General features: G+C 73.0%; 52 protein-coding genes (2 of these 52 running past the window's edge). 23 read left to right on the top strand and 29 right to left on the bottom strand.

The features are described from left to right. A protein-coding gene (locus CLV70_RS11200; RefSeq protein ID WP_106126349.1) for a DUF1996 domain-containing protein crosses the window boundary here: on the top strand, positions 1-7 show its 3' portion. The gene continues 1,736 nt to the left of window position 1, outside the view; 7 of the gene's 1,743 nt are visible here — the last part of the coding sequence; the start codon falls outside the window, past its left edge; its stop codon occupies positions 5-7. A gap of 7 nt (positions 8-14) precedes the next feature. On the opposite strand, the gene CLV70_RS11205 is transcribed toward CLV70_RS11200, so the two are convergent. The 4 genes from CLV70_RS11205 to CLV70_RS11220 are packed head-to-tail and all read right to left on the bottom strand — an operon-like array spanning position 15 to position 3,362. Beyond that, on the bottom strand, positions 15-833 hold the full coding sequence (locus tag CLV70_RS11205; protein ID WP_106126350.1) for an ABC transporter ATP-binding protein: 819 nt from the start codon (positions 831-833) through the stop codon (positions 15-17). After that, positions 826-1,617, bottom strand: a complete 792-nt coding sequence (locus tag CLV70_RS11210; RefSeq protein WP_245908163.1) for an ABC transporter permease — start codon at positions 1,615-1,617, stop codon at positions 826-828. Before CLV70_RS11210 ends, CLV70_RS11205 begins: the two co-directional genes overlap by 8 nt. Continuing rightward, complete coding sequence (locus CLV70_RS11215) at positions 1,614-2,381, bottom strand: ABC transporter permease (protein ID WP_106126351.1); 768 nt, start codon at positions 2,379-2,381, stop codon at positions 1,614-1,616. The genes CLV70_RS11210 and CLV70_RS11215 overlap by 4 nt, the downstream gene beginning before the upstream one ends. Positions 2,382-2,387: 6 nt before the next feature. Continuing rightward, positions 2,388-3,362, bottom strand: a complete 975-nt coding sequence (locus CLV70_RS11220) for an ABC transporter substrate-binding protein (protein ID WP_106126352.1) — start codon at positions 3,360-3,362, stop codon at positions 2,388-2,390. A gap of 191 nt (positions 3,363-3,553) precedes the next feature. On the opposite strand from CLV70_RS11220, the gene CLV70_RS11225 reads away from it, so the two are divergent. From CLV70_RS11225 to CLV70_RS11235, 3 genes are read left to right on the top strand one after another with little or no spacing between them, the layout of a single operon-like run. Further along, positions 3,554-4,792: a flavin-dependent oxidoreductase gene (locus tag CLV70_RS11225; RefSeq protein WP_106126353.1), complete on the top strand. Its 1,239-nt coding sequence runs from the start codon at positions 3,554-3,556 to the stop codon at positions 4,790-4,792. Further along, the gene (locus CLV70_RS11230) at positions 4,789-5,256 is read left to right on the top strand and encodes a MarR family winged helix-turn-helix transcriptional regulator (RefSeq protein WP_211303731.1); all 468 of its coding nucleotides are present in this window, start codon (positions 4,789-4,791) and stop codon (positions 5,254-5,256) included. Before CLV70_RS11225 ends, CLV70_RS11230 begins: the two co-directional genes overlap by 4 nt. Continuing rightward, the gene (locus tag CLV70_RS11235) at positions 5,253-5,729 is read left to right on the top strand and encodes a DUF3237 domain-containing protein (protein WP_106126354.1); all 477 of its coding nucleotides are present in this window, start codon (positions 5,253-5,255) and stop codon (positions 5,727-5,729) included. The genes CLV70_RS11230 and CLV70_RS11235 overlap by 4 nt, the downstream gene beginning before the upstream one ends. On the opposite strand, the gene CLV70_RS11240 is transcribed toward CLV70_RS11235, so the two are convergent. Beyond that, positions 5,714-6,205 carry a DUF5980 family protein gene (locus CLV70_RS11240; RefSeq protein WP_146164027.1) on the bottom strand — a complete coding sequence of 164 codons (492 nt, stop codon included), beginning with the start codon at positions 6,203-6,205 and terminating at the stop codon, positions 5,714-5,716. The genes CLV70_RS11235 and CLV70_RS11240 overlap by 16 nt on opposite strands. Before the next feature lie 382 nt (positions 6,206-6,587). On the opposite strand from CLV70_RS11240, the gene CLV70_RS11245 reads away from it, so the two are divergent. Next, positions 6,588-7,643: a CPBP family intramembrane glutamic endopeptidase gene (locus CLV70_RS11245; protein WP_106126356.1), complete on the top strand. Its 1,056-nt coding sequence runs from the start codon at positions 6,588-6,590 to the stop codon at positions 7,641-7,643. Here CLV70_RS11245 and CLV70_RS11250 read toward each other — a convergent pair. After that, positions 7,629-8,141, bottom strand: coding sequence for a GNAT family N-acetyltransferase (locus CLV70_RS11250; protein ID WP_245908164.1), 513 nt, complete (start codon positions 8,139-8,141; stop codon positions 7,629-7,631). The genes CLV70_RS11245 and CLV70_RS11250 overlap by 15 nt on opposite strands. A gap of 297 nt (positions 8,142-8,438) precedes the next feature. On the opposite strand from CLV70_RS11250, the gene CLV70_RS11255 reads away from it, so the two are divergent. Beyond that, positions 8,439-9,815, top strand: coding sequence for a hypothetical protein (locus tag CLV70_RS11255; protein WP_106126357.1), 1,377 nt, complete (start codon positions 8,439-8,441; stop codon positions 9,813-9,815). 31 nt (positions 9,816-9,846) lie between these two features. On the opposite strand, the gene CLV70_RS11260 is transcribed toward CLV70_RS11255, so the two are convergent. Beyond that, on the bottom strand, positions 9,847-10,986 hold the full coding sequence (locus CLV70_RS11260; protein ID WP_146164028.1) for a sensor histidine kinase: 1,140 nt from the start codon (positions 10,984-10,986) through the stop codon (positions 9,847-9,849). A gap of 108 nt (positions 10,987-11,094) precedes the next feature. Then, the gene (locus CLV70_RS11265; protein WP_245908165.1) at positions 11,095-11,661 is read right to left on the bottom strand and encodes a TetR/AcrR family transcriptional regulator; all 567 of its coding nucleotides are present in this window, start codon (positions 11,659-11,661) and stop codon (positions 11,095-11,097) included. An 80-nt stretch (positions 11,662-11,741) separates the two neighbouring features. Here CLV70_RS11265 and CLV70_RS11270 point away from each other — a divergent pair, with 80 nt between their 5' ends. After that, positions 11,742-12,602 carry an enoyl-CoA hydratase/isomerase family protein gene (locus tag CLV70_RS11270; RefSeq protein WP_106126360.1) on the top strand — a complete coding sequence of 287 codons (861 nt, stop codon included), beginning with the start codon at positions 11,742-11,744 and terminating at the stop codon, positions 12,600-12,602. An 80-nt stretch (positions 12,603-12,682) separates the two neighbouring features. Here CLV70_RS11270 and CLV70_RS11275 read toward each other — a convergent pair whose 3' ends face one another. From CLV70_RS11275 to CLV70_RS11290, 4 genes are all read right to left on the bottom strand, one after another. Further along, a complete protein-coding gene (locus CLV70_RS11275) occupies positions 12,683-12,973 on the bottom strand; it encodes a hypothetical protein (RefSeq protein WP_106126361.1) in 291 nt (96 codons plus the stop codon). 61 nt (positions 12,974-13,034) lie between these two features. Continuing rightward, positions 13,035-14,396 (bottom strand): carotenoid oxygenase family protein, encoded by a 1,362-nt coding sequence (locus CLV70_RS11280; RefSeq protein WP_106126362.1) that lies wholly within the window; start codon positions 14,394-14,396, stop codon positions 13,035-13,037. After that, on the bottom strand, positions 14,393-15,055 hold the full coding sequence (locus CLV70_RS11285) for a TetR/AcrR family transcriptional regulator (protein ID WP_106126363.1): 663 nt from the start codon (positions 15,053-15,055) through the stop codon (positions 14,393-14,395). The genes CLV70_RS11280 and CLV70_RS11285 overlap by 4 nt, the downstream gene beginning before the upstream one ends. A 469-nt stretch (positions 15,056-15,524) precedes the next feature. Then, the gene (locus CLV70_RS11290) at positions 15,525-17,021 is read right to left on the bottom strand and encodes an MFS transporter (protein ID WP_106126364.1); all 1,497 of its coding nucleotides are present in this window, start codon (positions 17,019-17,021) and stop codon (positions 15,525-15,527) included. 111 nt (positions 17,022-17,132) lie between these two features. Between CLV70_RS11290 and CLV70_RS11295 the strand changes: the two genes are divergently transcribed. Beyond that, complete coding sequence (locus tag CLV70_RS11295) at positions 17,133-17,786, top strand: TetR/AcrR family transcriptional regulator (RefSeq protein WP_106126365.1); 654 nt, start codon at positions 17,133-17,135, stop codon at positions 17,784-17,786. Positions 17,787-17,797: 11 nt separating this feature from the next. Here CLV70_RS11295 and CLV70_RS11300 read toward each other — a convergent pair whose 3' ends face one another. Continuing rightward, a complete protein-coding gene (locus tag CLV70_RS11300) occupies positions 17,798-18,424 on the bottom strand; it encodes a TetR/AcrR family transcriptional regulator C-terminal domain-containing protein (protein WP_106126366.1) in 627 nt (208 codons plus the stop codon). Positions 18,425-18,517: 93 nt separating this feature from the next. Between CLV70_RS11300 and CLV70_RS11305 the strand changes: the two genes are divergently transcribed. After that, positions 18,518-19,474, top strand: coding sequence for a quinone oxidoreductase family protein (locus CLV70_RS11305; RefSeq protein ID WP_146164029.1), 957 nt, complete (start codon positions 18,518-18,520; stop codon positions 19,472-19,474). Between the two features lie 61 nt (positions 19,475-19,535). On the opposite strand, the gene CLV70_RS11310 is transcribed toward CLV70_RS11305, so the two are convergent. Beyond that, positions 19,536-20,441, bottom strand: coding sequence for an aminoglycoside phosphotransferase family protein (locus CLV70_RS11310; protein ID WP_106126367.1), 906 nt, complete (start codon positions 20,439-20,441; stop codon positions 19,536-19,538). A gap of 326 nt (positions 20,442-20,767) precedes the next feature. Between CLV70_RS11310 and CLV70_RS11315 the strand changes: the two genes are divergently transcribed. From CLV70_RS11315 to CLV70_RS11325, 3 genes are read left to right on the top strand one after another with little or no spacing between them, the layout of a single operon-like run. After that, positions 20,768-26,773, top strand: coding sequence for a non-ribosomal peptide synthetase (locus tag CLV70_RS11315; protein WP_158277751.1), 6,006 nt, complete (start codon positions 20,768-20,770; stop codon positions 26,771-26,773). After that, entirely contained in the window at positions 26,770-26,991 is a 222-nt protein-coding gene (locus CLV70_RS11320) for an MbtH family protein (RefSeq protein ID WP_106126369.1), read from the top strand. The genes CLV70_RS11315 and CLV70_RS11320 overlap by 4 nt, the downstream gene beginning before the upstream one ends. 8 nt (positions 26,992-26,999) lie before the next feature. After that, positions 27,000-27,722 (top strand): sulfotransferase-like domain-containing protein, encoded by a 723-nt coding sequence (locus CLV70_RS11325; RefSeq protein WP_106126370.1) that lies wholly within the window; start codon positions 27,000-27,002, stop codon positions 27,720-27,722. A 335-nt stretch (positions 27,723-28,057) separates the two neighbouring features. On the opposite strand, the gene CLV70_RS11330 is transcribed toward CLV70_RS11325, so the two are convergent. Both CLV70_RS11330 and CLV70_RS11335 read right to left on the bottom strand, forming a co-directional pair. Next, the gene (locus CLV70_RS11330; protein ID WP_106126371.1) at positions 28,058-29,809 is read right to left on the bottom strand and encodes an ABC transporter ATP-binding protein; all 1,752 of its coding nucleotides are present in this window, start codon (positions 29,807-29,809) and stop codon (positions 28,058-28,060) included. Positions 29,810-29,936: 127 nt separating this feature from the next. Beyond that, positions 29,937-30,722 (bottom strand): MBL fold metallo-hydrolase, encoded by a 786-nt coding sequence (locus tag CLV70_RS11335; protein WP_106126372.1) that lies wholly within the window; start codon positions 30,720-30,722, stop codon positions 29,937-29,939. Between the two features lie 80 nt (positions 30,723-30,802). Here CLV70_RS11335 and CLV70_RS11340 point away from each other — a divergent pair, with 80 nt between their 5' ends. Further along, complete coding sequence (locus CLV70_RS11340; protein ID WP_106126373.1) at positions 30,803-31,231, top strand: Rrf2 family transcriptional regulator; 429 nt, start codon at positions 30,803-30,805, stop codon at positions 31,229-31,231. A gap of 7 nt (positions 31,232-31,238) precedes the next feature. Here the strand turns inward: CLV70_RS11340 and CLV70_RS11345 are convergent, their stop codons facing one another. Then, the gene (locus CLV70_RS11345; protein ID WP_106126374.1) at positions 31,239-32,177 is read right to left on the bottom strand and encodes an NADP-dependent oxidoreductase; all 939 of its coding nucleotides are present in this window, start codon (positions 32,175-32,177) and stop codon (positions 31,239-31,241) included. Between the two features lie 14 nt (positions 32,178-32,191). Beyond that, positions 32,192-33,256 carry an MBL fold metallo-hydrolase gene (locus CLV70_RS11350; RefSeq protein WP_106126375.1) on the bottom strand — a complete coding sequence of 355 codons (1,065 nt, stop codon included), beginning with the start codon at positions 33,254-33,256 and terminating at the stop codon, positions 32,192-32,194. 167 nt (positions 33,257-33,423) lie between these two features. Here CLV70_RS11350 and CLV70_RS11355 point away from each other — a divergent pair, with 167 nt between their 5' ends. Continuing rightward, positions 33,424-34,434, top strand: a complete 1,011-nt coding sequence (locus CLV70_RS11355; RefSeq protein WP_106126376.1) for a zinc-dependent alcohol dehydrogenase — start codon at positions 33,424-33,426, stop codon at positions 34,432-34,434. A 7-nt stretch (positions 34,435-34,441) separates the two neighbouring features. Here the strand turns inward: CLV70_RS11355 and CLV70_RS11360 are convergent, their stop codons facing one another. Genes CLV70_RS11360 through CLV70_RS11370 form a run of 3 tightly spaced genes read right to left on the bottom strand, consistent with a single transcriptional unit; the run spans position 34,442 to position 36,607 of the window. Continuing rightward, a complete protein-coding gene (locus tag CLV70_RS11360) occupies positions 34,442-34,909 on the bottom strand; it encodes a MarR family winged helix-turn-helix transcriptional regulator (RefSeq protein WP_106126377.1) in 468 nt (155 codons plus the stop codon). A gap of 17 nt (positions 34,910-34,926) precedes the next feature. After that, entirely contained in the window at positions 34,927-35,889 is a 963-nt protein-coding gene (locus tag CLV70_RS11365) for a GlxA family transcriptional regulator (RefSeq protein WP_106126378.1), read from the bottom strand. Continuing rightward, entirely contained in the window at positions 35,879-36,607 is a 729-nt protein-coding gene (locus CLV70_RS11370) for a DJ-1/PfpI family protein (protein ID WP_106126379.1), read from the bottom strand. Before CLV70_RS11370 ends, CLV70_RS11365 begins: the two co-directional genes overlap by 11 nt. A 247-nt stretch (positions 36,608-36,854) precedes the next feature. Here CLV70_RS11370 and CLV70_RS11375 point away from each other — a divergent pair, with 247 nt between their 5' ends. After that, a complete protein-coding gene (locus CLV70_RS11375; protein ID WP_106126380.1) occupies positions 36,855-37,820 on the top strand; it encodes a hypothetical protein in 966 nt (321 codons plus the stop codon). A 52-nt stretch (positions 37,821-37,872) separates the two neighbouring features. On the opposite strand, the gene CLV70_RS11380 is transcribed toward CLV70_RS11375, so the two are convergent. Beyond that, positions 37,873-40,242, bottom strand: coding sequence for an alpha/beta hydrolase (locus CLV70_RS11380; protein WP_146164030.1), 2,370 nt, complete (start codon positions 40,240-40,242; stop codon positions 37,873-37,875). Between the two features lie 200 nt (positions 40,243-40,442). Between CLV70_RS11380 and CLV70_RS11385 the strand changes: the two genes are divergently transcribed. Then, on the top strand, positions 40,443-41,126 hold the full coding sequence (locus CLV70_RS11385; RefSeq protein WP_106126382.1) for a response regulator: 684 nt from the start codon (positions 40,443-40,445) through the stop codon (positions 41,124-41,126). Here the strand turns inward: CLV70_RS11385 and CLV70_RS11390 are convergent. Continuing rightward, on the bottom strand, positions 41,092-42,294 hold the full coding sequence (locus CLV70_RS11390; protein WP_106126383.1) for a sensor histidine kinase: 1,203 nt from the start codon (positions 42,292-42,294) through the stop codon (positions 41,092-41,094). The genes CLV70_RS11385 and CLV70_RS11390 overlap by 35 nt on opposite strands. Before the next feature lie 180 nt (positions 42,295-42,474). On the opposite strand from CLV70_RS11390, the gene CLV70_RS11395 reads away from it, so the two are divergent. After that, complete coding sequence (locus CLV70_RS11395) at positions 42,475-44,646, top strand: MMPL family transporter (RefSeq protein WP_106126384.1); 2,172 nt, start codon at positions 42,475-42,477, stop codon at positions 44,644-44,646. An 8-nt stretch (positions 44,647-44,654) separates the two neighbouring features. Here CLV70_RS11395 and CLV70_RS11400 read toward each other — a convergent pair whose 3' ends face one another. Then, complete coding sequence (locus tag CLV70_RS11400) at positions 44,655-48,329, bottom strand: nSTAND1 domain-containing NTPase (RefSeq protein ID WP_106126385.1); 3,675 nt, start codon at positions 48,327-48,329, stop codon at positions 44,655-44,657. Positions 48,330-48,514: 185 nt separating this feature from the next. Here CLV70_RS11400 and CLV70_RS11405 point away from each other — a divergent pair, with 185 nt between their 5' ends. Further along, on the top strand, positions 48,515-49,435 hold the full coding sequence (locus tag CLV70_RS11405; RefSeq protein ID WP_106126386.1) for a hypothetical protein: 921 nt from the start codon (positions 48,515-48,517) through the stop codon (positions 49,433-49,435). A 60-nt stretch (positions 49,436-49,495) separates the two neighbouring features. Further along, complete coding sequence (locus CLV70_RS11410; RefSeq protein WP_106126387.1) at positions 49,496-49,945, top strand: hypothetical protein; 450 nt, start codon at positions 49,496-49,498, stop codon at positions 49,943-49,945. Between the two features lie 57 nt (positions 49,946-50,002). Here CLV70_RS11410 and CLV70_RS11415 read toward each other — a convergent pair whose 3' ends face one another. The 3 genes from CLV70_RS11415 to CLV70_RS11425 form a co-directional block, all read right to left on the bottom strand. After that, positions 50,003-50,371 carry an FMN-binding protein gene (locus CLV70_RS11415; protein ID WP_106126388.1) on the bottom strand — a complete coding sequence of 123 codons (369 nt, stop codon included), beginning with the start codon at positions 50,369-50,371 and terminating at the stop codon, positions 50,003-50,005. 18 nt (positions 50,372-50,389) lie between these two features. Then, positions 50,390-51,463, bottom strand: coding sequence for a ferric reductase-like transmembrane domain-containing protein (locus CLV70_RS11420; protein WP_342750363.1), 1,074 nt, complete (start codon positions 51,461-51,463; stop codon positions 50,390-50,392). A gap of 327 nt (positions 51,464-51,790) precedes the next feature. After that, the gene (locus CLV70_RS11425) at positions 51,791-52,267 is read right to left on the bottom strand and encodes a hypothetical protein (RefSeq protein ID WP_106126389.1); all 477 of its coding nucleotides are present in this window, start codon (positions 52,265-52,267) and stop codon (positions 51,791-51,793) included. 126 nt (positions 52,268-52,393) lie between these two features. On the opposite strand from CLV70_RS11425, the gene CLV70_RS11430 reads away from it, so the two are divergent. Further along, complete coding sequence (locus CLV70_RS11430) at positions 52,394-53,083, top strand: response regulator transcription factor (protein ID WP_106126390.1); 690 nt, start codon at positions 52,394-52,396, stop codon at positions 53,081-53,083. After that, complete coding sequence (locus tag CLV70_RS11435; RefSeq protein ID WP_106126391.1) at positions 53,080-54,381, top strand: sensor histidine kinase; 1,302 nt, start codon at positions 53,080-53,082, stop codon at positions 54,379-54,381. Before CLV70_RS11430 ends, CLV70_RS11435 begins: the two co-directional genes overlap by 4 nt. Here the strand turns inward: CLV70_RS11435 and CLV70_RS11440 are convergent. Continuing rightward, complete coding sequence (locus tag CLV70_RS11440; RefSeq protein WP_211303732.1) at positions 54,361-55,263, bottom strand: LysR family transcriptional regulator; 903 nt, start codon at positions 55,261-55,263, stop codon at positions 54,361-54,363. The genes CLV70_RS11435 and CLV70_RS11440 overlap by 21 nt on opposite strands. A gap of 98 nt (positions 55,264-55,361) precedes the next feature. On the opposite strand from CLV70_RS11440, the gene CLV70_RS11445 reads away from it, so the two are divergent. Further along, entirely contained in the window at positions 55,362-55,775 is a 414-nt protein-coding gene (locus CLV70_RS11445) for a tautomerase family protein (RefSeq protein ID WP_106126393.1), read from the top strand. Positions 55,776-55,835: 60 nt separating this feature from the next. Here the strand turns inward: CLV70_RS11445 and CLV70_RS11450 are convergent, their stop codons facing one another. After that, entirely contained in the window at positions 55,836-56,234 is a 399-nt protein-coding gene (locus CLV70_RS11450; RefSeq protein WP_106126394.1) for a VOC family protein, read from the bottom strand. A gap of 101 nt (positions 56,235-56,335) precedes the next feature. On the opposite strand from CLV70_RS11450, the gene CLV70_RS11455 reads away from it, so the two are divergent. Next, positions 56,336-56,596 carry the start of a helix-turn-helix transcriptional regulator gene (locus CLV70_RS11455; protein ID WP_106126395.1) on the top strand. 714 nt of this gene lie beyond the right edge of the window, so only the first 261 of its 975 coding nucleotides appear in the window; the start codon lies at positions 56,336-56,338; its stop codon lies off the right edge, out of view.

Consider the following 56,596-nt stretch of genomic DNA (forward strand, 5'->3'; position numbering starts at 1 on the left):
CCGCTGACGGTGCGTCAGCCCACGGAGATCGCCGGGCCGGCCTCGGCCGGCCCGCGCTTCGCCCGCTGGATCTGCTCGTAGACGCGGGTCCGCAGCTCGGTGAAGCGGGGCAGGGCCCGGGTGGTGAGCTGATCGCGCTCCGGCGGGAGGTCGATCACGAGGTCCTCCCGCACCCGGGTCGGCGCGTGGGACAGCACGAGCACGCGCCGGCCCAGATACACCGACTCGTCGATGTCGTGCGTGACGAAGACCGTCGAGATTCCGCGGGTCAGGTGCAACTCGCGGACGAGGTCCTCGAGATCCGCGCGGGTCTGGGCGTCCACCGCGGCGAACGGCTCGTCCATGATGAGCACCTCGGGCCGGTACGCGATGGCGCGGGCGATCGCCACCCGCTGCTGCATCCCGCCGGAGAGCTGCCAGGGGTGGCTCCGCGCCGCGTGGGGCAGCCCGACCGCCTCCAGCGCGTCGCTGACCGTGCGGTCGCGTACGGCGCGGGAGAGTTTCTGATGGCGGAGCGGGAGCTCGACGTTGCCCCGTACCGTCAGCCAGGGGTAGAGGCTGCGGCCGTACTCCTGGAAGACCACCGCCATGGCCGGGCTCGGGCCCGTCACCGGCGATCCGTCCATCTCCACGACCCCGCTCGTGGGCCGGAGCAGTCCGGCCAGGCATTTGAGCAGGGTGGTCTTCCCGCAGCCGGAGGGGCCGACGATGCACACCAGCTCGCCGTGGTCCATCGTGAAACTGAGGTCCGCGACCGCCTCGACGTCACCCGTGGCGGAGGCGTAGACCTTCCGCAGGTGCTCGACCCGGAGCAGGGGGCTGCCGTCAGGCACGGGTGATCTCCTTCATTCCTTGGTACCAGCGCAGGACGCGACGCTCGACCAGGCCGAAGAGCACGGCGAGGAGGATGCCGATGAGACCGAGCAGGAGGATGCCGCTCCACATCTCGGCGATGAGGTAGTTCCGCTGGAAGTAGGCGATGCGGTAGCCGAGGCCGGAGGACGACGCGAACATCTCCGAGATCACCATGAGGATCAACGCCACCGAGAGCGCCTGCCGTACGCCGGTCATGATGCGCGGGGCCGCCGCCGGGAGCACCACGAACCGCAGTCGTTCCCACCGGGGGATCCGGTACGAGTCCGCGGTCTCCAGCATCACGCTGTCGGTCGCCCGTACGCCGTCGATCGTGTTCAGCAGGATCGGCCAGATCGCGCCGGACATGATGACGACGACCTTCATCGTGCCGGTGATGCCGAGCAGGAGCATCGCGACCGGGATCAGCACCGGCGGCGGGATCGCGCGGAAGAACTCCAGCAGGGGTCCGAGGGTCTCGCGGAGCCGGCGGAGCGAGCCGATCGCGATCCCGGCGGCCACGCCGAGCACGATCGACCCGGCGATGCCGAGGGCGAGCCGGAGCAGGCTCGGCAGCACGTCGTCGACGAACGCGGGGCCGATCCAGGTGCGCCGGAACGCGTCGAGGACGGCGAGCGGGCCGGCGAGGAACCGGTTGTCCGACCGGGCCGACCAGACGCCCCAGAGCACCACAGCCACCGCCGGAAGGCCGAGGGCGAAGAGGAGGTTCGCGGCGATCCTGAGCGCCGGGCGGCGGGCTGTCACGGGAGCTCCTCCGAGCGTACCGATTGGTGCCAGGCCAGCGAGCGGCGCTCGACGAGGCGGAACACGAGGTTCACCAGGAGGCCGAGGAGCCCGGTGACCACGACGAGGCCGTACAGCCCGACGGCGTCCCCGGCCGAGCGGGAGAGCTCGATCGAGCGTCCCAGGCCGGGGTTTCCGATCACCATCTCCGCGGTGACGGCCAGGATGAGGGCGACCGCCGCGGCGAGCCGCACCCCGGTCATCAGGTACGGCAGGGCGGTCGGCAGGACGAGGTACCGCAGGCGCTCGCGCCGGGTGAGGCCGAAGCTGCGCGCGGTGTCGCGGGCGACGGTGTCGACGTCCGCGACGCCGTAGATCACCTGCACGAAGACCTGCCAGAACGCGGCGTAGACGACGATGACCAGGGCGGCGCGCAGTTGCAGGCCGAACATCAGCACGGCGAGCGGGATCAGCGCCACCGACGGCACGGGCCGCAGAAACTCGACCGTCGTGTGCGTCGCGCGGCGCAGGAACGGCACGAGCCCGACCGCGGTGCCCAGGACGACCGCGGCGAGCGTGGCCAGCGCCAGACCGAGCGCCCACGCCGTCATGGTGAGCCGCAGCCGACGCCAGAACGCCAGGTCGCGGAACTCCTGCAAGAGCCGGGCGGCGACGTCCGTGGGGTACGGCAGATACTGCGGGTCGACCAGCCCCGTCGCGGGGATCAGGTGCCAGACGACGAGGAACCCGAGCAGGCCGGTCGCACCCAGCAGCACCTTGCGCATGGCCGGCTACTGCTGCTGGATGAGGCGGTCGAAGTCGGGTTGCCGGTCGAGGACCCGGTACTTGCGGGCCAGCGTCGCCAGCTGCTCCAGCCCGGCCCGGTCGAGCTGCCAGCCGAAGGCCGGGAGGCGTACGGAATCCGCGACCGGCTCCGGCAGCTTGAGGTTGTCCTTGATGGCCTGGCGCAGGCTCGCCTCGTTGGCGGGATCACCGGCCCAGGTGAGCGTCTCCTTCATCGCGGCGGAGAACTTGGTGACCAGCGCGGCGTCGGAGTCCTTCAGCTTGGCCGACGTGATCGTGGTGAGCGTCGCGAGGCCGGGGATCGTGGCCTGGTACGGCTCGACCACGACCCTGTCGCCCCTGCCCCGCAGCTGGGTGATGAACGGCTCGGTCACCCAGGCGGCGTCGATGTTGCCGGCCGCGAGCTGGGCCGGGGCGTCCGGGAAGGCGACCTCCACGAACTCGACCTTGGCGGGGTCGCCGCCGTCCTTCTCGACCGCCGCCATGATCGTGACATCGCCCGCCGCGCCGAGGCTGTTCACCGACACCTTGCGCCCCGCGAGCTGGGCGGGACGGGTGATGCCGGACTTCGCCGACGCCACCACGGCGTTGATGTCGTCACCGTCGGCATAGGACGACGCGTAGTTGCCGACGATCACGACGCCGAGGTTCTGCAGGTCGGCGCGGAACGGGCCGAACGGCTGCCCGATGGCGAAGTCGATGTCGCCGTTGATCAGCGCCGGGATGGCCTGCGCGCCGCCCTGCGCCGGCGAGACCTCCACGTCGAGCCCCTGTTTGCGGAAGATGCCGGCCTTGATGCCGCCCCACAGCGCGGCGGTCTCGCTGATGGGCAGCGCGGCGACGCGGACCTTGCGCAGGTCGCCGCTCGCGGCGGGAGAGCCGGTGGTGGCATCGGAATCCGTGCAGCCGGTGAGGGCGGCAGCGACGCCGACGATGACGGCGAGGGCAATGATCTTCTTCATGGCCGGCCCTTCCATGGGCGACGGTGGAGCACCGCGTTGCCCAGCGTCAAACAGAGCGCATCGATTGTCAAGAATGCAGTTCCGCCGGGTGTGGATTGCGTTTATCCGGGCGCCGGGAAACGCTTGACATAGCGACGCTTTTGTCACAAAACTGTGTCGTTGGTGGTCCGCGAGGCGGAAGGAACGACGACGTGGCGATCGTGATCGCGGGCGCCGGCATCGGTGGCCTCACCGCCGCCCTCAGCCTGCACCGGGCCGGATTCCGGGACATCACCGTGCACGAACGCGCGGCCGCCCTGCACCCGCTCGGCGTCGGGATCAATCTGCTTCCGCACGCCGTTCGGGAACTCACCGAACTCGGCCTCGGCGACCGCGTGGCGGCATTGGGCGCCGCGCCCGGAACGCTCGCCTACTACAACCGGCACGGTCAGCAGATCTGGAGCGAGCCGCGCGGACTGGACGCCGGATATCGCTGGCCGCAGCTCTCCGTGCACCGCGGCCGGTTCCAGATGGAACTGCTCGCCGCGGTCCGGGAACGGCTCGGGACGGACGCGGTGCACACCGGGCACCGGCTCCTCGGCGTCCACGACGGCGTCGCGCGCTTCGAGACGCCGGCCGGGGAGGTGGACGTCGCCGGGGATCTGATCGTCGGCGCGGACGGCATCCATTCGGCGCTGCGCCGGCAGCACCGGCCCGGCGAGGGGCCACCGGTCTGGAACGGGCTCACCCTGTGGCGGGGAACGGCGCGGGCGCCCGGCTTCCTCGACGGCCGGACCATGATCATGGCCGGGGACGCGGAACAGAAGTTCGTCGCGTACCCGATCGGCCCGGACCTGATCAATGTCGTCGCCGAGCGGCGCGGTCCCGGTTTCGCCGGGCCCCACGCCGACTGGAACCGCGCGGTCGACCCGGCGCCGGTCATCGCGCTCTTCCGGGAATGGCGCTTCCCGTGGCTCGACGTGCCGCGGTTGCTCGGCGCCGTGGACGAGGTCCTCGAATACCCCATGGTGGACCGGGATCCGATCGACCGATGGACCCACGGCACCACGACACTGCTCGGGGACGCGGCCCACCCGATGTATCCGAACGGCTCGAACGGGGCGTCGCAGGCGATCCTGGACGCCCGCACCCTCGCCTTCCACCTCGCCACCGCACCGGACCTCGGCCGGGCCCTCGACGCCTACGAGGCGGACCGCCGCCCGGCGACCACCGCCCTCGTGCTGAGCAATCGGCGGCAGGGGCCGGAACACGTGATGGTGCTCGCCCACGAACGCGCACCGGCCGGGTTCGAGAACATCGACGACGTCATCCCGCCGGACGAGCTCACCGAGATCGCCACCGGCTACAAGAGGGCGGCCGGCTTCCTGCCCTCCGCCCTCAACGAACGCGCCTCCCTGACACCCACGGTTTTCTCGGGCATCCTGCCGTGACCCGCCCGCACGCGACGGACCTGGACGCGGCCCGGCTGGCCTCGGTCATCTCACCTCTGCGCCGCACCCTGCTCGCCGCCGCCCGCGCCGCGGAACACCTGCCCGAGATCCCGGACGCCCAGATCGAGATCGTCCGGGCCCTTCCCCGCGGCACGACGGCCGGCCCCGGCGAACTCGCCGAGCGGCTCCGCCTGAGCCGCTCGACGGTCAGCAACCTGCTCACCGCCATGGAAGCCAACGGTCTCGTCCGGCGCCGCCCCCGCCCCGGCAACCACCGCCACGTCGACGTCCTCGCCACCGAGAAGGCCCTCGACCTGTTCGACCGCTTCGACCTCGCGAGCGGCACCCTGGTCGCCCGCGCCGCAGCCGTCCTGTCCGATGTGGACCGTGCTGCCCTCGCCGCCGCGGTGCCCGCCCTGGAACGCCTGCGCGACGCCCTGACCCGGACCGAGGACCAGCCATGAGTACGCCGCCGCAGCCGCCGGCGGTCCCCGGCCTGGAGGCCGCGTTCGAGGTGCAGGCCCGGATCGGGCCGCTGGAGGACCACGGGGTGACCCGCGCCGGCCACCGCCGCGTCGTCCCGATCCTCGGCGGCCGGGTCACCGGCGCCTTCGAGGCGGAGATCCTGCCCGGCGGCGCCGACTGGCAGCTGGTCCGCCCCGACGGCACGATCGAGATCGACACCCGCTACTCGGCCCGCACCGCCGGGGGCGGCCACGTCTACATCCGTACGTCCGGCGTCCGCAGCGGCCGCCCGGAGATCCTCGAGTCCCTGCTGCGCGGCGACGCGGTCGACCCGTCGGAGTACTACTTCCGCCTCGGCGTCCGGCTGGAGACCTCGGTGCCGGCGCTGGCCGCCCTGGAGCAGAGCATCTTCGTGGCGTCCGCGATCCGCGAGGCCGGCCGCGTGCGCTACCTCGCCTACCGCGTCACCTGACCCGCGACCACCGTCGCACCCCGCGGGCCGTTGTTGACGCAGTCGAGCCAGTCGTCGTCGATGCCGAGGTGGACGGGAACCTCCTGGGTCCGGGAACCGGAGGTGGCACGGATGCGCAGGACGTACTCCGACTCCTCCGGGATCTCCGGCATCCACGCCGAGGCGGCACCCAGCGCGACGTGCCCGTCCGACCGGCCGGGCGGGATGACCGGGCCCTCGGTCGCGTCGGATCCCGGCGGGGCGTCGAGGAGCCTGATGTGCATGTCCTGGGTCCAGGTGCCGTCGACGAACACGTAGAAGTAGATGATCCGCCCGAGGTCGGTGGGCGTACAGAAGCGCTGGTGCAGGTCCATCAGCTGCCACGTGGCCGGCGGCGGGCCGGCCTTCGCGGCGGTGGGCGGGCTCGCGGTCACCGTCAGCGCCAGTCCGGCCAGGACGCCGAGGACTGAGCGGGCAACGAGTCGAGATCTGGTCACGATTGCCTCCCGGGACGAGCGTGCGACATGTCGGCGATCACGCGGAACCTCCGCGAACACGCACGGGACCACGCAGAGCCGAACGTAACCCACGATTCTCAGCCCGTTTTCAGAGCGGACGACCACGGGCCCGGCCGGGCCCGGACGGCGACGTAGAGGCGGGCGTGCTGGGAACCGGCCGCGGCGGCGGGCGCGGGGGCTCGATGGTTCCCTCTGCCGGGATCGATTGTGCGGTCAGCCTTGGTTCGCCGGATCCCCCGCGCTGCCCCCGTTTCCGACTGTTCCACGCCGACCGGCCGCCGCCCGCCTATGTCCTGAGGCAGAGGCCGGATTCCGACTCCGGCCCGATCCGCCGGCGGCCGCGCGGCGACAGAATCTCCCCATGCCCGCAACGGAGTACCACCGCCTCGCCCGTACGCCCCACCACCGCTGGTGGCGCACCCTCCTCGGCACCCTGTTCGTGCTCGCCGGGGGCACCGTCATCGCCGTGGCCGGCTACCTCGCCGTCACCGTGGCCGCGGCTCTCTCCGGGCGGCCCGACAACGCCGACGGGCTGCCCAGCTTCGGCGAGCGCGCCGACCTGGCCGTCATGTTCCTCACCATCGCGGTGCTGCTCCCGCTGACGCTGCTGGCCGCGCGGTGGATCCAGCGACGCCCGGCCGGCACGCTGTCGTCGGTGACCGGCCGGCTGCGGTGGCGGTGGCTGCTCACCCTGCTGCCGGTCGCGCTGGCCGCGATCGCCGCGCTCTACGTGGGCGGCACGGCGCTGATCGCGCTGACCGGCGCGGAGGACACCGGCCTCGGCGACCCGCTGGCCGGCTGGGGCCCGTTCGCGCTGTCCATGCTGATCCTGGTCGCGGTGGTGCCGCTGCAGGCCGCCGCCGAGGAGTACGTCACCCGCGGCTGGCTGCTGCAGGCGGTGGGAGCGTCCTTCCGCCGCCCGTGGGTGCCGATCGCCGTGCAGGCCCTCGTCTTCGCCGCGGCGCACGGCTGGGGAACACCGTGGGGCTTCGCCGACCTGTTCGCCTTCGGCGCGGTGATGGGATGGCTGACCGTACGCACCGGCGGCCTCGAGGCGGCGATCGCCCTGCACGTCGTCAACAACCTGCTCAGCGCCGGGATGGCAGCCGCGTTCGACCAGCTCACCGTCACCACGACGGCCGCCGACATGCCCTGGCAGCTCGCCGCCGCCGACGCGCTGGTGCTGGCCGCGTACGCCCTGATCGTCGTGCGGCTCGCCGACCGCTGGGGCCTGACCACGGTGTGGATCCCCGCCCTGGCATCCCCGCCGGCCCTCGCCGCCGCGGTGCCCGGCCGACCCCACGACGTCGGCCGCCGCCGGCCCCAGCATGTGGCGCCGACAAGCGAACGATTCCGGCCGGCGGGCCACTGTGGAGCTCCGCTGCCGAACGCAGCGGCCGAGTCAACGCCGTCGTGAACCCGCCGCCCGGACCATGCGGATCTCCCGTACGCCGTCCTCGGTCTGTGTCGCCCCGTCGGCAACGAAGCCGTGCTTGCGGTAGAACCGCTGGGCGCGAGGATTGGGATCGGCGACCCACAGCGCCGCCGGCTCCGCGGGCTCGATGACGGCCCGCAGCAACGCCCGCCCGGCACCCGTGCCGTGCGCGGCCGCCACGACATACAGCACAGACAACTGACGTACCCACTGCACCGCACCGTCCAGCGGCGGAACCGACATCGCGATCCCGATCAACCGGTCTCCCCGCTGGGCCACCGCCGTCCGATTCCCGCGGTAACGCTCGTCGGTCAGGACAGCGGTCCAGAACCGCTCTCGAGCGGCGGGGAGGCCCGGATCATCGAGCACCGCGTCCGGCATGAGCCCCCGATAGGTCTCCTGCCAGCACCGGACATGCACCCGGGCCATCCGGGTGGCGTCCTCGGCTCGGGCCGGACGCACGGTCAACGGGAAGTCCACCGCCGAATCGTAGGCAGCCCCACGACCTCCGTCGCACCGAATTTCCGCCGGGCCCGGACGCCCGGGACACCGTGAGCCGGATCCCGGGGGCACGGCGGATTCCGTGGGCCTGATCGCCGGCTCGACGTCCCGCGCCCTCATCGACCACGCCGACCGTCCCGTCACGGTGGTGCCCGGTCACGAAATCCGTCCTGAATAGACGCTCATCGAGGGAAGGTTGTCGGACCCGGACGGTAGGGTCGGCGTCCGCACGGCAACACCGTTGACCCTTCGACTCTTTCCCATGGTGGGTGACTGATGGATACGTCGGACCTGAATCTGTTCCTGCTCGCGGTGATCGCCCGCACCCGTGAGTATTCCGACGTTGCCTTCTCGCCAGGTCACTACGATCAGCAGAACTTCGTCCACATCACGGCCATGGCCTGTGGCTGGGCACCCGCCGGCGGCTGCGCGGCCAGTCTCGCCACCCTCGAGGAGAGTGATCTCAAGCCCGGGCAGCGCACCTACGTTCCGGAGATCCGGCAGCGGGCGCAGGCCCTGCACTCCGCCGTCGCCGCGCTGGAGAGCGCCGGGGCGGACCACGACCGGCTGGCCGCGGCGGGGCGAACGGTGATCGAATCCCTGCCGCGGGACAATTCCGGCATTTCCATCGACAAAGACCTCTGGCTGACGGTCTACCAGGGAGTTCTTGTCCGCACGGAGCAGCTTCTGGCCGCGCAGCCGACTGCCGTGCGGCAGGACCTGTTCGACATGTTGACGGTGCCGGCGGCGGAGTTCCAGGTTCGGGACAGGCTGCTCGTCGCCGTGATGTCGGCCGGGGGCATCGACGGTTCCGCCTGGCTGGACCGCCTCGGCGACCACACCTATCTCCGCTTCAAGGGCATGAGGCCGATCCGTCGATGGACCGGTGAGATCATCCGGGCGGGCGGTCCCGACGGTCGCGCACACCCGGCGGCGCTGGCGACGTGGCGCCGGTCGGTGCTCGAGGAGTGCGTCAGCAGCGAGGGCGACGCGGAGTTCCGGATGTGGCCCACGCCCAACGTCGGCGAGCCATGGGCCGACTGCGTCTTCTCGGACATCGAGGCGATGCCCGGGGAAGCGCGGACCGCCTGGCAGGCCCTTCTCGCCCACTGCGCCGGCGAGAAGACCAGGGCACGGCCGGCGGCACGCTGGCTCAAGACCGGCGGGGCCTTGCTCGACGCGGTCGGGGTGGACGCGTTCACCGACCGGTTCGACGACTGGATCTCGCTGGTGGGCCTGGACCGCAGCCTCCCCCTGCGCGGATCCTGGGAGTGCTGCGAGCGGCACTTCACCGAGGAGCCGCAGCATGCGATGGACCGGGTCAACGTGGGCCTGCTGGTCGGCCTGCTGTGGATCCGGGCGACCTGCCCGCCGTCCGAGGACCTCGTGCGCGGCCTCGCTACGGTCGCCGAGCGGGCGACCAGGAAGGTTCCCGGGGTGGGGCCGGCGAGCCCGAAGCTGGCCAACCAGGCGGCGACGCTGCTCGCCGACAGCGACCATCCCGCGGCCCTCCAGCAGTTGGTCCGGCTGGCAGAGGCGCTGGATTACCAGAGGACGCTGAACATCGTCGAGGACGGGCTGAACAAGCGGGCCGCGGAGTTGGGCGTCACCAGGGACGAGCTCGAAGAGACAGCGCGGGCGGAGGGGGCGTAGCACGCTCAGGCCCGGGTCGGCACCCGGCGGGTCATGCGGTGGCCTCCAGGGCGTAGGCGGAGGTGGGAAGGGTCGTTCGGACGACGAATCGGCCGCCGGCGGCCGGCTCGGCGGTGACGGTGCCGCCGACCGCCGCGGCCCGCTCCCGCATCCCGAGGAGGCCGAAGCCTGACACGCCGCGGCGCGGTAGTCCGACGCGGTTCGTGACCTCGATCGTCAGCTCCTGAGGGCCGTACGTGACGGTCAGCCGCGCGCTGCCGTCGCCGTACCGGTGCGCGTTGGTCAGGGCCTCCTGGGCGATGCGGTAGGCCGCCTGGTCGACCATCGCCGGCAGGTCCCGCCGGTCGCCCTCGACCCGGCTCTCGACCCGGAAGCCGGTCATCGTCAGGCCGGCGACCAGGTCGTCGAGGCGGCTGAGACTCGGGCTGGGCTCGACGTTGCGGCGGTCGCCGTGATCGCGCAGGACGCCGATGACGGACCTCATCTCGCGGAGCACGTTGTCGGACGCCTGCCGGATCACCTCCAGCACCGGCCCGGCCTTCTCCGGGTGCTGTTCGACGACGTGCCCGGCCGCCCCGGCCTGGACGTTCATCACCGCGATGTGGTGCGCGACGACGTCGTGGAGCTCTCGGGCGATGCGCAGCCGCTCGTCCATCGCCCGCCGGCGGGCCTCCTCCTCGCGGGTCTGCTCGGCCTGCCGGAGGCGTTCGGTGGTCTCGTCGAGCAGGGCCCGGCGGTTGCGGACCGCGTCGCCGAGGGCGCCGGTGCCGCAGACCCAGGCGAACAGGCTCGCGACGGTCCACACGTCCAGCGCCGGCGCCGGCCGGGCGAGCAGTCCGGCGGCGAGCAGCAGCACACCGGCGCCGACGGCATACAGCCACGAGTGGCGATGGCGGGTGTGCAGCATCGCGTGGTACGTGACCAGACCGAGCAACAGCAGGAACGTCAGCGAGGAGTGTCCGATCACGACGGTGGCGGCCAGGGCCACCGTCACGGCCACCATCGCGGGCACCGGCCACCGGTGGCGGGCGAGAACAGCGGCGGCGGCGAGAACGGCGACGACGAGGCGCCGGACAGCCGGGCCTTCCTCGTTGTTCAGGGCGACCGTCACGGCGGCGCCGACCACCGCCAGTTCGAGCACCCGGCCGCGCCAGACGTTTGCTGATCTCACCGGACCACCGTATGCCCCGGCGGGAGCGCTCATCGTCGTCCGGCGGCAGTACCCGGCCGCCGGGGGTTACTGCGTCCGCAGTACCCGCTGCCTGCGAGGGAACGTCGCCTACGTGCGGAAGATCCCGGCCGTCGCCATCGTCACGCGCCGGCGCGCCATGGCCCGGTCGTCGCCGAACCGGTCGATGCCCCAGGACAGGGCGAGGACCAGTTCGAACACCTCGTCCGCGGTGATCTCGTCCGGCACCTGACCGGCCGCCCTGGCCGCGTCCAGCAGGACGCCGACGCGCTCCACCAGAGGCGCGTTGGCCGCGTGCAACGGCGACGTGTCGTCGTCGTGGGCGGCGGCCAGGCAGACCGGCAGGTCGTGCCAGATCCGCAACCCCCAGCTCACCCGGACCAGCCATTCGGCGAGGGCCTCCGACGGCGGCATCGTGCGGGACAGGTCGTCGGCCTCGGCCAGCGCCGCGCCGAAGAAGCCCTCGATGACGGCGGACAGCAGCGCGTCCCGGGTCGGGAAGTTCCGGTAGAGGGTGGCGTTCCCGACGCCTGCCCGCAGGGCGATCGCGTCCAGCGAGGCGAACACCCCTTCCGCTTCGAACGTCTCCCGCGCTGCCGCCAGGATCGCTTCGCGATTGCGGCGGGCGTCGGCGCGCTGCGGACGTACTCCGGCCAACACCACTCCTCGTTGACTAAGTGGGGATTGTCCCCACATACTTTTCCGGGGACAGCCCCCACTTATCGAAGGAGTATACGTTGAGCTACGACGACCTGGCCGGCCTGCGCATCTCGGTGGCGGACGGCGTCGCCACCGTCACCCTCGACCACCCGCCGCTGAACCTGATGGACGGCGTGCTGCTCCCGTCGCTGCGCGGCTTCGTCGACCGGGTGCGCCACGACACCGACGTCCGCGTCGTGGTCTTCGACAGCGCCGACCCGGAGTTCTTCAGCGCGCACGGCGACATGGCGTACCTCACCGACCCCGACGCGCTGCCCGCCGCCACCGCCGCCGCGATCGCCGCCGCGCCGGATGCGCCGATCCCCGACGGCATGAACATCCTCGAGGCGATGAGCGATGAGGTGCGCACGCTGCCGCAGATCACCATCGGCAAGATCGCCGGCTTCGCCCGCGGCGCCGGCAACGAGTTCCTCATGTATCTCGACCTGCGCTTCGCCGCGATCGGCCGGTCCGGCCAGGCCCAGCCCGAGGCCGCGATGCAGATCCTCCCCGGCGGCGCCGGCACGGTGAACATGGCCCGCCTGCTCGGCCGCCCCCGCGCCCTGGAGATCCTGCTCGGCGGCGAACTGGTCGGCGCCGAACTGGCCGAACGCTACGGCCTGGTCAACCGAGCCCTGCCCGCCGACGAGCTCGACGCCTTCGTCGACCGGCTGGCACGGCGGATCGCCCGCCTCCGCCCCGAGGTCATCGCCGCCGTGAAGAACACCGTCGAAACCATCACCCCCAAGATCCCCCACCACGCGTACGCCGTGGAGAACGCGGCCCTGTTCTCCCTCTTCACCGAGGACATGGTCGAGTCGGCGCACCGGCAACTCGCCGCCGGCGTGCAGACCCGCGAGGGCGAACGCGACCTGGAACGCATCCTCGACAGCCTCTGACCGGCCAGGGCCCGACTGACGGGCCCGACCTCCGATCTCTCAGCGGCGCCCCTCCCCGGGACGCGCTCGACGGCCGGGCATCAGGCGCCGGCGTGCCGGTCGCCGGCGCGCGGGTCGCCGTCCCGGACGGTCGGCGGCCCGGCGAAGGCGGTTCTGCGGCGGTACGACAGGAGGCCGAAGAAGCCGGCGAAGAAGCCGCTGGCCAGGCCCGACATCGCGTGATGGGCGGCGTTGACGGTGGGGCCGTGCGGCATGCCGACGAGCGTGTAGTTGACCAGGGCGCTCATCACCGCCCCGAGCAGGCCGCCGTGCAGGCCGGCCAGCAGGGAGACGCGTACGGCGGACGGTGGGCTTTTGATGGCGGTGGACATGGTGCTCCTTTGGCTGTGGCCGGCGTCGGTTCACGGCGAACGCCGGTGCGTAGGTGCCGACTCAGCCGGCGATCCAGCTCCCGTGGAAGCCGAGCGGGATGCGGACGGGGAGGTGCACCGTGGCGATCGGATCGCCGGTGAAGTCCTGCGCGGACAGGATCACCAGGTCCGCGGCGCCCCGGTCGGGGTTGTTGACGTAGGCGAGCACGTAACCGTCGTCCTCCTGCTCGCCCGCGGGGATGAAGAGCGGTTCACCCACGTACGCCTTGCGCCCCATCCGCCGCGTCTCGCACGTACCGCGTTCCAGGTCGTGCTTGATCAGGGTGTTGTCGAACGCCTCGTCGGGCATGTCCGCCAGCTCGGTGTCCCCGGGGTAGAAGACGTCCTCCACGTCGAGCGTGGCGGCGGTGTAGCCGTAGCGGTACGGCAGGCCGGTGCGACGCTCGTCCATCCGCGGGAACTCCTGCGCCCGGTCGTCCAGACGCGTCTGCGTCACGCTGCCGGTACGCAGGTTGACGCGCCAGCGGTCGAGAGTGGGCGCACCCCCGAGCCCCAGCCGGCCATCCACGAAACGCTTGGGGTAGCGCACCACGTCCACGACCACCTCGTCACCGTCCTCGTACGCGTTGAGCGTGTGGAACACCCAGCAGGGCTCGACCTCGAACCAGCGCACCTCACCGGTGTCACGCGAGACGAGGCCGAGCCGCGCGCCGTGTGCCTCGTTCCACGCGACCGGCAGCGGCGACCCCTTCCGGGCGTGCGCCATGCTGAACGTCACCGGCAGGTCGTAGATCACGACGTACCGCTCGGTGAGCGCGAAGTCGTGCACCATCGGCGCGTCGGGGACCGGGATCTTCCTGACCTGCGTCACGACGCCACCGGGGTCGATGACGATGTGCTGGTGGTGGTCCCATCCCCAGAAGTTCGCGATCGCGTGCAGCTCGCCGCTGACCGGGTCGAGGTGGGCATGGCCGGTGTAGCCGCCGGGCAGTCCGCCGCCGAAGTCGCACGCGCCGATCGTCTCGAGTTCATAGCCGAGCTCGTACGGCAGCGCTCCCCCTTCCTGCGTCGCGAACGTCCGCCCGGCCAGGCCGATCACGTGGGTGTTGGGCGCCAGGTCGAGGCCCGCGTGCACCGGTCCCGGACGTGGTTCCTCGCCGAGCCGCCGGGCGACGCCGGCGCTGCGTACCCACCGGTTGCGGTACCACTCGGCGCGGCCGTCGCGCAGCCGCAGGCCGTGCACCATGCCGTCGCCGGTGAGCAGGTGGGCGGCGGCCGGGTCGTCGAGGCCGAGCGGGTTGGGGCCGTTACGCAGGTAGCGGCCGTTCAGCTCGGCCGGGATCCGGCCGGTGACCGCCAGGTCGAAGGCCGTGACCTCCTCGGTGACGGGGGTGAAGCCGCCGGTGAACGGGGTGGTGGTCATGTGGTCGTCCTCTCGCCTGCCTCGGGTCGTGGTCCGGCCGGGGTCGGCCGTGGTGTCGCGGTGAGAAACGGCGTGAGCAGCGAGGTGCACAGCAGCCGGTAGCGCGCGGACGCGTCGGCCTCCTCGAAATAGCTCATGATCTCCAGGCTCACGGCGCCGTGGGCGGCCATCCACAGCATGTCGGCGATCTCCGCCGCCGTGCCGCCGGCGAGCTCCCCCGCCTCCAGGCACGCCGCCACGCCGGCCACGAGCAGCTCGAACGTGTGCTTGACCGCTCCGATCGCCTCCTCCCCCGCCCGGAAACCGGGCAGGGCGCCCAGGAACATGACGCGGTAGTAGTCCGGCTCGGCCAGTGCGTACGCCCGGTACGCGTCCAGCACGACGGTCAGCCGGCCGAGCGGATCCCCGCCGCGTGGCACCGCCAGCAGCCGTTGCTCGAGCCGCGCGAAGCCCTCGAGCCACAGGGCCTCGCTGAGGCCGTCCTTCCCGCCGAACATCGTGTAGATGACCTTCGTCGAGCAGCCGGCCTCGGACGAGATCCGCCGTACGGTCAGCGCCGCCGACCCTTCGCCGATGAGCAGATTCCTGGCCGCGTCGAGAATCGCGGCCCTGACGACGCTCTGCCCTTCGCGCTGGGCCCGTTGGTACGAAGAGCTCACGGTAACGCCGTTTCTTCTCGGTAACACTGTTACCGATCTTTCTACGCCATCGGCCGCCGCCCGTCAACGGCCCGGGCGATTGACACCTTAACTTTGTTCAGCCATGCTGGCCGCGCCCTTGAACTTAGTTAAGTCACCGCTTCTCACCGGCCTGTTCGGCGGAAGGGAGAACCATGCGGAAGTGGGCTCCGATAGCCGCGATGCTGCGCTGGGTGACGGGAACCGCGCCGGCCCCTTCCGGCCCGCCGCCGCGACGGCGGTGCCTGCCGCGTACCCGGCACCCGGGCAGCACCCCGGCCACGCCGCAGAATGCTGCGGCCTGGGGCGCGTGGACCAGGCCGCCGCACCGGACCGGCGGCTGCCGGCGCCCCGCCGGCGGCCGTCCCGTTGCCCGCCGGCCCTGAGGGATCCGACGGTGACGGGCGTGGCCCGCCCGTGGAGGGCGGGCCACCGGCGTTCCGGCCCATCGCTACATGTGGGCGGCGGGCCGGGCTCCCCCGACGACCGGCAGTGGACCCGAGCGCAGCAACAGGGCGCTGAGCAACGCGCCGGCGACGAAGAACGCCGCGGCCCACGAGAACGCGGTCACGTAGCTGTCGATGCTCGCCGTCGCCATCACCTCGGGGGTGAGGGCCCGGCCGGCCAGGGAGTCGGTGAGGGCCGTGGCGGCGACGCTGCTGAGCACCGCGGTGCCGACCGAACCACCGATCTGCTGGGCCGTGTTCACCAGTGCCGAGGCCACGCCGGCGTCGACCGCGCCGACCCCGGACGTGCCGGCGGTCATGGCCGAGGCCAGGGCCAGCCCGATGCCCACGCCCATCACCAGCAGGGGGCCCAGCACGCTGCCCGCGTACCGGGAACCGACGTCCAGGTGGGTCAGCCAGAGCAGACCGGCGGCGCCGATCAGGAAGCCGGCCGGCACCAGCGGGCGGGGACCGACCCGCGGCAGGATCACGCTGCTGGCCAGGGTGGCGACGACCGACAGCGCGCCGATCATCGGCAGGAACGCGACGCCGCTGCGGATCGGCGAGAAACCGAGGTTCTGCTGCAGGTAGTAGGTGAGGAACAGGAACACGGCGAACATGCCGACGCCGAGGATCAGGACGGTGAGCAACGCCCCGCTGCGGGTGCGGTCGAGCAGGACGCGCAGCGGGATCAGCGGATGGCCGGCGCGAGCCTCGACGGCCACGAAGACGGTCAGCAGGACCGCCGCGGCGGTGAGCCAGCCCCAGACGGCGGAGTCGCTCCAGTCGTGGGTCTCGGCGTTGGCGAAGCCGTAGACGAGGGCGAACAGTCCGGAGGAGACGAGCAGCGTGCCCGGAAGGTCGAGGGGTTGCCGCGGGCCGGCGGTGCGCTGGTGGTGCAGCAGCAGCGCTCCCCCGGCCGTGGCTGCCACCGCGATGACCACGTTGACGTACAGGCACCAGCGCCAGTCGAGGTAATCGGTGAGTACGCCGCCGAGCAGCAGGCCGACGGCACCGCCGGCCCCGGCGATCGCGCCGTAGATTCCGAACGCCTTACCCCGCTCCCTGGCGTCGGTGAAGGTCGTGGTGAGCAGCGACAGGACGGCCGGGGCGAGCAGCGCCCCGAAGACGCCCTGCACCGCGCGGGCGGTCACCAGCACCTCCAGCCCCTGGGCGGCTCCGCCGGCCGCGGAGGCCAGCGCGAATCCGGTCAGGCCGATCAGCAGGATCTTCTTGCGGCCGATCAGGTCACCCACCCTGCCGCCGAGCGGCAGCAGGGCGCCGAAGGCGAGGGCGTACGCGGTGACGATCCACTGTCGAGCGTCGTTGGAGAAGCCCAGGTCCCGCTGGGCGGAGGGCAGTGCGATGTTCACGATCGTCGCGTCCAGCACCACCATCAGCTGGGCCAGGCCGAGCACGCCGAGGATGAGCCAGCGCCGGGTGTGATGGGGATCGGGTTGCGCGGCGGGAACCGCGGAAGCCGGTCGGGTTCGGGTCGTCATGGCGAATCCCTTCGTCGCGGGAACCTCCCGCGGTCCGGGTAAGCGTAGAGCCAAGTTGAGATCTTGTCTCCACTTGGAGATGACTTCTCAACTTGTGCTAGTGTGACGCTCATGACGCGCCCCCTGCGCCGCGACGCCGAGCGCAACCGGCAACGGATTCTCGAGGCCGCCCACGAGGTGTTCGCGGCCCGCGGCCTGGACGTGACCCTCGACGACATCGCGCACCACGCCGACGTCGCGGTCGGTACGGTCTACCGCCGGTTCCCGAGCCGCGAACACCTGGTGGAGGCCCTGTTCGAGACCGGCCTCGACCAGATCGCCGGCTGGGCGCGGGAGGCCCTGGACGAGCCGGACCCCTGGACGGGGCTGACCGGCTTTCTCGATCGGGCACTGGAGATGATGGCGACCGACCGGGGCGTCCAGGACGTGTTGTTCAGTCGCGCCTACGGGCATGACCGGGTCGCCCAGGCGCGCGACCGCATGGCCCCCCTGATGGACGCCCTGGTCACCCGGTGCCAGGAGGCCGGCGTCGTCCGGAAGGACGTGGCCGGCGGCGATCTGGCCCTGATCCAGTTCATGCTCGGCGCGGTGATCGAGTACACCCAGCAGACCGAACCCGGCCTCTGGCGGCGCTATCTGACCCTCTTCCTCGACGGCCTGCGCACGCCGTCGACGCCGCTGCCGGTCGGCTTTCCCGACGCCGGCAAGCAGATCGAGATCGCCAGCCGCTGGAAGCCGCCGCGCCGGCAGGTCACCCGCGACTGAACCGGCCGGCGTCAGCCGTCCAGGCCGGCGGCGATTCCTTCGAGGAGAATGCGCAACTGGCGTTCGAACCGCTTGTCGCCGCGGTCGCGCGCCTCTTCGGCCGCCTTGACCAGGGGTGCCGTCTCACCGAGCCCGTCGAGGGAGAGCCGGGCCTCGCCGGCCTCGGCCGACTGCCGGTGCTTCTGCTCCTCGACGACGAAGCCGACGACGAACGCGGTGACCAGGTCGAGGGCGTCGGCGGCACCGGCGATGTCGAACCCGGCAGCGGTCAACTGAGCCAGCACCGGCTCCTGGGCCCGGAGCACCTCGGCGTCGGTGAGCCGGGCAGCGCTGAAGGTGCGGGCCCCGTCGCGGTGAAGCAGGTACTCCGACCGCAGGGCGTGAGCCAGGGCGGACAGGCCGTCGCGCCAGCCCGTGCCGAGGGAAGACTCCGACAACGCCTGGGCGACCCGGCGGTGGACCACCGTACCCATCTCATCGAGCATTTCCTGCTTGTCCCGCATGTGCCAGTAGAGCGCCGGGGCGCGGACATCCAGCCGGGCGGCGAGCGCGCGCACGGTGAGGCCACCGATGCCCTGCTCATCGAGCACGTCGAGGGCCGCCGCAACGATCTGGTCCTTGGTGATGCCCTTAGCCATGGCGGCAGCCTAACCGCGCCGGATCCCAGCCTTGACACTTTAACTTAGTTAAGGCACCGTGGACGCCAGTTGAACTTAGTTAAGGAGAACCGTATGCGTGCGGCAGTCATCACCCACCCCGACACCCCACCCGTCTGCGCCGAGTTCCCCGAGCCGGAGGGCCGGCCCGGCCAGGAGCCGCTGCGCCTGGTCGGCGCCGGCATCCACAACGTCGTGCGGGGCATCGCCTCCGGCCGCCACTACGAGAGCACGAACCGGTATCCGCTCGTCCCGGGCATCGACGCCGTCGCGCGCACCCGCGACGGCCGCCTGGTGTACACCGGCTTCGCCCACGCGCCGTGGGGCACCCTGGCCGAGCGGATGATCACCCCGTTCGGCCTGGACGTGCCGGAACACGCCGATCCGCTGGCGGTCGCGGCCGGGATCAACGCGGGCACCTCGGGCTGGTTCCCGCTCGTCGATCGGCGCCGGGAGACCGGCGCCCTCGGCACCGTGCTGGTTCTGGGTGCGACCGGCATGTCGGGCAGCATGGCGGTGCAGGCGGCGGTCGCCCTGGGCGCCGCCCGGGTCGTCGCGGCGGGGCGCGACCCCGAGGCGCTGGAGTGGCTGCGCCGGTGCGGCGCCACCACCGTGTCGATCGCTGACCCCGACCCGGACGCCCTGGCCGCCACCCTCGCCCCGGTCGTCGCCGAGACGCCGCCCTCGCTCGTGCTGGACTACCTGTGGGGGCCGGTCGCCGAGGCGGCCCTGACCGCGCTGGGCGCCACGGGCCGGGGCGACGGCACGAGCATCGGCTACGTCCAGATCGGTTCCCTGGCCGGCGAACATGCCTCGGTGTCCGCGTCCCTGCTGCGCAGCCGGAGGATCCGGCTCACCGGCAGCGGCGCCGGCTCCGTCCCGAAGGAGCGGATGCTCGCGGAGATCCCCGACATCATCGCCCTGATCGCCGACGGGCGCCTGCGGGCGCCCTACACCGCCTACCCGCTCAGCGAGATCGAGAAGGCGTGGGCGCACCGGGGCCGGGACCGCGCCGTCGTCGTCCCGGACTGACCGGCGAGGAATTCGCGCGGCGCCGCCGGATGGGACCGGCCTCGACCGGTCCCATCCGGCGTCAGAGACCTTTCAGGACACGAGCGAGGGCCGACCGGCCGAGGGGCCCCCAGTGCGGCTTGCCGCCGGGCAGGCCGCGGTCCCCGTTGCGGCCCATCAGCATCAGGAACAGGCACTTCATCGCGGCCAGCCCGCGGGCCCGCCGGACCGTGGCGTCGTCCACCCGGCCGTAGCCCTCGAAGAACCGCGCGGCACCTCCCTCGGGCAGCAGGAGCCAGGCGGCCGCGAGATCCCACGCCGGGTCGCCGGCGAAGAGCGCACCGAAGTCGACGATGCCCGCCAGCGTGCCGCCGGCGACGACGACGTTCGCGGGGTGCAGGTCGCCGTGCACCCAGACCCGCGGGCCCGGCCAGGCGGGGGTCGCCGCCGCGGCGTCCCACACGGCCCGGACGTCGTCCTCGGCGACGCCGGCGACGCCGAGGTCCACGGCCGCCAGGAAGTGCTCGAAGCCGGCCCGGGACCGCGCCGGGTGGGTGCCGAAGTCCGAGGCACCCGGCGCCTCGGCCGGCGCCTCCACGTGCAGCGCCCTGAGGAACACCGCCAGCGTGTCGGCGGCGTGGTCGCCACGGTCGATCGTGGCGTGGTCCAGCGGCGTGCCGTCGACCCACGTCATGACCGTCCACATCTTCGGGAAGCGCGCGGACGGCCTGCCGTCGCGCACCGGGGCGGGGATCGGCAGCGGCAGGCGTGGGGCCAGGACGGGCAGCCAGCGGCGCTCCTTGAGCTGTGGATCGGGGCTGTCGTCCCTGCGCTGCAGCCGGACGACGAGGTCGTCGCCGAGCCGCCACATCTGGTTCCCCCAGCCGCCCGGGACCTCGCGGAGGGGCCGGTCGGCCAGGTCCGGGTGCTGTTCCCGCAGCAGGTCGCGGACCAGAACTTCACTGACGTCCATGTCGGATTCGATCACGGGCAGTCACGGTACCGGAGCGCCACAGTATCCCCGCCTCACACATGCATTTAACGCCTGTTGCGGTAGTAATAACGCCGACTTCGGAGTCCGCGCTGGTCACGGCCGCTCCGAGCATTGCGCTACCGAGTACGACGCAGCAGCGCGGATTCTTGTGCATCACATTCGTGGTGATTTTCTCCATCTTGCGGTTTTTGTCGGGAGACACCACAGTGGCGTGACGTTGCGCCACTGTGGATCGTCCCCGCGACCGCGAACGCCCCGACCCGGGGCGCGCTCGACCGGAGGGCGGCACGCAGCCGGTACGCCACTCCGAGGAGGCAAATGTGCTCGAATCCGCGGAAGGCCACGCGCCGACCCTGCCGGACCTGTTCGCCGCGCAAGTGGAGCGTGCGGCCCGGGACGTCGCGATCGTGGGCGACGACGGCCCGCTGTCCTTCGCCGAGCTCGACGAGCGGTCCAACCGGCTGGCCCGGCACCTGATCGACCAGGGCGTCGGCCCCGAGGTCGTGGTGGCGTTGCGGCTGGCCCGGTCGGCCGAGTTCGTGGTGGCGGCCCTCGCCGTGGCCAAGGCCGGCGGAGCGTACGTGCCGGTGGACGTGGCCTATCCGCTGTCCCGGGCCGAGTTCATGATGGCGGACGCCCGGGCGCGGTGCGTGGTGACGACGTCCGCCGCCCGCACGTCGGTGCTGTCCGGGATCACCGAGGTGGTGCTCGACGACCCGAAGATCGCGGACGAGGTCGCCGGCCTCGACGCCGGCCCGGTGCGCGACCTCGACCGCCACGAGGAACTGCTCGCCGGCCATGCGGCGTACATCGTCTACACCTCGGGGTCCACCGGCGTGCCGAAGGGCGTCGTGGTGACCCACAGCAGCGTGCACAATCTCGTCCGGGCCCAGGCCGGGATTCTGGGGCTGGGCCCGGGCCGCCGGCGGCTGCAGTTCGCCTCGGTCAGCTTCGACGCGTCGGTGTCCGAGGTGTGGACGACGCTGCTGTCCGGTGCGGCGCTGGTCGTGGCGGACGGATCCCGGCTCGTTCCCGGGCCCGCCCTCGTGGACCTGGTGCGCAGCCGCGGCGTCACGCACGTGACGCTGTCCCCCTCGCTGCTGTCCGTGGTGGAGGACGCGGGAGGCCTGCCGGACACGGTCACCCTCGTGGTGGCCGGGGAGGCGTGCCCGCCGGCCGTGGCGGCCCGCTGGTGCCGCGATCGGCGCATGCTCAACGCGTACGGACCGACCGAGGCCACCGTCGCGGCGACCGTGAGCGACCCGCTGACGGGCGACGGCACACCGCCGATCGGGCGGCCCCTGCCCGGCGTGCGGGCGTACGTGCTGGACGCGTCGCTGCGGGAGCAGCCCGCCGGGGTCGCCGGCGAGCTGTACCTGGCGGGTGCGGGGCTGGCCCGCGGATACGCCGGCCGCGCCGCGCTCACCGCGCAGCGCTTCGTCGCGAACCCGTTCGGCGCGCCCGGCGAGCGGATGTACCGCACCGGCGACGTGGTGCGGCGGCTGCCCGACGGCCAGCTGGAATACCAGGGCCGCGCCGACGACCAGGTCAAGATCCGCGGCGTACGGGTGGAGCCCGGCGAGATCGAGGCGGCGCTGATGGGCCTCGCCGGCGTCGACCAGGCGGTGGTCGTGGCGCACGGCGAGGGCGCGGACCGGCGGCTCGTCGCGTACGTGGTGGCCGACGCCGGCGGGCCGGACGCGACGGCCCTTCGCCGGGACCTGGCCACGGTGCTGCCCGAGCACCTCGTGCCCTCGGTGTTCGTGATGCTCGACGCGATGCCGGTGACGATGAACGGCAAGGTCGACCGCGAGGCGCTGCCCGACCCGGGCGCCGGGGCCGGGGTACGCGACTACGAGGCGCCCGTGGGCCCGGTGGAGCAGGCGCTGGCCCGGCTGTGGGAGGACGTCCTCGGCGTGCCCCGCGTGGGCCGTACCGACGAGTTCTACCGCCTGGGCGGTCACTCGCTGCTGGCGACGCAGCTGGTGAACCGCGTCCGCACGGCGATGAACGTCGAACTTCCGGTGCGCGACCTCTTCGAGACCTCGACCCTGGCGGACCTCGCGAAGCGGGTGTCCGTGCTGCAGACCGGGACGCGGCCGGTGCTGCGGCGCCAGGTACGCCCGGCGGCGGTGCCGCTGTCCTACCCGCAGCAGCGGATGTGGCTGACCGCACAGCTGCGCGGCGGCGACGGCGCGTACCACATTCCCGTGGTCGTGCGCCTGTCCGACGGCCTCGACGCCACGGCCCTGAGCGCCGCCGTCACCGACCTCGTCCGGCGCCACGAGCCGCTGCGCACCCGGTTCCCGGTGCAGGGCGGGCAGCCGCGGCAGCAGGTCGTACCGATGGCCGAACTCGGTGACCTGCTCGTGCGGGAGCGGATCGCGCCCGGCGACCTGGAGGACACGGTCAGGCGCCTCGTCCGCGAGGGGTTCGACCTGACGACCCAGATCCCGCTGCGGGCGCGCCTGCTCGAACTCGGGCCGGACGACTTCGCGCTGGTCCTCGTCCTGCACCACATCACGGCCGACGGCGCGTCCATGGAACCGCTGATGCGCGACCTCGGCGAGGCGTACGAGCGGCGGCGCGCCGGCAACCCTCCGCAGTGGACGGAACTGCCGGTGCAGTACGCCGACTTCGCCCTGTGGCAGCGCGACCTCGTGCGGCTCGCCCGTCCGCGGCTCGCGTACTGGCGTGAGCTGCTCGCCGACGTCCCGGACGAGCTGGCGCTGCCCGCCGACCGGGCCCGGCCGGCCGAGCCGACGTACCGCGGCCGTTCGGTGCCGGTGACCGTGCCGGCCGAGGTGCACGAGCGGATCGCGGCGACGGCGCGGGACCACGGCGCCACGGTCTTCATGGTGCTGCAGACGGCCGTGGCCGCGATGCTCTACCGCCTCGGCGCCGGTGCCGACATCCCGCTCGGCTGGCCGGTGTCCGGCCGGGTCGACGAGGCGCTCGAGGACCTGGTCGGTTTCTTCGTCAACACCCTGGTGCTGCGCGCCGACCTCACCGGCGACCCGACCTTCGAGGAGCTCCTGGGCCGGGTACGCGAACAGGACCTGGTTGCCTTCGGCAACCAGGACGTGCCGTTCGAGAGCGTGGTCGAGCAGCTGAATCCGCCCCGCGTGCCGGGCCGCCACCCGCTGTTCCAGGTGATGGTCGCCTCGCAGGTCGGCCGGTCGGCGAAGTTCGGCCTGGCCGGCGTGCGGTCGCAGCGGATGGGCGTGGGCTCCGGGTCGGCGAAGTTCGACCTCAGCTTCCAGTTCGTGGAGTTCCTCGATCCCTCCGGGCGCCCGTCCGGCATCGGCGGCGAGGTGATGTACGCCTGCGACCTGTTCGACCACGAGACCGCGGAGCGGATGGTCGGCGTGCTCGGCCGGCTGCTCGCCGAGGCGGTGGCGCGGCCCGGCGTACCGATCACCAGGTTGCCGTTGATGAGCGCGCAGGAGCGACTCGCGGTCGAGGCGGCGAGCGCCGGCGAGATCCGCGACTGGGGCACGCAACCCTGGCCGCACCAGCTCATCGAGGACCACGCCCGCCGGGCTCCGGACGCGACCGCGGTGCGGTTCGAGGGCGTGAGCCTGCCGTACGGGGACCTCAACCGCCGCGCGAATCAGCTGGCGCACCACCTCATCGAGCGGGGCGTGGGCCGGGACGTGCTGGTGGGCGTCAGCATGGAACGCGGCTTCGACCTGGTCGTGGCGGTCCTGGCGGTGTGGAAGACGGGGGGCGCGTTCGTCCCGCTGGACCCGGAGCTGCCGGCCGCCCGCCTCGCCTCGATGGTCGAGGACACCGCCGTCACCGTCGTCCTCACCCACCTGGCCACCCACGAGCGGCTGGCCGGCCACGACGACCTGCTGCTGTGCGTCGACGCGCCGGACAGCGGCCTCGCCGCGCGGCCGGTGCACGACCCGAACGTGCCGGTCGACGCCGAGGACGCCGTGTACGCGATCTACACCTCGGGCTCGACCGGCACGCCGAAGGGCGTGGTGAACGTCCGCGCCGCCGTCCGCAACCGGCTGGCCTGGATGAACGAGCGGTTCGGCCTCGGCGCCGGCGGCCGGGTGCTGCAGAAGTCCCCGTTCACCTTCGACACCTCGGTCTGGGAGCTGTTCTGGCCCCTGATGAACGGGGCGACCCTGGTCATGGCCCGGCCCGGCGGGCACCGCGACAGCCGTTACCTGGTCGACCTCATCCGCCGGGAACGGATCACGTTCGCCGACTTCGTCCCGTCGATGCTGGAGATGTTCCTGCGGGAGCCGGACGCCACGCGCTGCACCAGCCTGCGCCACATCATCGCCGGCGGGGAGACGCTCACGCGCAGCCTGCGCGGCCGCTTCGCCGAGGCGCTGCCCGGCACCGACCTGCACAACCTGTACGGCCCCACCGAGGCCGCCATCGGCGTGACGAGCTGGCTGTGCCGCGGCGACGACGAGGGCCGGAGCACGCCGATCGGCGTACCCATCGCCAACGCCCGCGTCTACGTGCTCGGCCCCGACGGCGACCACGTGCCGCCCGGCATGCCCGGCGAGATCTACATCGCGGGGCGCCCGCTCGCCCGCGGCTACCTGAACCGGCCCGGGCTCACCGCGCAGCGGTTCGTCGCCGATCCGTTCGTGCCGGGCGAGCGCATGTACCGCACCGGTGACCGCGCCCGGCGGCGCGCCGAGGGCGCGATCGAGTTCCTCGGCCGCGACGACGAACAGGTCAAGATCCGCGGGGTACGGGTGGAGCTCGGCGAGGTCGAGGCGGCGCTGCTCGGACTGCACGGCGTGGACCAGGCCGTGGCGATGGTGCACGGCGAGGGCCTGGACCGGCGGCTGGTGGCGTACGTCGTCGGTCACGACCCCGACCCGGTACGGCTGCGCCGGCAGATGCCCGCGGTCGTGCCGGCGCACCTGGTGCCGTCGGCGTTCGTCGCGATGGACGCCTTCCCCGTCACCGTGAACGGCAAGGTCGACCGCCGGGCGCTGCCCGATCCGGGCGTGGCCGACAGCGAGCGGGCGTACGAGCCGCCCGCCGGTCCCGTCGAGGAGGCCCTGGCCCGGCTGTGGCAGGAGCTGCTCGGGGTGGCGCGGGTGGGCCGCGACGACAACTTCTTCGCGCTCGGCGGCCACTCGCTGCTGGCGATGCAGATGGTCAACGAGCTCCGGACGCTGCTGCGGGTGGAGCTGCCGTTCCGCAGCGTCTTCGAGAGCCTGACACTCGCCGACCTGGCCGCCCGGATCGGCGACCTGCCGCTGCTGCCCGACGCCGAGCCGGTGACCGCCACGCCCGAGGACCGGATGCGCGTCCTGGTCGCCCGTGCGCTGGGGGTCGACGAGGTGGCCGCCGAGGACAACCTGTTCGATCTCGGCGGCGGGCGGGAGACCGTGGAGGCGCTCACCAAGGCCATCGAGGCCGAGTTCGGCCTGACCGTCAACCCTCTCGTGGTGGCCGCCGTGCCCACCGCCAAGGACCTCGCCGGGTGGCTCGCCGCGGAACCGGAGGAGACGACCCTCGACGTGGTGGTGCCGCTGCGGGCGGGCACAGGACCGGTGTCGCTGTTCTGCATCCACCCGCTGGGCGGGCTGAGCTGGCTCTACTACCCGCTGGTCAACGCGATCCCGCAGGAGGTCGGCGTGTACGGGGTCCAGGCCCGCGGCCTGCGGCCGGGCGAGGAGCTGCCGACGACCATGACGGCGATGGCCGCCGACTACGTCCGGCAGATCCGCCTCGTCCAGCCCGAGGGGCCGTACCACCTGCTGGGGCTCAGCACGGGCGGGGAGATCGCGCACGAGATGGGCGTGCAGCTGCAGCGCGGCGGCGAGGAGGTCGCGCTGATCGCCATGCTCGACGCGCGCCCGACGCCGCACCGCCCGGCGACGCAGCTGGAGCGGCTGAACGCGGTCGCCCACCACTTCGACCTCAACGTGCCCGCCGAGCAGCGTCCGCACCTCACCGGCGACATCCTCTACGAGCAGCTGCGGCAGCGTCAGGGGCCGTACTCGTTCCTGATGCGGCAGAAGGGCCGGGCCACGGTCGACTTCTACGAGAACATGATCAAGCTGGCCGACAACCACAAGTTCTCCGTGTTCGACGGCGATGTGCTGTTCGTCGAGGCGATCGCGGCGCGGCCGGCCGAGCACTACTTCGCACCCATGTGGCACCAGTACGTCTCCGGCGTCGTCGACGTCATGGCCCTCAAGTACAAGCACCGGCAGCTCGCCCGTGCCGAGGTGCTGGAGATGATCGGCGCGCGGGTGGCCGAGCACATCCGCCTCCCGCACGCCCCGAACCTCACCTCGACCCCCACCTCGACCCCCACGGAAAGGCCGACGGCATGAGCAACCCGTTCGAACGCGAGGACATCAGCTACTTCGTGCTGGTCAACGACGAGGGGCAGCATTCGCTCTGGCCGGAGGTGATCGACGTGCCGGCCGGCTGGCGTACGGTCCTGGGGCCGGAGAGCCGCGACGCGTGCCTCGCGCACATCGAGACGTCGTGGTGGGACATCCGGCCCGCGAGCCTGGTCGCCCGGATGACCGCGGCCAAGAGCGCGTGAGGGCCGCCATGGAGACGAACCTGCTGTTCCTCTGGGGAACCCCCCGCTCGATGTCGACGGCGTTCCTGCGGATGATGCTCGAGCGAGGCGATCACGAGGTCTTCCACGAACCGTTCTCCAGCATCGTGGTGCAGGGCCGGACGGTCGTCGGCGACCACACGGTGACCAGCCACGACAAGCTGCTGAGGCTGCTCGAGGAGCGCGCCCGGGACCACCGGGTCTTCGTCAAGGAGACCACCGAGTACGACTACCTGAGCACCGGCGGCGACCGGATACCGTACGCCGGGCGGCACACCTTCATCATCCGCAACCCGCGGTCGGTGATCCCGTCGCACTACGCGATGAACCCGGCCATGGCGTGCGAGGAGATCGGGTACGGCAACCAGGTGGAGATGGCGCGGCGGGTGCTCGCCGCGACCGGCGAACGGCCGTTCGTGCTCGAGGCCGAGGACCTGCTCGACGACGCCGAGGAGACGGTCGCGCGCTACTGCCGGCACGTCGGCATACCGTTCCTGCCGTCCGCGCTGTCCTGGCAGCCCGGGGATCAGAAGGTGTGGAGCCGGACCAGCCAGTGGCACCGCGACGCGGCCCGCAGCTCGAGCTTCACCCGCTCGGAAGCGACGTACGAGGCCACCGTGGACAGTGACCGATTCCTGTACGACTGTTACTGGCACCACCGGCCGTACTACCACGTGCTGCGCAAGTGGGCCCGCACGACCGTGGCCGCCTGACAAGCGACGATCACGCTCGAGCACCTCCCGCCGGGGTCTGACCCCTCGGCCGGGAGGTGCTCGTGCGTTCGCCCGGATGCGCGATGTCGGCCGGCTGCTGCGGTCGGGGTCGAAGAGGCGGGCGCCTGCCGCGCGGGGCTTACCCGCCGGCCGCGTGACGGGGAAGCCGGCAGGTCCGGCCCGATCGAGGCCGTCGCGGCCGACGAAGCCGCCTGTCCGGTGAACGGGCCGGCCGTCCCCCGGCGCCGCGACGGTTGTGTCGAGGCCCTGCGCAACCTACGAGTCGCCCGGCGCAGCGCGGTCGACGCGGTCCGGTGGCGTGAGGTGCCGCCCGGTCAGGTGGTGAGCGTGGCGTAGAAGCCGCCGATGGAGATCAGGCTGTCGTGGGTGCCCGCCTCCAGGATCCGGCCGTCGCGCATGACGACGATCTGGTCGGCGTTGCGCACGGTGGACAACCGGTGGGCGATGGTCACCGTCGTACGGCCCCGGGCGAGCTCCTCCAGCGCGCGCTGGACCGCTCGCTCGGTCGAGTTGTCCAGGGCGCTGGTCGCCTCGTCCAGCACCAGGATGGGCGGATCGCGCAGCAGCGTACGGGCAATGGCGATGCGCTGCTTCTCCCCGCCGGAGAACCGGTGCCCGCGCGAGCCCACGACGGTGTCGTAGCCCTTGGGCAGCGCGACGATCATGTCGTGCACCTGCGCCGCCCGGGCGGCCCATTCCACCTGCTCGTCGCTGGCGTCGGGGCGGGCGTACCGCAGGTTCTCCCGGACCGAGGCGTGCAGCAGGTACGTCTCCTGGCCCACCATGCCGACCACGCCGACGAGCTCGTTGAGCCGCAGCGCGCGCAGGTCGAAGCCGTCGACGGTGATCCGGCCCGCGGACGGATCGTAGAGCCGCACGATCAGGGCGGCCACCGTGCTCTTGCCCGAGCCCGTCTCCCCCACCAGCGCGAGCGAGGAACCGGGCGGCACGTCCAGGTTGATGCCGCTGATCGCGGGCACGTCGTTGCCGGGATACGTGAAGCTCACGTTCTCGAACCGCAGGTGGCCGCGCACCGGCTTGGGCAGCCGCACCGGCAGGACGGGGTCGTCCACCTCGACCGGCAGGTCCAGGTATTCGAAGATGCGGGCGAACAGCGCCATCGAGCTGGCCAGCGAGACGCCGACGCCGAGCAGGCCCATCATCGGCTGGAACAGCCGGGACTGAAGGCTGGTGAAGGCCACGAGGGTGCCGATGGTCAGCTGGCCGGCGGCCGGCGGCAGGCCCGCGCTCAGATAGATGATCGCCGGGATGGCGGCGAAGATGATGTTCATGGTGGCGCCCCGCCAGCGGCCGGCCATCTGCGCCCGCAGCTCCAGATCCACGAGGCGCGCCGACGAGCCGGCGAACCGCTCGGTGAGCGCCGGGCCGGTGCCCATGATCTTGCTGAGCTGCACCCCGCTGATCGACAGGCTCTCCTCGACGATCACGTTGAGGTCGGCGAGCTCGCGCTGCCGCTTCGCGGTGATCTCCTTGCGCAACCGTGCCACGCGCCGGGCCAGGAAGAGCGCGGGGGGCAGCACGAGCAGGGACACGAGGAAGAGCTGCCAGGACAGCACGAGCATGGCGACCGCGGTGGCGACGGCCGTGGTGAGGTTCGAGGCGATCGACGTGGCGGTCGACGTGACGACCGCCTGCATGCCTCCGATGTCGTTGGTGATCCGCGACTGGATCTCGCCGGCCCGCGTACGCGTGAAGAACGACACCGACTGCCGGTGCAGGTGGGTGAAGACGTCCACCCGCAACTGGTGCATGATCCGCTGCCCGACGGCGGTGGCGATCCAGGTCTGCAGCAGCCCGAACACCGCCGTGAAGATCGCGACCCCGACCAGCCCGGCCACCAGCCAGGCCAGCAACGTCACCTCCTGGCGGGGCAACGCCCGGTCGATGATCTCGCGCAGCAGGAACGGCGTGGCCATCCCGAGCAACGACGACGCGACGATGATCGTCGTGACCGCCGCCAGCCGGGGCCAGTGCGGAGCGAGAAGGCCGCCGACGCGGCGCAGGGAGACCTCGGGCGCCTGTTTCGCGGCCGTGGGAACCTCCACTGCGGACCCCTTCCTGACGGCTGCGTAGAGGCTACGGGGCAGACCCGGCAGAACCACAAGCGCGGGGAATCTTTGTGAAATTGTTCTATCGACTGCACAAATCGGGAGTACAGGTGTTCGACGGTCCTCAGTGGCCTCCCGAGCGTACGGGCAGCGGGACTTCGCCGCCGTCGGGCACCAGGAGCAGATCAATCTCCCGGCTTGCCGCGGCGCGGCGCAGCCGCTCGACGATGTCGTTCTGCTCGATGTAGGTCGGAGGGTTGTCGAACAGCTCGTAGTGGATGGGGCAGAGCGCGCCGGCGCCGAGCACGGCGGCCGCCTCGACGGCCTGCTCGGGGGTCAGGGTCACCGGGACGGCGGCCTCGTACCCCTCGAATCGGGCGATCACGCCGTTGGCCGGGACGAAGGCGACGTCGAAGGGCCCGTGGTCACGGGCGATCTGCCACCAGTTGCCGTGCCACATGGTGTCCCCGCAGTGGATGATGCGGCCGCCGCCGCCCTCGACGACCCAGGCGACCTGGTCGGAGTCGGTGCCGCGCCAGTCGAGGGAGGCGACCGGCGTGACCGTCAGCCCGCCGATCCGGCGGGGCTCGCCGAGGTCCTGGGGCGTGGCGGTGATCCCGTCGCCGGACAGGTCCGGGGCGATCGGCGTGTGGCATCCGACGGTGCCGGCCGGGTCCAGCCTGAGCAGGAGGTCGCGGTCATAGTGGTCGGGGTGCAGGTGCGTGATCAGGGCGTGGGCGCCGGGCGGGAGGCCGACCGCCGGCAGCGGGCGCTTCGGCCTGCCGAGGACGGGCGCCAGGGCCTCCACGTTGTCCAGGGCGTCGATCAGCAGCGTCGTGGCGCCCAGCCGGACCTCCAGCCCGGCCCATCCGAGTCGCCGTACCCGCAGCTTCTCCGGCTCTTCCCGCACCGTGACCCCAATCTGTCGCCGCCGTGACTACGAATGACGGAACTGTAGTCACGACGGCTACGGAATGGCAAGATGCCCCCATGAGCCGATCCACCAACACCCGGTTCGCCGTGGCCGTCCACGTGCTGACCTACCTGGCCGGTCTCGACGACCGGGCGGCCGGCTCCGAGGAGCTCGCCCGCAGCGCGAACGTCAACCCCGTCTACATCCGGCAGGTGATGGGGCCGCTGCGCGGCGCCGGGCTGGTCCGCTCGAAGCCCGGCGTCCACGGCGGCTGGGCACTGGCCCTCCTCCCCCACGACATCCCCCTCGACCGGGTCTGGACCCTGCTGCAGGGCGACGATCCGGTCCTCGGCCTGCACGGTCCCGACCCGGGCTGCGCCACCGGACGGTCCGTGCAGCGCTCGCTGATCGACCTCGACCGCGAGGTGGCGGACGCGATCACCGCCCGCCTGCACGCCGTCACCGTCGCCGACCTGCTGTCCGCGGTGCGCGAAGGCACTTCCTGACCACCGGTCAGCCCGCGACCTTCAGCACCACCTTGCCGCGTACGTCACGACGCTCGGCCCGGCGATGAGCCTCGGCGGCCTGCTCCAGGGGCAGCACCGCGCCGACCCGTACGGTGATCCGCCCGGCCGCGACGCCGGCGAGGATGTCGGCGAGCTGGTCGCCCCGGGACCGGACGTGCAGCCGGCGAGCCGCGATGCCCCGTTCCGCCGGAGGCCGTTCCGGGCCGGTCAGCGCCACGAGGACGCCGCCGGCCCGGATCGCCGGCAGGAGGTCGCCGCCGATGCCGGCCGCGTCCACGACCGCGTCGAAGCCGCCGGGAGCGACCGCGCGGGCCGCGCTCAGCAGCGCCGGCAGGTCGCCGGTGCGCTCGAGGACCGTCCCGGCCCTCAACCCGGCGACATGGCCGGCGTCGCCCGCCGAAGCCACCGCGACGACGCCGGCACCGAGCGCGACGGCCTGCTGCACGGCGAAGCCGCCGACGGCGCCGCTCGCGCCGGTGATCAGGACGGTCCGTCCCGCGCGGGCCCCGGCCAGGCCGAGCGCCTGGCGGGCGGTCTGGGCCGCCAGCGGCACGGCGGCCGCGCGCACGTCGTCCAGCCCGGCCGGGACCGCGGCCAGCCACGCCGGGTCGACCGAGATCGTCTCGGCGTACGCGCCCTCGCGGGTGGCCAGCCACGGGATGAGCCCGGCCACCCGGGCGCCCGGGCGGAAGCCGCCGTCGCCGTCGATGACGGTGCCGGCGAAGTCGGAGCCCGGGATGAACGGCGGCGCCAGATCGGGCAGGACGGCCCGCATCCTCCCGGAGCGTACGGCGAGATCGAACGGGTTGACCGCCGCCGCCGTCACCCGCACCCGGACCCGGCCGGGCCGCGCCGGGGGCTCATCGACCTCGGCGAGCGCGAGAACGTCCGGATCGCCGTAGCCCTGCTGCTGGATCGCCTTCATGACCGCTCCCCCGCTCAGTCCTGCACGACCTGGCCGACGCCGAGGTCCAGGCGCAGGGACTGGGCGAGCACGAAGGCGCTGCTGTCGGCGAACACGTCGGCGGCGGCCAGGACGCCGGTATACTTGCGCACCACCGGGGCGATCGCCACCGCGACGACCTCGTCGAGGTAGGTCTTGACGGCGGCCCAGGGGTTGTCGGCGTACCTGGCGAAGTACGGCGCCGGGTCCACGACGGCCAGCGCCGTGCGGATCTCGGCCTCCAGATCGGCCGTGTAGGCCTGGTCGACCTCCAGGTCCCGCCGGGTGCCGAGCCGGCCCATGTGGCCGCCGATGAAGTGGGCCCACGGGAACTTCAGGGCCTGCGCCGGCGCCTTGAGCGCCCCCTGCACGTCCTCGCTGAGGTTGAGGTTCGCGAACGGCGCCCAGCCGGGCATCAGGACGTCGACCAGCATCAGCGCCCGGTGCCCGGGCAGGTGGATGAAGATGTTGTCCGGCGTGTGGTTGGCGCCGAGCCAGTGCAGCTCGATGCGCTCGCCGCCGATGCGCAGCGTCCGGTGGTCGTCGAACGTCTCGTCCGGGGCCGGCTTGTCCGGGTCGGCGTCGCGCTTGAGCAGCCGGCGGGTCTCCGTGTGGCCGATCCGGGTGACCCGCTTGCCGAAGAGCGCCGACGCGCCGATGTGGTCGGAGTGGTGGTGCGAGTAGATCAGGTGGGTGACCTTCGAGGGCAGGCCGGCCGGCCTGGTCACCTCGTCGATCGCCCGCTGGATGTTGCCGCCGAGGGCGGGCGGCGCGTCGAGCAGGACGACGCCGTCGCGGGTGGTGAGGAAGGCCGCGATGTAGGTCCCGTTGGTGACCCAGTACAGGTTGCGTTCGATCCGGCCGACGTAGTACCCGCTCCCGTTCAGCGCCGGCCCGAGCGCCGAGGGTGGCACCGGCGCGAAGTCGGGCAGGTCGGTGGCGCCGGCCGCGGCGGCGGGTGAGCTCAGCATCGCGTTGCCGACGAGGGACGCGATGGTCGGTGCGGCCGCGAGCGCGGCGGCGCGTGCCAGGAAGCTGCGGCGGTCTGTATCGATGGTCATGACTGTTTGGTCCTTTCCGGCCGGCTCGGTGAAAGCCTGCTCGGATACGACTTAAGTCCGAGTTTATTGCTTGCGCAAGCAATAATATCGAGACGTGAGTCACTTGCGTGCGCAAGCATCTGCTCTACGCTGGACACCTCACTCACGCGTCTACGGAGCCTGAACCGATGAACGCTTCCTCCCCCGTCATGCCGGCCGTGCTGTTCACGCCGGAGCGCCGGACCGTGCTCGCCGAGCGGCCCGAGCCGGCTGCCACGTACGGACAGGTCCTGATCGAGGTCGATCTGACCGGCATCTGCGGCAGCGACCTGCACGCGGCCGAGCTGCCGGTCTACGCCCCCGGCCACATCCTCGGGCACGAGGTGACCGGCCGGGTCCACAGCGTCGGCGACGGCGTCGACGGCTGGCAGCCGGGCCAGCGGGTCGCGATCAACCCCAACGGCAACGTCTGCGGCACCTGCCGATGGTGCCGGGCGGGCCGGTACAACCAGTGCGTCCGGGCGACCATGGAGACCGCGGTGGGCCTGCAGCACGACGGTGGCCTGGCGCCGCGGCTGCTGCTCGCGCCGTCCACCCTGCGGCCCCTGCCGGAGACGATGGGGCGGGTCGAGGCGGCCTGGGTGGAGCCGGCCGCCACCGCGCTGCGGGCCGTACGGCTCGCCGGGGACGTCGCCGGCCGCACCGTCCTGGTCACCGGCGGCGGCCCGATCGGTCAGCTCGCGATCCGGCTGCTCCGCCTGGCCGGGGCAGGGCGCATCGTGCTCACCGAGCCGGCCGCCGAGCGCCGCCGGTTCGGCGTGGCCTCCGGAGCCGACGAGACGCTGGCACCGGACCAGGCGGGCGAGCCGGCCGTCGCGGCGGTCATCGAGTGCTCGGGGAACGCGGCGGCCACCCGGCAGGCGCTCGGCGCGCTGGAACCCGGCGGCACCCTCGTGGTGGTCGGCGGCGGGCCGGGCTCCGGCCTGGACCCGATCACGATCCTGCTGAAGGAGCTCGTGGTGCGCGGGTCGTTCACCTACCTCGAGGAGTTCGACGAGGTCATCCCGATGCTGGCCGACGGCCGGCTGGCGGTGGCGGACCTGACGACGGACGTCGTGCCGCTCGCCGCCACCCTCGACGCCATCGCCTCCCTGCGGCGCGCCTCGACGATGAAGGTCCTGGTGGACCCGCACCGCTGAGGGGTCGTCAGGCGTCGGCGGGCAGGGTGTCCATGCCGTCGGCGATCGCGGTCAGCACCTGCCCGGCCCTGCCCAGCGACCGCGGCGCCACGTGATCGAGCACCCGGCGGCGGGCGCTGGCCAGATTGCTGGGATAGGCGTCCCGCAGACGCTCGAGCCCGGCCGGGGTCAGGGTGGCGATGAATCCGCGGGTGTCGGTCGGCGCCCGGCGCTTGGTGACCAGTCCCCGCACCCGCATGTCCTCGATCAGCCGGCTCACCCGGCTGAGGGACAGGCCGGCGGCCGACGCCAGCTCGGTCAGCCGCATCTCCCGGTCCTCGGCCTCGGAGAGGTTCATGAGGGTCACGTATTCCGACAGCGACACCCCGGTGGCGCGCACCAGGTCCTCGTCGAGCAGCCGGGGAAGGGTGGCGACGATCCGCAGCAGGGATCGCCACAACAGCTCTTCCTCGGCGTTCAACGGGGCGGGGCTCACGCCGAAACGATAACGGATCAGCTGCCCCGGAAGGCCCGCCGGTAGCGGTCCGGGCTGGTGCGCAGTGCCCGCCGGAAATGGGCGCGCAGGGCGGTCGCGGAGCCGTGGCCGCTGCGCTCGGCGACCGCGGGGACCGGCAGGTCGGTGGTCTCCAGCAGCCGGCGGGCCAGCAGCAGGCGCTGGCCGTGCAGCCAGGCGAGGGGGGTGGTTCCGGTCTGCTCCCGGAAACGGCGCATGAGCGTACGCGTGCTGAGCCTGGCGTGGCGCGCGATGGCGGCCACCGTCAGCGGCTCCGCGACGTGCTCGCCGAGCCAGGCCAGCGTCGGCGCCAGCGACCCCCGGCCGCCGGCCGGGACGTGGTCGACGAACTGCGCCTGGTCACCCTCGCGGACCGGTGCCATGACGACGAACCCGGCCGTACGGGCGGCGACGGCGGCGCCATGGTCACGGCGGACGAGGTGCAGGCAGAGGTCGAGACCGGCCGCGACACCGGCGGACGTGAACACCCGTCCGTCGCCGGCGAAGAGCGACGCCGCGTCCACGTCGACGGCGGGGTGCCTGCGGACCAGGTCGGGCGCGGCCCACCAGTGGGTGGTGGCGCGCCGCCCGTCGAGCAGGCCGGCCTGGGCGAGGACGAAGGCCCCGGTGCAGATCGAGACGATGCGCCGGCCCCGGGCCGCGGCCGTACGGAGGACGTCGAGCACGGCCTCCGGTGCGCGCCACGGCATGGCCACGCCCGGCACGACGATCGTGTCCGCGTCGGCGGCCGCTCCGAGGTCGTACGCCGCCTCGATGCGGTAGTGGCTGATCCCCGAGACGCTGGTGCGGACCGCCGGCCGCTGACCGCACACCCGGATCTCGTACGGACAGCCGCCGTCCTCCAGGCGGGTGCTGCCGAACACCTGGCACGGGACGGCGAGATCGAACCCGACCACGCCGTCGAGGGCCAGAACCGCGACGACGTGTTGCCTACCGGGCACGGGCCGTCCACACGGTGCCACGGGGTTCGAATTCGAGGACCCCGGCGACCATGACGGCGAGGTCGGCGCCGAACTCGCGGTCCAGCACGTGCAGGGCCAGGTCGATGCCCGACGTACTGCCGGCCGAGGTGATCAGGTCGCCGTCGTCGACGACCCGGGCGTCCTTCACCACCGCTCCGCTCTCGGCGAGCTGGTCGCGTACGGTGTGATGGGTGTTGCAGGGCCGCCCCTCGGTGAGGCCCGCCGCGGCCAGGAGCAGGGCCCCCGTGCACACCGAGCCGATCACCAGCCGGCGGCGTACGGCCGCCGCGATGCTGCGCGGCAGCTGCCCCTTCTTGATCTCGTGCGCCACGCCGGGTTCGTCCGGGCCGGTCGGTCCCCCGCCCGGCACGAGCAGCAGGTCGGCGGTCCGGGGCGACCAGCCGTCGGCCACGACGACCCGGGTGCCGCCGAGCGCCCGGACGGTCCGGGGAACGGTGCCGGTGACGTAGCTGACGGCGACCGCTCCCCCGGTGGCGAAGCCGGCGATGGTGAAGGCCTCGTTGGGGCCGATGAAGTCCTGCTCCGCCACGCCGTCGAAGAGCACCATCTGGACGCGGAAGGGGCGCTCCGGCGACCAGGCGGTCCTACCGGCCGCCGATCCTCTCGCCGGCGCGGCGAGACCGGTCGTGGCGAGGGCTCCGGCGGCGGTGGCGGTGAGGACGGTTCGGCGTTGCATCGGTGCTCTCCTGACGTCGGTCGGAGCACCAGTCCACCGGACGGCTCCGCCGTGGAGAAGGTGCCGCGGTGCCAAGCTGCGCCCACTTACCGCCGTGCGGGCGTACCCAATGGTCCCGGTCCGTTGGTCGGCCTCGAGGGCGTCGCGGTTCCCGGGTGTCGCCGATCACCCGGCGATCGGCGACAAAGATCACGGATGTTCGGGCAACGGGCTTTACCGCGGGCCCGGGACTGCTGAGGCTGATGCGATGCCCATCACCTGGTCCGACGACGTGCAGTCCGTATTCGCAGGCGACCTGGTGGCCGCCGCCGCCTACCTCACTCCCGCCGGCGGAGCGATCGTCATCCCGGTCAGCCCCATCGGTCTGGTCGACCGCGCCGCCGGCAGCGTCGCCATGACGACGTCGCTCGCCTTCCCCGCCAAGCTGCGGCGCCTGCTCCAGGAGCCGCGGGTCGCGATGGCCTACCACACGCGGGAACACGGCTTCGCCACCGATCCCCGGCTCGTGCTCGCCCAGGGCACCGCCGTCGTACCGGAGGAACCGTCACCCGAGCAGCTGGCCCGGGTCAACGAGCAGGCCGGCAAGTTCTTCGGCGAACTGCCGACCGGCCGGTTCTGGAACTGGGCCCTGCGCGAATACCTGGAATATCGCCTGATCGTCGACATCTCCCTGAGCCGCGTCGTGACCTGGCCGGATGCTGCCGCGAAAGGGACGCCGGAGCTGTTCGGGGCGGCCCTGCCCGAAGCGCCGGCACCCCAGGAACCGCCCGCCAAGGGCACCGGCCCCCGCGTGGACACCGCGAAGTTCGCCCGGCGGGCCCGCAGGATGGCGCACCAGACGATCGCCTACCGCGGCGGCGACGGATATCCGGTCATCGCCCCGGTACGGGTGACCGGCCACAGCGAACGCGGCCTGCACCTCGACGTCACCCCCGGCCTGCTGCCACCGGGCGGCCGGCGGGCCGGCTTCGCGGCGCACGCGTTCCGCCCGCAGGCGGCCGGCGTGTCCAACCGGATCGGCACCGGCTGGCTGGAGGTCACCGACGGCGCCGCGGTGTGGGCGCCGCACACCGCCGGCGGATTCAGCTCGCCGCCCAGCAAGACCTTCCACCTGCTCGGCAACGGCCTCCTGTCGAAGCATCTCATCCGCAAGCTGCGCCGCGACGGCACCCTGGACGAACTGGCCCGGCTGCGCGCCGGCGTCGCGTCGTAGGCACGACCCTGCGCCGGGTCTCCGGACAGCCCGGAGACCCGGCGGCCACCCGTCACCGATCGGCGACCTCACCGATCAGGGTGTAGGGGACGGTACGGGAACGCAGGTCGATCGCCCCGTCGATCCGGATCCGTTCCGGGCCCTCGGCGACGTCGTCGGTGACCGTGGGGATCTCCACGGCGGCGCTGACCTGACCCGGCGCCACGCAGTGGTACGTGTCCAGGCCGACCGTCGACAGTGGACGTGATGGTTCGGGTGTGACCCCGTACTCGCCCAGCCATTGCGGATCCAGGTCGGTGGTGGACAGCTCGGCGCCCTCGCCGGCGGCCACGACCGGGCCGTACAGACAGAGGGGTGTGTCGGCCGGCTCGGACAGCCGGAGGCCCCAGCGCAACGGCGCGCCCTCGGTGACGTGGGAGGTGGCTTCGACCTCGATCGCCGGCGCGGGGTCGTCGTCCTCGATGGTCGAAGTGCGGTAGTAGTTGCCGACCATGAGCCCGCGTACCGCCTTGGCGTGCAGCAGCACGAGGGTGTTGTCGCCGAACCGGGTGTTCGCGGGCACGCTGAACGGCACTGTCAGCCGTTGCTGGCCCGGCTTCACCGTCAGCACCGTGGAGGTCGTGTTGTCGATGAACACCCGTACCTGAGCGGTGTCCGTGACGGTGCCGGTCACGGTGAGCGGCAGGCCGAGGGTGGTGGTGCCGGAGTCGCCCTCCTTCACCCGGGCGGTGCCCACGTCGATGCGCGGCAGGGCCCGGATCTGCGGATCCGGCGTACCCGGGCGGTACGCCCACGCGTCGAGCAGCCATCCGCCGGCGGACCCGCGGGGGCGGATCTCCAGCTTCGCGACGGAGGTCACGTCCCGCAGCGGCACGCGCACCTCGCGGGCCCACTGGCTGGCCGTGTTCCTCGTGCCGGGCAGCCCGTCGACGCTGACCGCGCCGAGGTCCACGCGTCGCCCGGACCGGTCGGTGACGGCGACGTCGAACGTGTTGCCGGTGGTGTTCGGCGGCACGATCAACCGCATCGCCAGCCCACCGGCGGCCTCGGCGGCCTGCGGCGGGGTCAGCACGGCCGGCTTGCCCGCCTGCAACTGCACCGCCCACCGGCCGGGCTCGGCCTCCATGTAGTTGTAGCCCATGAAGTGCGGTGATCGCGGAGGCTCGTCGTCCCCGCGCGGCTGGCAGGCCCTGCTCACGTCCCCGGTGACCTGTTCGCACAGGCGGGCACCCTCGACACTCAGGTCCGGGCCGGGGATGATCACCGGTCGCCGGGCCGCCCCGATGGCGTGACTCAGGACCCGTGCCGGGCCGGCGGACGGCGCGGAGACGCCCGTCCCGTCGATCAGCGGCAGCACCGCGTCATCGTCGAGCAGGAACACCCTCGCCGCGGCCGCCAGGTAGGTGGCGCCGGCCTTCTGCTGCTGCGCGGCGGTCAGACGGGTCGGCCGTCCCGGTCCGCAGACCTCGTCGTCGGTGAGCCACCAGTCGTCGTCGGACGGCGCGGCCGACTGACCCGGTGTCCATTCGCTGTTGTAGAAGTTGTGGTTCGCGCCGATCACGTAGAGCGCGCTGTGCAACGCCGCGCCGGTGCTCACGCCGCGAGTGGCATCGACGTACATCTGGCCCTCGGGGCCCACGTCGCCGTCGCAGCCGCCCAGCATCATCATCGAGGGCACGTCCGGCACCGGATTCTGGCCGCTGTTGGTCGGCGCGATGCCCACCAGCCCGCGGATCGTCCAGCGTACCCGGCCCCGGTACCCGTCGACCTCCGACGGCGGCGGCGTGAGGCTGTCCATCACCGCCCGGTTCGCGCCCTCGCCCCCGCGGGAGTGGCCGGCCAGCATCACCCGGGACAGGTCGGCCGGCGCCGCCTGCCGCACGATGGCCGGCGCCTTCTCCGCGCCCGCGCCGGCCCAGTCCGCCCACTTCCCGAGATGCAGCCGGATCAGCGAGGACCGGGCCTGCGCCCCGTAGTCGTCGAGCCCGTCCTGGGCGTTCACGCCGTTCGCCGAGATCGACACGGTCAGGAAACCCTGCGAGGCCAGCAACCGCTGCATCGAGCGGAAACCGCGATAGCTGGGGACCGGCTGGGACCCGGCCGGGCATGGCCAGCCGTCCTGGTAGTTGTCCGTGCCCGGGATATAACAGGCGTCCTGCCGGCCGTGCAGGAAGACCACCACCGGCCGCCCGGTGGTCACACCCGCCGGCGCGATCACCAGCGCCCGCATCTCCACCGGCTTCTCCAGCTCGGGGATGCCGGCACCGGGAAGGTCGTACTCGCCCTCGACCGTGGCGTACTTTCCGGGAATTCCCGGGTCGGCGGTCCTCGCGGCGCCCGCCTGGGCCGGCACGGTCATGACGGACACCGCGGCCACCGCGGCGATCGCGATCACCGTCCGTACGTGGGATAAAAATGCCATGGCCTCCACGACGGGTCCACCGCGCGGAAGGTTGCGCCCGGGCACGCAGCGGGCCCCGAATACTGCGAACGCAGTATTTTTCGGGGGTCCGATACCGCGGGAACAGGTCGATGGAATTCGCCCCCGGCGTTACCGTCGTGATCATGCGGCCGTGAGCAGTCGATGTCGCATCGTGCCGACCGCTGCCGAAAGAGGGTGACGTGAGCATCCGCGTTCTTCTCGCCGACGACCAGGCGCTCATCCGCGCCGGGTTCCGGATGATCATCGATGCGGACCCCGGGCTGGAGGTCGTCGGTGAGGCCGCCGACGGCGCCGAGGCCGTCGAGCTGTGCCACAGCGGCCGGGTCGACGTCGTGCTGATGGACATCCGCATGCCGCACGTGGACGGCATCGAGGCGACCCGCCGGATCAGCGCCGACGAGCGGCTCGCCGGTGTGCGGGTGCTGATCCTCACCACGTTCGACGACGACGACAACGTGATCTACGCCCTGCAGGCCGGAGCGAGCGGCTTCCTGGGCAAGGACGTGGCTCCCGGCGACCTGGTCAACGCCATCCGGGTGGTCGCCGCGGGAGAGGCCCTGCTGTCGCCGCGGGCCACGAGCGGCCTGGTCAGCCGGTTGATCGGGCACATTCAGCCGACCCGGCAGGACCCGCCGGAGCTCGAGCTCGTCACGGACCGGGAGAAGGAGATCCTGCTGCTGGTCGCGCACGGGCTGTCCAACGAAGCCATCGCCGAACGGCTGTACCTCTCCCGGCTGACCGTCAAGACGCACATCAACCGCACCATGATGAAGCTGGACGCGCGCGACCGGGCGCAACTGGTGGTGTTCGCCTACCAGCACCACCTGGTCAGGCCGGGTGATTCCCTGCCTCCCGCGCGTTGAGCCGGTTGATCGCCCGGTCGTCGACGGGCAACTCGGCGTGCACCCGGAACAGCCCACCGGCGACGGGCCCGGCAACGATCGTGCCGTGCGCGGCCGAGGCCCGCTCCCGCATGCCGATCAGCCCGAAACCGGACCCGTCGCGGTGCCGGCCGCCCGGGACGGTCACCCGGTTGACGATGTCGATGCGTACGGTGTCTGCGGTGTATTCGAGCCGGAACGTGGCGCTGCCGTCGCCGTAACGGTGCGCGTTGGTCAGCGCCTCCTGGGCGATCCGGTACGCGGCCAGGTCCACCACCGCCGGCAGGGTCCGGGGTTCGCCGTGCTGCTCGTGCCGCACCCGGAATCCGATGGCGCGCAGCTCGGCCAGCAGCTCCCCGAGGCGTTCCATGCCCGGCGCCGGTTCGGTGCTCGCGGCCTCGTCCGGATCACGCAGCACGCTGACCACCGACTTGATCTCCTTCATGACCGTGCCGGCGGCGACCCGGATGTGCCCGAGCACCGGCCACACCCGGTGCGGCTCGTCGCGCATGACGTGGTCGGCGGCGCCGGCGTGCACGCTGATCACCGCGATGTGGTGGGCGACGACGTCGTGGAGCTCCCGGGCGATGCGCAACCGCTCGTCCATCACCCGGCGGCGGGCCTCCTCCTCGCGGGTCTGCTCCGCCCGCCGGGCCCGGTCGGTCACCTCGGCGAGGTACGCCCGGCGCATCCGCACCGAGTCGCCCCACGCGGCACCACCGAAAATGATCGTGAAGGCGGTCAGCTGATCGGCGTTCCACCAGCCGGTGCGGTACACCACCGAGCCGGCGAGCATCAACGCGCTCCACGTGACGAAGGCGTAGAACCAGTGCCGGCGACGGGCGCTGTACAGCGCGGTGGCGTACGTCAGGATGCCGGCGACGATGAACATCCCGTCCGGCGGCCGGCCCAGCACGACGACGATCACGAAGACGACGGTGGCGGCGAGCAGCACCGGCACCGGGCGGCGGCGGCGCAGCAGGATCAGCGCGGCGCACAGCACGGCCAGCGTGATCGTGCCCCCGTCCACCCCGGTCGGGCCCTGGTACAGCACGAACAGCGCCCCGGTCAGCGCCAGCAGCACATCGGCCAGCGGAGCACGGTAACGGTCGAGGTACCGGGCTCTCCACCGGGTGATTGCCGCGTACACCGTGACGACGGTAGAGCGCCGGGCCGCTCCCATCCACCTGTTCCCGCAGTATCCCGCGCCGGGAAGATACTGCGTTCGCCGTACGGGGCTGCCTGCGCGGGCGGGACGACGTGCTCCCGCCCGCCCGCGATCGTAGAGCCGCTCCCCATTCCCGGGGATGACGACCGACGGAGGACGTTCATGGCAAGCCTGTTGTACCGACTGGGGCGGTTCTCGTTCCGGCGCCGCCGGTTGACCGCGGGTCTGTGGATGCTCCTGCTCATCGCGCTCACCTTCGGGTCGGCCGGCCTGTCCGGGCCGACCAACGACGCCCTGTCCATCCCCGGCACCGAGTCGTGGCGAGCGCTGGACGTGGTGGCGGAGAAGTTCGGCACCGGTACGGCCACCGCCGAGGCGAAGGTGGTGTTCACCGTCCCCGGCGCCGGCACCCTGGCCGACCCCGAGCGGCGCACCGCGGTGCGGGCCGCCGTCGCCGAACTGCGGAAGGCGCCGCAGGTCACCGAGGTCGACGACCCCTACGACACGAAGAAGATCGCGCCGGACGGGCGGACCGGGTACGCCTCCGTGTCGTACCGGGTCCCGGAGACCGAGGTGACCGAGGCGTCCCGGGCCGCCCTGCTCGCCGTCGGCGACTCCGCGCGCCGGGCCGGGCTCGGCGTCGAGTTCTCCGGCGACGTCATCGAGGAGGAGGAGTCCAGCAGCAGCGCCGAGGGAATCGGCCTGCTCGTGGCCGCCGTCATCCTGATGATCACGTTCGGCTCGCTGGTGGCCGCCGGCCTGCCCGTGCTGACCGCGGTCCTCGGGGTCGCCGCCGGCGTGCTCGGCATCTCGATCGCCACCGGCTTCCTCGAACTGACCTCGAACACCTCGGCCCTGGCCCTGATGCTGGGCCTGGCCGTCGGCATCGACTACGCCCTGTTCATCCTGTCCCGCTACCGGGACGAACTCGCCGCCGGCCACGACGGCGAGGAGGCCGCGGGCCGGGCCGTGGGCACCGCCGGCTCCGCCGTGGTCTTCGCCGGGCTCACCGTCATCATCGCCCTGATCGCGCTGACCGTGGTCGGCATCCCGTTCCTCGCGGCCATGGGCATCGCCGCCGCCGGGACGGTAGCCATCGCCGTGGTGATCAGCCTGTCGCTGCTGCCCGCCCTGATCGGCTTCGCCGGGCGTACGGTCCGGCCCAAGGCCCGCCGGGCGACCGCCCGGACCCCTTTCGGCGAGCGCTGGGCCCGCCTCGTCGTCCGGCACCGGGTGCCGGTGATGATCCTGGCCGTCGCGGCGGCCGGGGTCGCCGCCCTGCCCGCACTCGGCCTGAAGCTCGCGTTGCCGGACGCCGGTTCGGCGCCGGCCGCGTCCACCCAGCGCAAGGGTTACGACCAGCTCGCCGCCGCCTTCGGCGCCGGCATCAACGGCCCCCTGGTCATCCTGGTCGAGGCGCCCACCGGTAGCGCCAAGACAGCCGGTGACGCGGCGCAGAGGATTATCTCCGGCCTCGACGGCGTCGTCGTCGCAACCCCGGCGACGGCCAACCGGGCGAACGACACGGCGACCCTCACCGTCATCCCTCGAGGCGGCCCCACCAGCGAGGACACCAAGGATCTCGTGCACCGCATCCGGGCACACCAGGCGGGCTTCACCGCCGCCAACGGCGGTGCCGCGCTGTCCGTCACCGGCCGGGCCGCCGTCGACATCGACGTGTCCGAGAAGATCACCGACGCGCTGCTGCCGTACCTGGCCGTCGTGGTCGGCCTGGCATTCGTGCTGCTCATGCTGGTCTTCCGCAGCATCCTGGTGCCGATCAAGGCCGCGCTCGGGTTCCTGCTGTCGGTGGTCGCCTCGTTCGGCGCCCTGGTGTTCGTCTTCCAGCAGGGTCACCTCGCCGGCGCGATCGGCCTGGAGTCCGCCGGTCCGGTCGTCAGCTTCATCCCGATCTTTCTGGTCGGCATCCTGTTCGGCCTCGCCATGGACTACGAGGTCTTCCTGGTCACCCGCGCCCGCGAGGAGTTCGTGCGGGGCGCCGCTCCGGACGACGCCATCGTCTCCGGCATGCGGCACAGCGCGCGGGTCGTCACCGCCGCGGCCCTGATCATGATCAGCGTCTTCGCCGGCTTCATCTTCTCCACCGACACCGTCATCAAGTCCCTGGGCTTCGCCCTGGCCTTCGGCGTGGCCTTCGACGCGTTCCTGGTGCGGATGACGCTCGTCCCGGCGGTGCTGTCCCTGCTCGGCCGGTCGGCCTGGTGGCTGCCGGGGTGGCTCGGCCGGCTCCTCCCGCACGTGGACGTGGAGGGCTCCCGGCTCGCCCGGCCCGCCGCCCCGGCCACGCGGGTCCGTGCCGGAGTCGGCAGCTGACCGCCCGCCTATTCGTGCAGGTAGAGGCGGCGTTCGTCGGCGGTGAGGGCGCGGGTGACCTGGGCGTCGGCCAGCTCCAGGACGTGGTCGATGGGGCCGCAGACCGCGCAGCGGGTCACCCGTACGGTGCCGTCGCCGTGGGCCGAGACGAGGGTTCCGCCGGGGCCGAACAGGGACTGCTCGACGAAGGTGCCGTGGCCGTGGAGCGAGACGATCTCGTCCCCGGTGGCCGTGTCCCAGACCCGTTCGGTGCTGTCGTGCCCGGCGCTGACGATCTGCCGGCCGTCGGGGCTGAAGGCCACGCTCCAGACCGGTCCCCGGTGCCCGCGGAGGATCCGGGGCGCCTCCCTTCCGGTCGTGCTCCAGATCCTGATGTTGCCGTCGTCGCCGCCGGTGGCGATCGACCGGCCGTCCGGGGCGTACGCGGCGGTCCAGACCAGGCCCGGATTGCCGCGCAGGACGACCGGGTCGCCGCGGCCGTCGGCGTTCCAGAGCCGCACCGTGGTGTCCTGGCTCGTGCTGGCGACCTGCCGGCCGTCCGGGCTGAACGCGACGCCCCGGATCGAGGCCTCGTGCCCCTCGAGCATCAGGGGCGGGCCCGCGGCGCCGACGTCCCAGATCCGTACGGCGTTGTCGGCGCCGCCGCTGACCACGCGCCGCCCGTCGGGGCTGAGGGCGACGCTCCAGACGGTTTTCGGGTGACCGCGCAGGACGGCGACGGGTGCGCCGCTCCGGGTGTCCCAGACCCGTACGGTCGCATCGCGCGAAGCGCTGGCCACCCGGGCGCCGTCGGCGGTCAACGCGACCGAGAGAACCTCGTCGCCGTGGCCCTTGAGCACCAGCGGGCCGGCCGGTGACGGGCCGCGCCACACCCGGACCGTGTGGTCGGCGCCGCCGCTGGCGATGGTGTTGCCGTCGGCGCTGACCGCCACGGTCCACGCGGGCCCGCGGTGGCCGTCGAGCACCCGCGGATCGCCGGGGTACGCCGGATCCCAGATCCGCAGCGTGCCGTCGCCGCCGCCGCTGAGCAGCCGGCGGCCGTCGGGGCTGAAGTCGACGCTCCACACCGGCCCGTCGTGACCGTGCAGCAGCAGCGGGTCCTCGCCGTCGCCGGGCGCCGCGTCCCACACCCGGATGGTGTCGCTCCCGCTGTGGCCGCTGGCCAGCCGTCTGCCGTCCGGGCTGAAGGCGACGGTCTCGACCGTGCCGTCGTCGGCGCGCAGGACCGCCGGCGGCCCGCCACCGGTCGTGGGCCACACCCGGATCGTCTGGTCGGCGCTCGCGCTGGCCAGCCGTCGCCCGTCCGGGCTGTAGGCGAGGCTCCAGACGGTATCCTCGTGCCCCTTCAGCAGCACCGGCGGCGCGGTCGCGCCCAGCTTCCAGACGGCGACCGTGCCATCGCCGCCGGCGGCGGCGAGGTGGACCCCGTCCGGGCTGAAGGTCACCGCCCGGGCCGGGCCTCCGGCGAGGGGCAGGGCCCGGACAGGTCGCGGGTTCCCGCTCGGGCGGTCCCAGATCCGTACGGTGCCGTCGTTGCCGGCGCCCGCCACGAGCCGTCCGTCCGGGCTGAACGCGACGGCCGACACCTCCCCGCCGTGCCCGCGCAGCTCGAGCGGAGGCGCGCCGGTGCTCAGGTCCCACACGGTCACGATGCCGTCGACCCCGCTGCCCGCGAGGTAGCGGCCGTCCGCGCTGAACGCCGGGATCCGGACGTAGCCCTCGTGGTCGCGCAGCACGCGGGGTGGCTGCGCGACCGTGTCCGGGCCGGTCAGCATCCAGACCCGGACCGTGCCGTCCGCGCCGCTGCTGGCCACGTGCCGGCCGTCCGGGCTGTAGGCCACGCCGAAGACCTGCTGCTGCCCCGAGCTGAGACTGGTCCGCATCCGCGAGTCGGCAACGGCCCGGCGCAGCACGGCGGAGGCCTCGGCGGTCGGCTTGGTGTCGTAGGCCGCCCGGGCCAGCAGCACGGCCAGTTCCTGATCGACCTGCGACTGGTCACGGGCGTTGGCCACCAGCTGGTGCGACAGGGCCCGTTCCCGCTCGTCGTTGGCGCGGTTCGCCTCCCGGAACGCGAGGGCCGCGACGAGGCTCATCACGGTCACCCCGGCGGCCAGGCCGATCAGGGCCAGCCGCACGCGTCGCTGGCGCGACCGGTTCTCCCCGGCCTCCCTTTCGCGGCTGACCTCGAGGAACTCCCGTTCCACGCCACTGGGGTCGAGGAGCTCCGCCCGCGTCGCCTCCTCCGTCGCCGACAGCCGCAGCCCGCGGTACAGCGCGCCCTCGTCGCGGCCGAGCGCCACCCAGGCCGCGGCGGCCTCGGTCAGCTGGCGGTGCAGCCGCAGGCCGGCCCGGCTCTCCTCGACCCAGCCCCGCAGCCGGGGCCAGCCCCGGATCAGCGCCTCGTGCGCCACCTCCACGGTGTCGCGGTCCGTGCTGACCAGCCGCGCGTCCACGAACGCCCCTGCCACCGCGGCGGCGTGCTCGATCGTGGCCAGCTCGGCCCGGCTCAACCGGCGACGGGTGATCAGCCCGTCCTGCCCGACGTCGACCATCCGCAGCAGCACCCGCCGTGCGACGTCGCGCTCCCGCTCGGAGAGCCGCTCGTACACCTGTTCCGCGGTGTGGGCGACCGCGCCCGCCACCCCGCCGGCCGCCTGATAGCCGGCCAGCGTGACCATGGCACCCTGGCGACGCTGCCACGCCTCCCGCAGCGCGTGCGCGGCCAGCGGCAGGGCTCCCGGCGAGTCTGCCACCTCCGCGACGATCGTCGCCACCAGGGCGCCCTCGACCCGGGCACCGCAGGTCTCGGCCGGCCGGGTGACCGCCTCGCGCAGCTCCGCCGGGCTCATCCCGCCGATCAGCACCTGCGCGTCCGTCAGCGCCGCCGGCAGCTGCGGAAGCTCGGTGAAGCGGGCGTAGTGGTCGGCCCGTACGGCCAGCACCACCCGGGCCCGGCAGTCCGGCTCCCGGCACATCGCCAGCAGGGCGTCGACGAAGCCGGCCCGCTCGGCCGGGTCCGGGCAGCTCGCGAAGACCTCCTCGAACTGGTCCACCACGACCAGGAGATCGCCGTCGCCCGGGGTGCCGGACAGGCCCTGACGGACCATCAGGGACGCCCGGCCCGGGTCGGCGCGCAACTCGTCCAGCAGCCCGCCGGCCGGCACTCCGGCATGCCGCGCCAGGTGCACCGCGAGCTCCGTCATCGGGTGCACCCCCGGGGTGAGGACCATCGAGGCGCCGCCGACGGCCGGCACCAGCCCCGCCCGGACCACCGAGGACTTGCCCGCGCCGGACGGGCCGAACACGGCCAGGAACCGTCGCTCGCCGAGGCGGCGTACCAGCTCGGCGACCAGCGCGTCCCGCCCGAAGAACAGCTTCGCGTCCTCGGGCTGGAACGTCGTGAGCCCCAGGTACGGCGAGGTCTGCGCGCCGTCCGCGGCGGCCGGGTCGCCGGCGGGTGCCACGCTCAGCCGCTCCGCCTCGCGCCACCGCCGCTCCCACTCCGCGCGATCGCCGTCGCACGCGGCGACGTACGCGAGGGTCACCTCCAGCGTGGGCAGCCGCCGGCCGGACGCCGCCGCGGACAACGTCGCCACCGAGAAGTTCGCCCGCGCCGCCATCTGCCGGTAGCCCGGCCGGCCGGCCTTCTCCCGCAACTGCCGCAGCTCAGCCGCCAGTTGCACGACCGGGCCATCCTGCCCGTCCAACGGTCGCTCGGGTCTCGGCATCCCCCGGCCTCCCCCAGTCGCTCCGGCGACATCCATCGTCCATTGTCACTGCGTTGTCCAGCGTTGTTTGTCCGGCGGCTCCGAGCAGGGGCCAGACAACTCCCCCGCGGCTAGAAACGGAGCCAGACGCGGAGGGAGCGATGAACGTGACGATCACGCCACGGGGGACCCGCCGGCCGGCGGTGGCGATCGCGGTGCTCGCGGCACTGGCGATCGCCGGTTGCCACGACCCGGAGACGGACCCGACGGGACGGGAGCAGCCCTCGACGGTCGCGGGCGATCTCACCCCCGGCGAGTCGGCGCTGCTGGATCGCGCCGAGCAGCTCCTGATCCGCGACTGCATGCGACGTCGCGGGTTCGAGTACACAGTGGTCAGCAGAACCACGATCCTGGAGAACCGCGATTTTCCGTACGGCGTGAGCGACGTCGCCTGGGCGCGGAAGCACGGGTACGGCACGGACCTGCGCCGCAGGCAGGACCGGACCGTACGAGCGGAGCCCAACGCGAGACGCCTGGACCGGATGCCGGCGCCGGCCCGGGCAGCCGCACTGTCCGCGCTCAACGGCGTTCCGGGCGCGGGCAGCGACCTGAGTGCCGTCCTCCCGTCCGGCGTCACGACCCGGCGCAGCGCCGACAGCTGCACCTCGGAGGCGCAACGCGTGCTCTACGGCGACCTCCGCACCTGGTACCGGGCCGAACGGGTCACCGACAACCTGGCCGACCTGCGCATCCACCTCGTGCACCGGGACCCCCGCTACCGGCGTGGGGTCGCCGCGTGGAGCCGGTGCATGGGCGACGCGGGCCGGCCGTACGAGTCCCCGGCGCACACCCTCGAAGCAGCGCTCACCGCGCGGCCCCCGATGCCGCGGGACCGGGAGATCACCCTGGCGGTCACCGAGGCCACCTGCGCCGCCCGGACGGGCCTGACCGCCACCGCGACCGACCTCGACCGCCGGTACGCCCGGGAGGTCGAGGCGCGGTACGCCGCCGACCTCGCCGACCGCCGGCGGCTGCGGCACGACGCCCTCCCCCGCGCCCGAGCCGTCGTTCTGGCCGGCTGACCGGGGGACCCACGACCCCGTGGCCGACCGCCACGGTGAAACACCACACTGGAGGATCGCATGAAGACAATCCGGAACCTCATGGCCGGCGCGGCGGTCACCGCCGCACTGCTGGCCGGCCTTCCCACCGCGGCGCACGCCCAGCCGGCCGCCGCGCCGGCCCGGGCCGGCGCCCAGCTGCTCGGCGACGGGTACTTCTACGCCTGGGACCTGCCCTACAAGAGCGGGGCAAGCTGCCGATGGTTCAACTCGGACACCAACTGGGGCGACAACTGCGGCAACTTCCGCAACAGGGCCTCGTCGGTGCAGAACAACAGCTCGCAGGGCAACTACGCCAACCTCTACTACCACCCTGACGGCGGCGGCGCGTGGGCCTGCATCGCCCCCGGGGACTACTGGGACAACCTCGCCAACTACTACTTCACCTGGGGTCCCGCCGACGGCAAGAACAAGTCCACGAACAACGAGATCGCCGGCTTCCGCTGGACCACCACGCAGTGCGGGCGATGACGCCCGGGTAGTGACGCGAGGCGCCGATCCGGGGAGGGATCGGCGCCTCGCCGCTGTTCATCGCGCCGCCGCGTCGAGCGCCGACTGCAGCGACCGCCGATATCCCTCGCTGGTCACGGTCGCGCCGGACACCGCGTCCACCCGGGCGCTCTGCGCCGTCAGGGTGGCCCGCTGCAGCACCGGCAACGCTGCCTCGCTGATCCGCTCGCTGACCGCGTTGCTGTCCGGGAACACCGGCACCGCGACGCCGGTGATCCGGCCGTCGTCGATCGTGACCACGACCTGGACCGGTCCGGGCGGGGTCGGCACCACCCGGCCCGCATGGGTACGCGCGCCGCCCGCCGCGGCGCCCGGATTGATCCGCGTGCTGAACACCAGCACCAGGGCGGCGACGGTGCACAGCAGCCAGAGAGCCGCACGACGCATGGCTTCGTCCTTTCCTGCTCAGCGATGGAAGAGCTCGGTGTGCACGCGCGCGGCGGGCGTGCCGGCGGCGCGGGCGGCGGAGCGTACGTGCGCAGCCCAGGCCTCCGGACCGCACACGTACACGTGGGACCGGGCCACCTCCGGCGCGATCCGGCGCAGCTCGGCGGCGTCGTCCCCGCCGGCGGCGAGCGGGGCGGGCAGCCACGAGGGGCGCTCGGCCCGGGGACCGATCAGGCGGGCCACGCGGACGCCGCGGACCTCGGCCAGCCGGTCCAGCTCGGCGCCGAACGCGGCCTCTCCGGCGGTACGCACCCGGTACACGAGAGTGGCCTCGCCCGGCCCGTACGGCAGCTCCTCCAGCAGCGCGAGCAGCGGCGTGATCCCGATGCCGCAGGCCATCAGGAGCACCGGGCCGCCGTCGTACGTCTCGCCGGTCAGCCGGCCGAACGGCCCCTCGACCAATGCCCGGGTGCCGGGCCGCAGCCGGGCGATCCGGGCGCTGCCGTCACCGACCTCCCGGACCGTGATGCGCAGCCGGTCGGCGCGCGGCGCGGCGGACAGCGAGAACGGGTGCGCCCGCGACCAGCCGGGCCCGTCCAGGAACCGCCACTGGAGGAACTGGCCGGCCCGCGCGGGGAGCCGGTCGAGCCGGCGGCCGGTGAGATACACCGAGGTGATCCCCGGTGCCTCGGTCACCACAACGGTCACGGTCAGCCGGTGCCGCAGGTTACGCGCGACCGGCACGCCGACCCGGTAGGTCAGCACCGCGACGGCGGCCAGCGCGTACAGCGACCACCAGTAGGTCCGGGCCGCCGTCGAGCCGACGAAGTCGGCACCGGTCCACAGCTGGTGCGGCAGCGCCAGGCCGGTCCCCAGGTACGCGTACAGGTGCAGCACGTGCCACGTCTCGTGGCGCAGCCGCCGCCGCGCCGCCCGCGCCGACGTGGCCGCCACCAGGACCAGCGCCAGCGAACCCGCGGCGGCCATGAGCATCCCGGGATAGGTGGCGACGATCCGCACCAGCGTGGCGCCGAACCCGGATCCCGCCACCGCGCCGGTCCCCAGCACGATCCACTGGATGTGCAGCAGCATCAAGGCTGATCGACGCGACGCCGGTCCACCGGTGCCAGCGGGCCAGCCGGTCCGTGCCGAACGCCCGCTCGAGCACCGGCACCCGGGCCATCAGGAGCACCTGCACCAGCAGGAGATCGGAGGCCAGCAGGCCGGCCAGGCGCCCGACCGCGAACACCACCGGCGGGCCGCCCGCGCTCACCTGCCGTACGCCCCCGTTGCGCGCCCACAGAGCCGCCACCACCAGCAGGCTCCCGCCGATCGCGAAGCCGGCCGCGTCGCCCCACCACCGCGGCGCCGCCCGCGGCACGGCCACCCGGGTGCCCGCCGGCGGCACGGCCGTCGCGGTCACCGGTGCCACCGGCCCTCCGGGTACCCGCCCTCCACCTGCACGTTCTCCTCCGGCGTGCCGTCGACGCAGGTGATGTCGAGCCGCACCGCCGGCGGTCCGCCGCCGCGGCCCCCGCCCCCGCCGCTGCGGCTGAACCGGATCGACGCCTTGCGCGCCGGGCCCTTCTCGATCGGGCTCGCCGCATAGCCCTGTTCCGGGCTCCAGCTCAGCAGCGTGGCCCGGTCGCCGGTGCAGGACGCCATCAGGGTGCTGCCGCCGCGGCCGAACGCGCGGGTCCTGGTGACCTGTGCGGACTTGGACGCGACTGGGGCCGTCGTGACCGGCCCGGTCGCGGTGGGCGTCGTCGCGGTGGGCGTTGCCGGGGCGGATGCGGCCGGCGGCGCGGTCCCGGTGGCGCTCAGACGGTCGGAGACCTCCGCCCCGGTCAGCGGCTGCGCCGGCGAGCCGGCGATGTCGTCACCCAGCGTGTTCACCGCCGCTACACCGAGGGCGGTGGTCAGTCCGGCCGCCGCGAGCCACGCCCCGGCACCTATGCTCCAATGACTTTTCACTGCTCAAGCATCTTCGATCGGTTGCTAAGGTGCGGTTAACGTGGGGCTATGCCGAAGATCCTGATCGTCGAGGACGACGTCACCATCCGCACGGGGGTGGTGCGCGCTCTCACGGAGCGTAATCATGCGGTCGTGTCGGCGGCGACGGCGATGGACGGGTTGCGGCTCGCGATGTCGGAGAAGCCCGATGTGCTGCTGCTGGATCTCGGCCTGCCCGACGCGGACGGCCGCGAGATGCTCCGGATGCTGCGGGCGGTCAGCCAGGTGCCGGTGATCGTGGTCACCGCCCGCCGCTCGGAGAGCGAGATCGTGCAGGCGCTCGACGCCGGCGCCGACGACTACGTGGTCAAACCGTACGGCGCCGACCAGATCGACGCCCGCATCCGGGCGGTGCTGCGCCGCCTCGGCACCGGCCCGCAGGCGGCGGACCGGGACACCGCGGTGACCGTCGGCGGCCTGCGCATCGACCCGCGCTCCCGGCAGTCCACCCTGGACGGCACCGCGCTCGACCTGTCCCCGCGGGAGTTCGACCTGCTGTACTTCCTCGCCCTGCGGGCCGGCGAGGTGATCAGCAAGCGGGAGCTGCTCACCGAGGTGTGGCGGCTGCCGTACCACCGGGCCGACAAGACCGTCGACGTGCACCTGTCGTGGCTGCGCCGCAAGCTCGGGGAGACCGCGCAGGAGCCGCGATACCTGCACACCGTACGACGGGTCGGCATCCGGCTGGCGGCACCGTGAGGCGCCGGATCGCGGTGCTGGTGACCGCCGCGATGGCCCTGGTGCTGGTGTCGTTCGTGGTGCCGCTGGCGCTGCTGGTCGGGCGTACCACCGCGGACCGGGCGGTGAGCCGGGCGGTCGGGGAGGCGCAGTCGCTGAGCGTCCTGGTCGCCACCAGCGACACCGCCACCCTGCGGCTCGGGCTGGACCGGGCCAACTCCGGCACCCGGTTCCCGCTCACCGTCTTCCTGCCGGACGGCACCGTCGTCGGCGCGCCCGCCACCGTCACGCCGGCGGTCCGGCTGGCCGCGCGGGGCGAGAGCTTCTCCGTCGCCCAGCCGTCCGGGCGGGAGATCGTGGTCGCGGTGCAGGGGCTGCCCGCCGGCACCGCGGTCATCCGTACCTTCGTGCCGGACGAGGAGCTGACCCGGGGCGTGTCGCGGGCCGCGCTGCTGCTGGCGCTCGCCGGCCTCGGGCTGCTGATCATCGGCGTGGTGGTCGCGGACCGGCTGGCCGCCTCCCTGGTACGCCCGATCCGCGAACTCGCCCAGCTGTCGCACCGCCTCGGCGGCGGTGACCTCGACGCGCGGGTGGCGCCGTCCGGCATCGCCGAGATCACCGCGGTCGGGCTGGCCCTCAACCGTCTGGCCGGCCGGATCCGCGACCTGCTCGACGCCGAACGGGAGTCGGCCGCGGACCTCTCGCATCAGCTGCGTACCCCGCTGACCGCGCTGCGGCTGGAGGCCGCCTCGCTGACCGACCGGGACGGTGCGGCCCGGATCGAGGACCAGATCGCCGAGCTCGACCACGCCCTGACCCGGGTGATCGGGAACATGCGCCGCCCCGGCGAGGGCCACCCGGCGACGATGGCCGGACCGGCCGACGCGGCCGCGGTGGTCACCGCCCGGACGGCCTTCTGGGCGGTGCTCGCCGAGGACCAGCGACGCCCGATGGAGGTCTCGGTCGCGCCCGGCCCGCTGCCGGTCGCGGTCGGCGCCACCGAGCTGGCCGCCTGCGTCGACGCGCTGCTCGGCAACGTGTTCGCGCACACCCCGGACGGCACCCCGTTCGCGGTGCGGGTGACCGCCCGCGACGGCGGCGGTGCGCTGCTGGTGGTCGAGGACAGCGGCCCCGGCCCCGGCCCGGTCGACGGCACCCGCCGGGGAATCAGCGGCGCCGGCTCGTCCGGCCTGGGCCTGGACATCGCCCGGCAGGCGGCCGCGGCGTCCGGCGGCGACCTCACGTTCGGCGGGGCCCCCGCCGGCGGCGCCCGGGTGACGGTGGTGCTGGGCGGGCCGTCACCCGCCGGTCGCGGGTGAGGCCGCCAGCATCAGGGCCGTCTGGGTACGCACGCAGCGGGCCACCTCGCGGACGTGGATCGGCGCCGGCGCGGGCGGGCGCGCCAGCAGAAGCCGGCGCCGTTGCCCGCCGTCGCCGGCCACCCGGAGCAGGCGCACGCCCGCCGGGACCGCCGGGGCCAGCAGCGCCGACACCGTGGTGATGCCGCAGCCGGCCCGCACCAGGGCGAGCTTGCTCAGCCAGTCCCGCGTGTGGTGCGCGACGCGCGGGCGTCCCGGCAGGCCCGGCCACACCCCCAGCCCCGGTTCCGCCGATCCGGACGGCCCGGCGATCCACGCCTCCCCGGCCAGCGCGTCGACCGGCACCGCGGCGTAGCCGGTCAGCGGGCTGTGCTCCGGCACCGCCAGCAGCAGCGCGTCCTCCGCCAGCGGCTCCGCCGGCAGCGGCGGCTGCTCGTCGTCCGGCGCCCGGAACGGCGGGCGCGCGCTGAGCAGCGCAAGGTCCAGGGTCTGCGCCCGGAGCGCACGGGTGAGGGCGGGGGTGCTGCCCTCGCGGGTGCTGACATGGACGTGCGGATGGGTACGCCGCAGCGCCGCCAGCACCCGGGGCAGCACGGCCGCGCCGGCGAGCGGGATGAGGCCGATCCGTACCTCGCGGGCCTCAGCGGGCAGTCCCCGCAGCGCGAGTTCGGCCGCCTCGGCCGCCTCCAGCACGGTGGCCGCGTGGCGCAGCAGGGTGCGTCCGGCGTCGGTCAGCCGGACTCCGTCGGGCCGGCGGTCGAACAGCCGGGCGCCGGCGGCCCGCTCGAGCGCCGCGATCGAGCGGGACACCGCCGACTGCGTGTAGTCGAGCTCGGCCGCGGCAGCGGTGAACGAGCCGCGTTCCGCCACGGCGCGCAGCACCCGCAGCGACGAGGTTTACAGCTCCATGAGTGATCAGCATATCCGCCATGCCTGATCATCGCTTTTCGCATGGGTCGGACCGCGCCTACGGTCGATCCATGCCTCTGATCCACGTAGCCCTCCGCGAGGGCACCGACCCCCATTACCGGCGCGCCCTCGCCACCGGCATCCAGCGCGCGATGATCGACGTCCTCGGCATCCCCGACGACGACTACTTCCAGCTCACGCACGAGCAGACGGCCGAGAACCTGATCTACGACCGGAACTTCTTCGGGGTGCCCCGCAGCGACGACGCGGTGCTCGTCGCGCTCTCCTTCAACGCCCGCCCGGCCGCCGCCAAGCAGGCCCTCTTCGAGGCGATCGCCGGCAACCTGGAGCGCGATCCCGGCCTGCCCCGCACCGACCTGTTCATGACGATCGTGGAGACGGCGCCGGAGAACTGGTGGGCCCAGGGCCGCACGGTGGACCCGATCTCCGGCACCGACTCCCGCATGGCCCCGCAGCCGGGCTGACCACCCGGGCCGCCCGGTCGCGCGGTCCTGGCGCCCCCGCCGTCGATCCGGCGGGGGCGGTCAGCGGCGGAATTTCTCGATCGCCGCGGGGGTCACCGGGGTGAAGAAGTTGACCAGGTTGCCGTCGGGGTCGCGGAACAGCAGGGCCCGGTTGCCCCAGGGCATCGTCGTGGGCACGTTCACGAAGTCCTCCACGACGCCCTTCAGCTTCTCGTAGAGCGCGTCCACGTCGTCCACCAGGAACTCGAGGATCGCGGAGCGGTTCTCCGCCGGGCGGGCCGAGCCGGGCGCGAACAGCGGGACCGTGCGGGTGCTGCCGATCGCCAGAGTGCCGTGGGCGGTGCGCAGCTCGGCGAAGTCCTCGTTGCCCCAGACCGCCTGCACCCCCGTGACCCTCTCGTAGAAGCCGACGAGGCGGTTGACGTCGCCGGTGATGACGCGGATCGAGACGAAATCCATGATTGCTCCGTGTTCGTGGTCTCCCGTGGTGCCCTGTCGACCTCGACGCTAGAACGAATACCGGACTGCTTCGGTCCAGTATTCTCGATAGAGTTCGCACCATGGCGGGACCGACGGCCGGGGTGCTCACGCTGCTGGAGCTTCTGCAGTCCGGGGGCGTCCGGACGATGACCGAGCTCGCCGACCGGCTCGAGGTCGATCCGCGCACGGTGCGGCGCTACGTGGGGCACCTGATCGACCTGGGCGTACCGGTCGAGTCGGTGCGCGGACGCTACGGCGGATATCGGCTGGCGGCCGGCTATCGCCTGCCGCCGCTCATGCTCGGCGACGACGAAGCCCTGGCCGTACTCCTCGGCCTGGTC

Source organism: Pseudosporangium ferrugineum, from assembly GCF_003002065.1.
In the GTDB taxonomy this organism is placed as follows: Bacteria; Actinomycetota; Actinomycetes; order Mycobacteriales; family Micromonosporaceae; genus Actinoplanes; species Actinoplanes ferrugineus_A.

Bases quoted from the DNA above. Each gene is read 5' to 3' on its own strand.
- CLV70_RS11215 (WP_106126351.1), bottom strand. From the start codon at position 2,381: ATGCGCAAGGTGCTGCTGGGTGCGACCGGCCTGCTCGGGTTCCTCGTC.
- CLV70_RS11220 (WP_106126352.1), bottom strand. From the start codon at position 3,362: ATGAAGAAGATCATTGCCCTCGCCGTCATCGTCGGCGTCGCTGCCGCC.
- CLV70_RS11235 (WP_106126354.1), top strand. From the start codon at position 5,253: ATGAGTACGCCGCCGCAGCCGCCGGCGGTCCCCGGCCTGGAGGCCGCG.
- CLV70_RS11245 (WP_106126356.1), top strand. From the start codon at position 6,588: ATGCCCGCAACGGAGTACCACCGCCTCGCCCGTACGCCCCACCACCGC.
- CLV70_RS11255 (WP_106126357.1), top strand. From the start codon at position 8,439: ATGGATACGTCGGACCTGAATCTGTTCCTGCTCGCGGTGATCGCCCGC.
- CLV70_RS11275 (WP_106126361.1), bottom strand. From the start codon at position 12,973: ATGTCCACCGCCATCAAAAGCCCACCGTCCGCCGTACGCGTCTCCCTG.
- CLV70_RS11280 (WP_106126362.1), bottom strand. From the start codon at position 14,396: ATGACCACCACCCCGTTCACCGGCGGCTTCACCCCCGTCACCGAGGAG.
- CLV70_RS11290 (WP_106126364.1), bottom strand. From the start codon at position 17,021: ATGACGACCCGAACCCGACCGGCTTCCGCGGTTCCCGCCGCGCAACCC.
- CLV70_RS11295 (WP_106126365.1), top strand. From the start codon at position 17,133: ATGACGCGCCCCCTGCGCCGCGACGCCGAGCGCAACCGGCAACGGATT.
- CLV70_RS11300 (WP_106126366.1), bottom strand. From the start codon at position 18,424: ATGGCTAAGGGCATCACCAAGGACCAGATCGTTGCGGCGGCCCTCGAC.
- CLV70_RS11305 (WP_146164029.1), top strand. From the start codon at position 18,518: ATGCGTGCGGCAGTCATCACCCACCCCGACACCCCACCCGTCTGCGCC.
- CLV70_RS11320 (WP_106126369.1), top strand. From the start codon at position 26,770: ATGAGCAACCCGTTCGAACGCGAGGACATCAGCTACTTCGTGCTGGTC.
- CLV70_RS11325 (WP_106126370.1), top strand. From the start codon at position 27,000: ATGGAGACGAACCTGCTGTTCCTCTGGGGAACCCCCCGCTCGATGTCG.
- CLV70_RS11340 (WP_106126373.1), top strand. From the start codon at position 30,803: ATGAGCCGATCCACCAACACCCGGTTCGCCGTGGCCGTCCACGTGCTG.
- CLV70_RS11345 (WP_106126374.1), bottom strand. From the start codon at position 32,177: ATGAAGGCGATCCAGCAGCAGGGCTACGGCGATCCGGACGTTCTCGCG.
- CLV70_RS11350 (WP_106126375.1), bottom strand. From the start codon at position 33,256: ATGACCATCGATACAGACCGCCGCAGCTTCCTGGCACGCGCCGCCGCG.
- CLV70_RS11355 (WP_106126376.1), top strand. From the start codon at position 33,424: ATGAACGCTTCCTCCCCCGTCATGCCGGCCGTGCTGTTCACGCCGGAG.
- CLV70_RS11370 (WP_106126379.1), bottom strand. From the start codon at position 36,607: ATGCAACGCCGAACCGTCCTCACCGCCACCGCCGCCGGAGCCCTCGCC.
- CLV70_RS11375 (WP_106126380.1), top strand. From the start codon at position 36,855: ATGCCCATCACCTGGTCCGACGACGTGCAGTCCGTATTCGCAGGCGAC.
- CLV70_RS11380 (WP_146164030.1), bottom strand. From the start codon at position 40,242: ATGGCATTTTTATCCCACGTACGGACGGTGATCGCGATCGCCGCGGTG.
- CLV70_RS11395 (WP_106126384.1), top strand. From the start codon at position 42,475: ATGGCAAGCCTGTTGTACCGACTGGGGCGGTTCTCGTTCCGGCGCCGC.
- CLV70_RS11405 (WP_106126386.1), top strand. From the start codon at position 48,515: ATGAACGTGACGATCACGCCACGGGGGACCCGCCGGCCGGCGGTGGCG.
- CLV70_RS11410 (WP_106126387.1), top strand. From the start codon at position 49,496: ATGAAGACAATCCGGAACCTCATGGCCGGCGCGGCGGTCACCGCCGCA.
- CLV70_RS11415 (WP_106126388.1), bottom strand. From the start codon at position 50,371: ATGCGTCGTGCGGCTCTCTGGCTGCTGTGCACCGTCGCCGCCCTGGTG.
- CLV70_RS11420 (WP_342750363.1), bottom strand. From the start codon at position 51,463: ATGCTGCTGCACATCCAGTGGATCGTGCTGGGGACCGGCGCGGTGGCG.
- CLV70_RS11430 (WP_106126390.1), top strand. From the start codon at position 52,394: ATGCCGAAGATCCTGATCGTCGAGGACGACGTCACCATCCGCACGGGG.
- CLV70_RS11445 (WP_106126393.1), top strand. From the start codon at position 55,362: ATGCCTCTGATCCACGTAGCCCTCCGCGAGGGCACCGACCCCCATTAC.
- CLV70_RS11450 (WP_106126394.1), bottom strand. From the start codon at position 56,234: ATGGATTTCGTCTCGATCCGCGTCATCACCGGCGACGTCAACCGCCTC.